Origin of the sequence: Burkholderia cepacia (assembly GCF_001039005.1) — a bacterium.
Lineage (GTDB): Bacteria > Pseudomonadota > Gammaproteobacteria > Burkholderiales > Burkholderiaceae > Burkholderia > Burkholderia theae.
The window spans coordinates 57672-115342 of record NZ_LDWR01000042.1; the positions used below are offsets into that span (position 1 = coordinate 57672).

The window sequence follows — 57671 nt, forward strand, 5'->3', positions numbered from 1 at the left end:
GGATTTCAGCGCAGCCTCGGTCATCGCACCGGGCGTTCCCTACGAGCGCGTAGCATGTCCGCATTCACTTCCATCGAAAAAATCGCCGACTGGGCGGGACGAAACCATCTTGTCGTCGGCGCGCTGGGCACCCTGATGGCGCTCGCCGCGCTGAGCATCAGCGCCATGACGCTCTGGGCCACGAGAAGCGGTGTCGTCGAGCATGCGCACGAAACTTCCCGCAACGTCGCCGCCGTGCTGGTCAGCGAGATCGCGCGTACCGTCGAAACGTCCAACAATGCATTGATCGCGCTTGCGTCCGATCTCGGCAAGCCGGAGGTCCGGCGCATGGACGCCCAGCTGCGGCACGATCTGCTGTTCCAGCGTGCGGCCGCGCAGTACGTGACCGGCATGGGCGTGACGGACCAGTCCGGCCGCATGATCGACGGCTGTTGCGGCCCGTCTCACCGTTGGGACTTCAGCGATCGCGACTACTTCAAGGTCCATCGCGACGCGGCGAACGTCGGCCTTTACGTATCGGAGGCCTATCGCGCACGCTCGCGCAACGGCACGGAGTCCATCGCGCTGTCGCGGCGCATCGAACGGCCGGACCATACGTTCAACGGCATCGCGGTCGTCGCCATCGACCTCGCCTATTTCGATCAGCTGCTGTCCCGACTGAACGTCGGGCAACACGGCATCAGCGCGATCCTGCGCGCGGACGGCACCATCCTCGCCAGAAATCCGCCGCTGAGCGACCACCAGATGATCCGCCTGCGCCGATCGAAGGCCTTCGATCGCATGCTGAACCAGGACTCGGGGTTCTATGCGGCCTACTCGCGCATCGACGGCACCTTGCGGCTCTATACGTTCCAGCGGGTGCCCGGCACGCCGCTGATTGCCGTCGTCGCGCCTGCCGAGCGCGACGTGCTGGCCGGCTTCACGCGCATGTCATGGTCGGTCGGCGTGTCGGCATCGTTCATCTGCGCGCTCTTCTGCGCGGTCGTCTGGCTGCTCGCGTTCGCGTTGCGGGACAATCTTCGCAAGCAGACACGGCTGACCGATCTCACGCGCACCGATCCGCTCACGGGCCTGCACAACCGCCGCGCGCTCGATGTCGCGCTGGCCGACGAATGGGAACGCATCCAGCGCAGCAACGACGGCAGCCTGTCCGTGCTGTTCATCGATGCCGACCACTTCAAGCAGTACAACGACCGATACGGACATGCGCAGGGCGACACGGCGCTCAGGTTCCTCGCCGAATGCATCCGCGCTCACACGCGACGGCGCGGCGACCTTGCCGCGCGCTACGGCGGCGAAGAGTTCGTCGCGGTGCTGCCGGACACCGATGAAAGCGGCGCCGCGAAGGTCGCGGAGGCGATCCGCCAGGAAGTGGAACGCAACCGGCTCGCCGAATTTGCCGAGACGGTTCCCGCTTTCACGGTGAGCATCGGCTACGCGACCGGTCATCGCGCACACCCGGCGTCCGTCGATGCGCTCACGCATCAAGCGGACCTCGCGCTGTATACAGCGAAGCGACAGGGTAGAAACCGCGTGTGCCGCGCACCGGCCGAACAGCACGAGCATGCCGCGTGACGAACGGGCGATCCTCGTTTTCGCATCGCACGTTTAGGACCACAGAGTAAACAAATGACGCTGCCGATTCGCCACACGTGCCGCCGCTGAGCAACGCGGTTTCGTAACCGTCGCGTCACGATCGGCCACCACAATGCGCCATCTTCTACCCTCAGGATGGAGTCTTGCATGTTTGCGTCACCGAGCCGTCTCCCGCTGCACGTCGCAGCCTTGTCGACCGCGATCGTATTGGCTGCCTGCGGCGGCGGCGACGATGTCGTCGCAACGAGCTCGACGAACGCCGCGGTCCCGGCGCCGCCGGCCGATCCCGGCTTCGTCGACAGCGCACCCGTTCCGAGCGTGCCCGCGTTCGTCGACAACGTCGCGACCAACCAGCGCGGCGACGCTCGTTATGCCACGCTGTCGACCAACGCCGCGGTGCGCGTGGTGAGCCGCTTCCTCGACCTGTGGCAGCCGGCGACGATGCTCGTCGATGCGGGCGTGACCGCGCCGGCCAACGGCGCGTTTCCGGCCATCTCGCCTTCCCCCTGCTCGGGGCTGCCCGGCAACGGCACGCCGTGCGGCACGATCGTGAACGACGCGGTGCTGTCGGCGAATGTCCAATATGTGGTCAACGCAACGACCGCGCGTACAACGCAGCAAGCCGACGCCGCCTACTACGACGACCGGCGCGGCAAGGGCTACAGCGTGACGGACGGCATGGGGCCGCTCACCGCGGCATGGCGCGCCGCCGCCCAGCAGACGACCAGCATCACCAGCGTGCCGGCCGACGCCACGACCGTCCTCTATAACGACACCGGCAACAACGTCGGCGTGGGCAGCAGCACGAACGCGAGTTTCGGGAAAGTCGTCGACCTGCTCAACGAAATGGGCAACAACGCGTCGACCGAACCCGCAAAGCGCTTCTATAAATATGCGCGGCCGTATCGCTGGAGTTCGAGCGTCGTCGTCGCGCCCACGCTCGTGCCTGCGGAAAGCACGACGCCGGCGACCGACGGCGGCTTCATCAGCGGCCACCAGGCCGAAGCGATGCGCGACGCCGTGACGATGGCGTGGCTCGTGCCCGAGCGCTTTCAGGAAATGGTCGGCCGCGGCCTCGAACTCGGCGAGAACCGGATCCTCGCCGGCATGCACTCGCCGCTCGACGTGATCGGCGGCCGCATGCTCTCACTGGCCCTCAGCGCGGCCAACCTCGCCGCGTATGCGAGCGACGCGCAGGCCGCCTATGGCCAGGCGCATCAGACGCTGCAGCAGCTCACCAGCACCACCGATGCGACCTTCCCGGCCTTCGCGCACTCGGGCACGACGGCGACCGACCGGTTCGCCGACTACGCGACGAACAAGGCGGCCGTCACGCGCCGCATGACGTACGGCTTCGGCGCGATCGACGCGACCGGCGCGCCGCCGGTCGTGCCGAAGGGCGCGGAGATCCTGCTGCAGACGCGCTTCCCGTACCTCGGCGCGGACCAGCGGCGCGTCGTGCTGAAGACCACCGAACTGCCGTCCGGCTACCCGGTGATGGACGATGCGGAAGGCTGGGGCCGGCTGAACCTGTTCGCCGCCGCCGACGGCTACGGCGCGTTCAACGGCAACGTGAGCGTCGCGATGGATGCGTCGAAGGGCGGCCTCAACGCCGCGGACCTGTGGCGCAACGACATCGCGGGCGCCGGCAAGCTGACGCTGCAAGGCAGCGGCACGCTGACGCTGGCGGGCAACAACAGCTACACGGGCGGCACGCAGGTCAGCGGCGGCACGCTCGCCGCCGCTTCCACGATGGCGTTCGGCAACGGCGACGTATATGTCGGCGCCGGTGGCGGCATCCAGATCGCTGCCAGCGCCCCCGTGACGGTCGCGACCCGCTACACGCAGCTCGACAACACGACGCTCGAACTGGACATCGACGGCAACGGTGGCGGGCGCCTGCGGGTGGGCGGCGCGTTCACCGTCGCGGGCGGCACGCTGCACGTGAAGTTCGTGAACGGTTATGTGCCGAAGGCCGGCGACACCATCGCGCTGATCGACGCGGCAGCCGGCGCCGCGAAATTCTCGACGGTGACGGTCGACGGCTTCAAGGCGACGCCGGTCTATACGGCGACGGGCGTGTCGATCACGCTGTCGGCGGCATAACGGGCGGCAGGCATCGAAGCGTGCAACGGCGCCGCCCGCCGGCGGCGCCGGTTATGCAAAGCGGCCGGAGGCCATCGCTTCGTCGAGCATGCCGGCCTCGCCCGACGGGCAGGGCCGTGTGCCGAAGCGCCGTTGCAGATCGATGATCGCGGGCAGGTTGAAATCATGAACGTCGGGCGCGGCGCCGCCTTGCCGCCGGTTCACCTCCGCACACAGCTCCAGCGCCCGGGCACGCGTCTGCGCGAGCAGCCGCAGCGCCTCGCCCAGCAACCCCTTCTCCAGGTCCGACAGATGAAAATCGCGGCCGATCTCGCCGACCGACGGTTCGCGCATGGGGGTTCGCATCATGGGTTCTCCTTCGCAGTCCGATTGCGCCGGCGGCCGCACGCCGCCGCGCGTCTCACATGATCGCGCCGCGCAGCCACGGCACGAACTCGCGTTCGCCGATGCCGTTCTCCTCGCTGCAGGTCTTCAGCCCGGACGCGACATCGAGCATCAGCCGGAACAGCCGCGCGCCCGCGTCGTCGACGGTCAGCGAACCGGTGACGATCCCGCCGCTGTCGAAATCCATGTCCGATCGCATCCGCTCGTACAGGCCGGTCGTCGTCGCGATCTTGACCGTCGGCACCGGTTTCGACCCGAACACCGAACCGCGCCCCGTGGTGAAGCAGACGAGATTCGCGCCGCCGGCGATCTGCCCGGTCGCCGACACGGGGTCGTAGCCGGGCGTATCCATGAACACGAGGCCGGGCTGCCGCACCGGCTCCGCGTAGTCGTAGACGGCGCGAAGCGTCGAGCGTCCGCCTTTCGACACCGCGCCGAGCGATTTCTCGAGAATGGTGGTGATGCCGCCGGCGATATTTCCGGGTGACGGGTTGTTGTTCATTTCGCCGCCGTTGTCGGCGACGTAGCGCTCCCACCATTGCAACCTGCCGCGCAGGCGCTCGGCCACGTCGCGCGACGCCGCACGCGCGATCAGCAGATGCTCCGCGCCGTAGATCTCGGGCGTCTCGGACAGAATCGCGGTTCCGCCGTTGCGCACCAGCAGATCGACAGCCGCGCCGAGCGCCGGGTTCGCGGTCATCCCGGAGTAGCCGTCGGACCCGCCGCATTGCAGGCCGACCGTCAGCCGCGAGGCCGGCACGGCGCTGCGACGGGCGCCATCGGCCGCCTCCAGCAACTCGCGCACGATCGACACGCCGCGGGCAACGGTGTCGCGCACGCCGCCCTCGTCCTGGATGACCAGCGTGCGGACCGTGCCCGGCGCGGACGCCTCGAGCCGTGCCGCGAGCGCCCGGACCTGGTTGACCTCGCAACCGAGGCCGACGAACAGCACGCCGGCGAAATTCGGGTTGCGCGCGTAGCCGACGAGCGTACGCCGCAGCAGTTCGACCCCGTCCCCGGTGGCCGACATCCCGCAACCGCTCTGATGGGTGATCGCGACGACGCCGTCGACATGGCCGAACGCGTCGAGCGCATCGTGCCGGTACGCATCGGCGATCGCGTGGCATACGCTCGCCGAACAATTGACGCTCGCGATCACGCCGATGTAGTTGCGGGTGCCCACGCTGCCGTCGGGCCGCACGAATCCGTCGAAGGTATCGCCGCGGTCGGCCGGTGCGTCGGACGCCGCGCCGACGGGCTCGTCGTCGTGCGCATGCCGCTCGGGCATCCCGACGTTGTGCACGTGCACGTGCTCGCCCGCGGCGATGTCGCGCAGCGCGATGCCGATCGACTGGCCGCACTTGACGATCCGCTCGCCGCGCGCGATCGGCGCCGTGGCGATCTTGTGGCCGGCCGGCACCGCGGCCGCGAGCCGCAGCGGCGTGCCGCTCACGTTGATCGGCCCGTCCGCCGCCAGCGCGTCGAGCGCGACGGCGACGTTGTCGTTGCGATGAAGGATCACGACTGCCGGCTGGTTCACGATGGGGTTCTCCCTGTGGTTGCGCCGCTCATCGGATCGCAGCGGGCGGCGATGTGCCGCAAGCGCGGCTGCTCGGCCGGCAGCGCCAGCGAAGCCGCGAGCGCGAGCAGCGGTTCGATCCGCCGCGCCGCCTTCTCGCGATGGTTGCCGGCGATATCGGCGAGACGATGGGCGAGATACGGATTGAGAAAGCGCTCGCGCACGCTGTCGACGTAGCGTTCGGCCGTTTCGCGCAAGCCCAGCGCGGCGAATACCGGCGCGACTTCATCGCGCCACACGGCTTCGAGGCCGTCGCGCAACCGCGTGTCGTTCATCGCGTCGAGCACCGTTTCCGATTCGGGCCGCCCCGTGACGAGCCACTGCTCCGCGAGCCAGCTGTGCCCGAGGTTGAGGAAAAACAGCTTCAGGCGCTCGTGGCTGCGCAAATCGTCGGTGACGACGATCTGCGCGTGCCGGCACGGCAGCGTCATGCCGGCACGCCGTTCGATCGCCCACAGCGCGTAGGGCTCCGCAACCGCGCCGACCGGATGGATCGGCTCGGACACGATGCGGTCGACGAGCGAGTTGACCCAGATGCAGCGGTTATGCAGATAGTCGGTGAACGCGTCGGGCAGCCGCCATTGGCGCGCGAGGTCGAGCACGATGTCGCGCAGCGTGTCGCCGTTGTCCGCGACCAGTTCACAAGGCAACACGGTAACGCCGTCGCCGGGCCGCACTTGCCAGCGCGCATGAAGCAGCACGACCAGCTTCGCGGGAAAGCCATGCGGCACCTGCGCCGGGTGATCCGGCAGGTCCGCCGAATCGCGCGGGTCGGCACGATAGCCCGCGTCGCCGGTGTTCGACACGATCACGCGCACCGTCTCGATCGCCGCGCGGCGGATCTCGGCCCAGTCCGACGCGGCATACCATGCGCGGTGCACGGCGCGGCACTCCACCACTTCGTCGACGATCCGGCCGCCGTCGCGTCCGCGTATCCGCACCGGATAATGATCGGCCGCCCGCAGCGCGTCGATGCGGGCGCGGCTGGCCGGATGTCCGGTCGTCTGTACGATGCCGATGCCGCCGATCGCATCGCCTTCGCCGAGCGCCTGCGACACGAACAGGTCGACGTGCGCGAGCAGGAAACGGCTGGTGCCGAATTGCAGGATCGGCGGCGTCATGACGTGCGCTCCGAGCGTCGGGTGTGGCGGATCAGCATTCGACGATTGCCTTCACGACGGTCTGCCCCGGCTCCAGCAGACGCGGCAACGCGTCCGGCACGTCCTCGAGCCGCATCCGGTGCGTGTTCAGCGCGCGGTCGGGAATACGTCCCGCGCGCATCGCGTCGAGCACGGTCGCGAAATCCTCGGCCGTCGCATTGCGGCTCGCGAGCAACGTGGTTTCCCGCTTGTGGAATTCGGGATCCGAAAACGCGACGTGCCCGCGCACGATCGAGATCAGCGTGTATTTGCCGCCGTGCGCGACGAATTCGAACCCGCGATTCATCGCATCGAGGTTGCCCGTCGCGTCGAACACCGCATCGAAATACTCGCCGTCCGTCAGCGCCGCGAGGCGGGCCGCATCGTCCGGGCCGACCTCCACCGCCGCGTCGACCGCCAGATGCTGCAGGCAAAACGCCAGGCGGTCGGCCCGCGTGTCGAGGCACGTCACGTCGGCGCCGCGCAGCTTCGCGAAGATCATCGCGGCCATGCCGATCGGCCCGGCGCCGACGACCAGCGCCCGCTGCCCGGGACGGACCTCCGCGCGCCGCACCGCATGTGCGCCGATCGCGAGGAATTCGAGCATCGCTGCCTGGTCGAGCGAAATGCCGTCGGCCTTGTGAACGAACTGCGCGGGCACGCTGAGGTATTCGGCCAGCGCGCCGTCGCGATGCACGCCGAGCACCTTGATGTTCACGCAGCAGTTCGTGTTGCCGTGACGGCAGGCCACGCAGTGTCCGCACGAGAGATACGGCATCACGTACACCGCATCGCCGACGCCGAGCCCCGATTCGGGTTCCGCCTCGACCACGACGGCGGACAGTTCATGGCCCATCACGCGCGGATATTCGAGGTAAGGCTGGTTGCCGGTGAAGATGTGCAGGTCGGTGCCGCAGATGCCGACCCGTTGCACGCGCAACAGGACTTCGCCGCTGCCGCGCACGGGCAGCTCACGATGCTGCACGCGCAGCACGCCGGGGGATTCGCAAATCACGCTGAGCATGTCGGGTTCCTTTTGTTCTGGGTCATGCGCCGCGGCTCGCGGCATCGATCCGGTAGAAGCGGCGTGCGTTGCCGCCGAAGACATCGGCGAGCGCCGCCGGGCCGAGAAATTTCGTACAGTCGTCCTCGCACGCGGCCAGCCATTCGCCGTAGCCGCCGCATGCCGACGCGACGCGCAGCACCGGCCAGTCGCTGCCCCACATCAGGCGCTGCGGCCCGAACAGGTCGGCCAACGCTCGCACAAAAGGCCGCGTGCGGACGCGTACGTTGCTCGCGCCGGCCGACCGGCCCGCTTCGGTCCAGAGGCCGGACAGCTTGCAGTGAAGATTCGGCAGGCTCGCGAGGCGACGCATCGCCGACAGCCACGGCTGCAACTCGCCGCGCTCGATGAACGGCTTCGCGCCGTGGTCGATCACGATCGGCAATTCGGGGTGGCGCTGCGCAAACGCATGCAGCGCGTCGAGATGGCGCGGCATCACCAGCGCGTCGAAACACAGCGCCTGCTCGCGCATCGCGTCGACCGCGCGATCCAGCGCCGGGTCGTCGATCCATGCATCGTCGGGCAGATCCTGCAGCATCGGCCGCAACCCGCGCGCTTTCGGCGCCGACGCAAAGGCCGCGATCCGTGCCGGCGCGTCGGCGGCCTTCAGGTCGACCCAGCCGACCACCGCGCCGACCGTCGGGGTTTCATCCGCGAGCGCGAGCAGGAAGCGCGTGTCGGCGTCGCTCGGCAGCGATTGCACGAGCACGGTGCCGTCGATGCGCGCCGCATCGAGCAGCGGCGCCAGATCGGCGGGGCCGAAATCACGGTGAATCGCGTCGAGTTCGGCCGGCGGCCAGCAGCCGGCCCGCGCGCCGATCCGCCAATAGTGCTGATGTGCGTCGATACGTCCCGTCATGCGCATGCTCCCGGAACGGGCGCGCGCGCCGCGATCAGCCCTTCGTCGCGCAGCGCGGCCCACAGCTCGGCCGGCACGGGACGCTCGAACCATTCGAGGTTCTGTTGCAGTTGGGCCACGCTGCGCGCGCCAACCACGCACGACACGACCGCCGGATGGCCGAACGGAAACTGCAGCGCGGCGGCGGGCAGCGGAACGTCGAAGCGCTTGCACAGCGCGCCGAGCCGCGTTGCCTTGTCGATCACGTCGGCGCTGGCGTCCGCATAGTTGAACTTGCCGTTGCCGGCCAGCACGCCGGAATTGAACACGCCGCCGACCACGATGCCCGTCCCCGCGCGGCTGCACGCGTCGAGCAACGGTTCGAGCGCCGTCTGTTCGAGCAGCGTGTAGCGGCCGGCCAGCAGCACGGCATCGAGCGCGGCTTCGTTCAGCGCATCGGCGGCGACTTCCCATTCGTTCACGCCGAGGCCGAACCCGCCGATCTCGCCGCCCGCACGCAGCGCGTCCAGCGCGCGAAACCCGCCGCCGCGCGTCAGTTGCTCCCAGTAGTGCGCGTGACGATCGCCGTGCGTCATCGCGCCGATGTCGTGCACGTACAGGATGTCGATCCGCGCGAGCCCGAGCCGCTGCCGGCTGTCGTCGTGCGACCGCATGATGCCGTCGTAGCTGTAGTCGTAGACCGGCCGGAACGGCAGCGGCTCGGCCCAGCCGTCGTCGCCGGGACGCACGCTCGCGTCGGCGCGCATCAAGCGCCCGACCTTCGAGCTGAGCGTGAACGCGCCGCGCTCGCGCGGAGCGAGCCCCGCGCCCACGCGCCGCTCGGACAACGTGTAGCCGTAATACGGCGCGGTGTCGAAGTAGCGCAGGCCGGCGGCCCACGCGGCGTCGACGAGCGAATCGGCGTCGGCGGCCGACATCGGGCGATAAAGGCCGCCGAGCTGCGAGCAGCCGAGGCCGAGGGCAGACACCGTCAGCCCGCTGCGCGGCAACGCGCGCGTATCGTTTGCGTTCATGAGTCGTGACAGGGTGCGGGAAAGAGGTATGGCCGGCAGTCGCCGCCCGCGCGCGGGCGGCCTTGCGCGGTCGCTCAGTACAGGACGTTCCTGGCCGCGTCCGAATCGAGGTTCTGCTTGTCGACCATCACGACGCCGGTATCGATCAGCTTCGGCGCCGGCTTGTGTTCGACGACGTCGAGCGCCGTGCGCACGCCCTGGTTCCCCATCTGCCACGAGCCCTGCACGGCGATCGCCTGCACCGTGCCGTCGCGCACGAAGCCCTGCAGGTCCTCGTTGCCGTCGAACCCGATTGCCACCACCTTGCCCGCCTTGCCCGACTGCTTCAGCGCCCGGCCCATCCCGATCGCGGTCGGCTCGTTCGCACCGAAGATGCCCTTCAGGTCGGGGTTCGCCGACAGCACGTCGGTCGTCTGGTTCAGCGCGTTCGCCATCTGCGACTGCGAGTAGTACGGGCCGACGATCTGCAGCTTCGAATGGCTCGCGACGTACTTGCGGAACCCGCCGACGCGGCTGACCTCGGAACCCGCACCCGGCACGTACGACATGATCGCGATCTTGCCGGACTGCCCGACGCGGTCGATCAGCGCCTTCGCGCACAGCGCGCCCGCCTTCTCGTTGTCGGTCGTCAGGAATGCCTGGTAATACGGCTTGCCGGCGTCGGAGATCGCCGAGTCGATCAGCACGACCGGAATGTGTGCTTCCCACGCCTTCTTGATCGCGGGCACGAGCGCATCGGGATCGGACGGCGCGAGCACGATGCCCGCCACGTGACGCGTGACCGCGTTGTCTACCATGTTGACCTGCCCGCTGATGTCGGACTCGGCCGCGGGGCCCTGGAACGTCATCGTGTAGCCCTTCGCGCCGTCGAGCGCCGCCTTCGCGCCTTTCTGCACGTTCTGCCAGTAGTTCGAATTGACCGTCTTGACGATCACGGCGATCTCGCCGCCCGCCGCGTACGCACCGCTGTTGCATGCCGCGAACAGGCATGCCGATGCTGCCAGCAGGATGGATTTGTTCATGTCTCGCTCCGCTTCTCGTTGGTGGGAACTGCTGCCGGTCAATGCCGGCGATTGCGCAACTGGTCGATCCAGACCGTGCCCAGGATCACGACGCCGATGATGATTTGCTGGATGAAGCTCGACACGCCGTTCATGTTCAGGCCGTTGCGCAGCACGCCGATCACGAACGCGCCGATCGCCGTGCCGGAAATCGTCCCGACGCCGCCCATCAGCGACGTGCCGCCGATGACCGAACTGGCGATCGCGTCGAGCTCGTACATGACGCCTTCGTTCGGCTGTCCGGTGACGAGCCGCGACATCAGCACGCAGCCGGTCACACCGGCGAGCGCGCCGGACAGCACGTAGGTGAAGAGCTTCACGCCCTGGACGTTCACGCCCGACAGCCGGGCCGCCTCCGCGTTCGACCCGACCGCGTAGATATGGCGGCCGAGCGACGTTCTCGACAGCAGCACCGACACCACGACGAACAGGACGACCATGATCAGGACCGGATACGGAATGCCGGGGAACGTCGTGTCGGGGAACCCGTCCGCGCCGATGCGCGAGATGCGCAGCAGCGCACCGTTGCCCAGCGCGCCGAACGCGTCGCCGAGATCCGATACCGGCCGGGCGCCCGTGATCTGAAGTGCGATGCCGCGCGCGACGAGCATCATGCCGAGCGTCGCGATGAACGGCGGCAGGCCCATGCGCGTCACGCAAATGCCGTTGACGAACCCGCACAGCGCGCCGACCAGGACCCCGGCCGCCATGGCCGCCGGCACCGGCACGCCCGCCTTGACCAGCAGCGCGGACGAGACGCCGGCGAGCGCGAGCACCGAGCCGACCGACAGGTCGATGCCGCCCGTGATGATCACGCAGGTGGCGGCCACGCCCAGATACGCGATGGAAGTGACCTGCAGGCCGACGGTCATCAGGTTGTCGACCGAGAAAAACGCCGCGCTCGAGACGGAAAACGCGAACACGAGCACGACCAGGCTGCCCAGCGCCGCGAACTTCTGGATGAGGTCGCGCCGCCGCTGTCGCGCCGCCCGTTGGTCGGCCTGGCTTCGATCCGATGTCATTTCAAGCATGGGGACGCCCCGACGCAAAGTGCATGATCTCCTCCTGACTGGTGTGTTGGGTGTCGAGAAACGCGGTCACTCGACCTTCGTGAAAAACGGCGATCCGGTCGGTCATGCCGAGCAGCTCCGGCAGTTCCGAACTGATCAGCACCACGCCGACGCCGTCGGCGGCGAGCCGGTCCATCAGCCCGTAGATCGCGAATTTCGCGCCCACGTCGATGCCGCGTGTCGGCTCGTCGAAGAACAGGATCTTCGAGCCGCGGTAGAGCCATTTGCCGATGACGACCTTCTGCTGGTTGCCGCCGGACAGGTTGCGCACGACCTGCTGCACGGACGGCGTGCGAATCGCGAGGTCCTGCACGTAGCGCCGCGCCACGTCGAGTTCTTCGTCGAAACGCAGGAAGCCCAAACGCGACGCGATGCCGCGCACGTTCGCGAGCGTGAGGTTCGCCGCGACGGGCATCGGTAACGCCAGCCCCTCCTTCTTGCGGTCCTCCGACAGATACGCGATGCCGTGGTGGATCGCCTCGCGCGGCGAGCGGATCGTCACGGGCCGGCCGTGCAGCGCGATCGTGCCGCCGTCCGGGCGGTCCGCGCCGAAAATCGCGCGCGCGACTTCGGTGCGCCCGGCGCCCATCAGTCCCGCGAACCCCAGGATCTCGCCCTTGCGAAGCGCGAACGACACCGGCCCGAACACGCCGTCGCGGCGCAGCTCCCGCACGTCGAGCAGCACTTCGCTGGTCGGCGTCGATTGCCGCGCCGGATACGCGTCGTCGAGCGTCCGTCCGACCATGCGCGCGACGATGTCGTCGATGCTCACGTCAGCGAAATCGTCCGTCGAGATATGGCGCCCGTCGCGCAGCACGGTCACGCGATCGACGATCTGCGCCATTTCGTCGAGCCGGTGCGAGATGTACAGAATCGCCACGCCGTCTGCACGCAGTTCCTCGATGATGCGAAAGAGCTGCACCGTTTCCGACTCCGTCAGCGACGACGTGGGCTCGTCCATGATCAGCACGCGCGCGTCGTGCGACAGCGCCTTCGCGATTTCGACCATCTGTTGCTGCGCGATGGACAGCACGCCGACCTTCGTCGTCGGCGCGACATTCAGGCCGATCCGCGCGATGCAGCGCGCCGCATCCGCATTGAGCCGTTTCGTATCGACGAACGGCCCGCGCCGCGGCTCGCGCGCGAGATACAGGTTCTCCGCCACGCTCAGGTGCGGCACGAGATTGAGTTCCTGGTGGATGATCGCGATGCCCGCCGCCTGCGCTTCGGATGCCGAACGAAACCGCACCGGCGCGCCGCGATAGCGAACGACGCCCTCGTCGGGCAGGTACTGGCCGCTGATGATCTTCATCAGCGTGGACTTGCCTGCGCCGTTTTCGCCGCACACCGCATGCACCTCGCCGCGGCGCAGGTCGAGGCGAATCCCGTCGAGCGCGAGAACGCCCGGGAAGCGCTTGCGAATCCCTTCCAGGCACAGGATCTCCCGGTCCGCTTCGTCCTGTGCGGCCTGATCGGGCAGATTGCGAGGCATTGCCATTGCGTCTCCTTGGGAAGGGCCGACCTCGATTCCATCCGGTCAGTCCAATTTCGATGAATTACATCAAGCCAGCCACTTTTGGTCAAGCCAATTTATATATCACCATCCTATCTTACCAATAGTGAAAACCCGGACATCTACGTGACCGGGCCGCCATACAAGGTGAGGAGGCGAGCGTGATAGACTTTGCGACGCGCGCTTGCGCCGAAAGCGCATTGACCAAGATCCATCGGATGAAATCGACAGAACCCAAGCGGCTTTACCAATCGGTCGCGGCCCAGATCGTCGCGTTGATTCGTCAGGGCGAATTCGCGATCGGCGAACGTCTGCCGCCGGAGCGCGAGCTGGCGCTGACGCTCGGCGTATCGCGTCCGTCGCTTCGCGAGGCGCTGATCGCGCTGGAAATCGGCGGCCAGATCGAGATCCGGATGGGCTCCGGCGTTTATGTCCGCGACTCGGCGGCCGACGACGTCGGCACGATGGGCACGCTCGGCGACAGCCCGTCGGAACTGATGCAGGCACGCGCGGCCATCGAAGGCAGCGTTGCCGCGCTGGCCGCCGCGCGGATGACGGCCGCGATGCTCGATCGCCTGCGCCGCACGGTCCAGCGCATGAAGCGGCTCGCGGAGGCCGGCAAATCGCCGGTCGAAGCCGACCGGCAGTTCCACATGCTGATCGCGGAAGCGGCCGGCAATTCGGTGCTCACCCGCTTCGTCGGCGAGCTGTTCGACAGCCGCCACGACCCGATCGCCGCGGCCATGCGCGGCCACGCGGAGAATCCGCAGACCTGGACCGCCGCGGTGCGGGAGCACGAGGACGTGCTCCACGCGTTGCAGGCCGGCGACCCGATCGCGGCCCAGACGGCCATCCGCGCGCATCTTCGCTCGTCCGAAGCGCGCTGGATCGACGGCGGCCTGAAAGCCGACCCGGATTGACCGGCACACGAGTGCCCGCGCCCACCCGCGCCCTGGTCGCGACGCGCCACGCGGCACCGTGTGTAAACCCCACCCCTTGAATTTAATCAAATCCCCTATAATGGAATTTGCTTAAATTTTTGTGGCATTACTGTCACGCTATTGTTGAAATTATCCCGAATATCGGTTTTTAATTTCATTCCCCTTGCAGTCGCCCATCGCGATCCGCGACGCACACGCGAGGTGATGCGACAAGCAGCAACCGGGCCTCGCCCGACGCGTGCCCCGGCGTTTTTTTTCTGGATATGATCGTCGCCATGACCTGCCGGTCGGCATGACACCTTCCGGCAGACGCCATGCGGATCGCGCGCGTCAAGGCAATCACCCTGCTCCGCGCCCGGACGGCATGAACCGGCTTCGGCCGGCATCGGATTTGAGAAGGGACACGTTAGCCAGACCATGAACCTGCACGCTGAAACACGGTGCTTCTCGGATGTGTTCCTCCATTCCCAGGCGATCGTGAACTGGTCGCAGCACTACGATCAGATCAGTCCCGGCACCGCCACGACCTCGCTGCGCCAGGTTGCCGGGCAGCGCTTTCACGTCTTTCGCGAACGCATCAACCAGCGCGTCATGCAACACGGGATGGCGCCGCGCGACCGCCTCTGCTTCGCGCTGCCGATCGCCAGCGCGGTCGCGCCGGTGGTCCAGGGGCGCACCGTCGAGCGCCCGAGCCTGCTGACCTTGCGCGGCGGCGAGGAGTTCGTCGCCCATCTTCCGTGCGACACCGAGGTGCTCGCGTTCACGATCGATCGCACGCTCACGGCCGATCGCGCACTCGACGAACTCGCGAACCTGCCCGCGCGCGTGCTGAAGCAGCCGGTGCTGCCCATCTCGCCCGCGCGTTACGGCCATGCACTGGATGGCCTCGAGCGCGTGCTCTGCCAGGCGCTCGACAGCGGTTCGCTCACGGCACGCGATGCGTTCGACGAACGCGTGCTCGCGCACAGCGTCGTCGGCATCCTGCTCGACCTCGTGCAGTCCGACGAAGCGGATGCCGGTGCGCTGCCGTCGGCATCGACGCAAAGCTACATCGTTCGCCGCAGCCAGGAAATCGCGCTGGAAAGCGACGACGTGCCGACGGTCATCGATCTCTGTCATCACCTTCGAATCAGCCGCCGCACGCTGCAATACAGCTTCCAGAACGTCGTCGGCACCACGCCGACGGCCTACCTCCGCTCGATCCGGCTGAACGCGGTGCGACGCTTCCTGATGACGACACCCGAGACGATGCGGATCGGCGACGCGGCGGCGCAATTCGGCTTTTGCCACTTCGGGCGCTTCTCCGCGTACTACCAGCAACATTTCCACGAGTTGCCGTCGCACACGCCGCGCCTGAGCTGAGACCGCGCGTGCACGGCACGCTGCGGCGTCGCATCCGGGTAATCCCCTGCCGCCCGGCGCACGCGGATTGCCGATAGCGGACAACGTCCCGCTTTTCGGCACCGTAAATTTTGTCGTCGGCCTGCTCGCGCGCTCCGTGCGCGTCACCGGGCGGCCGTCGAAGCGCACACCTGTGTCGCCGGCGGACGGCAGCCTCCACTGCCGGATCGTCAGGATCGGCCCGCGACGCAGGGACATTGATCAGGCATGCCGGTGTCGATTCCTGACGGACGATCCGGCCAGCAGGACTACTCATGAACGAACTGTCATCCCGGTCCGAAGCGGGGCTCAGCAAAAACGCCGTCGGACTTTCGCACATCGTCTTCTTCGTCGTCGCCGCGGCCGCGCCGCTCACCGCGATGGTCGGCGCCACCCCCGCGGCATTCTCGCTCGGCAACGGCCCGGGCGTGCCCGGCGTATTCGTGCTGGCGGGCGTGATGTACCTGATCTTCAGCATCGGTTATGCGGCGATGAGCCGGCACATCTCCAATGCGGGCGCCTTCTATGCGTACATCGCGAACGGGCTCGGGCGACCGGTCGGCGTGGGCGGCGCATTCGTTGCGATCGTCGCGTACAACGCCGTGCAGATCGCGATCTACTGCATGTTCGGCTTCTTCCTGAACAACGGCGTCCAGCAGCACTACGGTATAGACGTTCCGTGGTGGGCGTTCGCGCTGGCCTGCGTCGCCGCCGTCCACTTCTGCGGCGCGCGGCGCATCGAGTTCAGCGGGCGGCTGCTCGGCATGCTGATGATCGGCGAGATCGCGATCGTGATGCTGCTCGATCTCGCGATCGTCGCGCACGGCGCGAGCACCGGCGGCTTCAGCGCGAAGCCGTTCGGCCCCACGATGGTGTTCGCGCCCGGGCTCGGCACCGCGCTGGTGTTCGTCCTCGGCTCGTATATGGGCTTCGAGGCGACGGCCATCTTCTCCGAGGAAGCCCGCGATCCGAAGCGCACGATCCCGCGCGCCACGTACCTGGCCGTGGTCCTCATCATGGTGTTCTACGCGCTGTCGTCGTGGGCGATCGTCGAGGCATGGGGCGAAGGCCAGATCGCCGCGCAAGCGAACCGCGACCCGGCCAATCTGTGGTTCGCCGTCAGCGGCCGGCTGCTCGGCGGCATCGCGACGGACGCGATGAACGTGCTGCTCGTCACGAGCCTCTTCGCGGCCATCCTGTCGTTCCACAACACAATCACGCGCTATTTTTACGCGATGGGCCGCGAACGCGTGCTGTGGCGCAAGCTCGGCCATACGTGCCCCGTGCATCGCTGCCCCGACGTCGCCGGGAAAGTGCAGACGCTGATCGCGCTCGCGGCCATCGTCGGCTCCGCCGTCTTCCGCCTCGATCCGTTCGCGGTCGTGTTCTCGTGGATGAGCGCGCTGGCCACGATCGGCATCATCGCGGTGCAGATCCTCGTGGCGGCATCGGTCATCGCGTTCTTCGCGCACGACCACCGCGATACCGGCCTCGTGCACCGCCTGATCGCGCCGCTCGTCAGCATCATCGCGCTCGGCGCCTGCCTCGTGCTGGTCATACGCAACCTGTCCGTGCTGAGCGGATCGGATTCGACCTTCGTCGCGATGTTTCCGTATTTCCTGCTCGCCATCGGCGCGCTCGGCATCCGCGCCGCGTTGCGGTTGAAGCGCAGCGATCCCGACCTGTATCGCGAACTCGGACGCGCCGTCCAGTAGTCGCCGCGCTGCCGGTGCCACACGCTTCATCGGCATCGGCATCGGCATCGCGTTGCCCCACACCTGACACTTGCCCGCTGCCGGCGCGACACGCCTCGACGTGTCGCGCCGGCGTCGTTGCGCGGGTATTCCCTATCCCGATCTCGCCGCAGCGATTGCCGATAGCGGACAAGGCCCGCCATTTCATCGACATACAGTGGATCCGACGTTGAAGCCGGGCCGTGGCAGCCGCCATCGCCTCGACCGGCCCGGCCCGACGATTCGCCCCTGGGAAATACGGACACCATGATGAAAATTCAGAACCTGATCGGCGGACGGCATTGCGATGCATCTGCCGGCCGCACCTTCGAAAAGCTGGCACCGGCGAACGGCGACCATGTCGCCGCCGTGCCCGCGTCGACCGCCGAAGACGTCGATCGCGCGGTGCGCGCCGCACATGGCGCACTGCACGACGACGCATGGGCGCGCGCGGGCGGATCGGCCCGGGCCCGCTGGCTGCTTCGGCTGGCGGACCTGGTCGAGCGCGAGCGCGAAGCGCTGGCAGGACTCCTGGCCGTCGAACAAGGACGTCCGCTTGCCGAGATGCGCATGATGGACCTCCCGATGTGCATCGACACGCTGCGCTACTTCGCCGGCTGGGCCGACAAGCTCGAGGGTCGCACGATTCCCACCGACGGCTTCATGGGCCGCCCGACGCTCAACTACACGCGGCGTGCGCCGGTGGGCGTCGCCGCGCAGATCATCCCGTGGAACGCGCCGCTGATGATCGCCGTGTGGAAACTCGCGCCGGCGCTCGCGGCCGGCTGCCCGGTGGTCATCAAACCGTCGGAGGACACGCCGCTTGCGCTGTCCCGGCTCGGCGAACTCGTCTGCGAAGCCGGCCTTCCCGCCGGCGTCGTCAACATCGTCCACGGCGTCGGTTCCGAAGTCGGCGCCGCGCTGGTCGCGCACCCGCTCGTGAGCAAGATCAGCTTCACCGGCAGCACCGAAGTCGGCCGTGCGATCGCCGGCGCAGCCGCCGCGACCTTCAAGCGCGTCACGCTCGAACTCGGCGGCAAGGCCGCGCAGATCGTGTTCGCGGATGCCGATCTCGACCGCGCGATCCCGTCGCTGATGGCCGGCATGTTCGCGAACCAGGGGCAGACGTGTGCGGCCGGCTCGCGCGTGCTCGCGCACCGCTCGATCGCGCACGCCCTCGAAGAGCGGCTCGCCGACGCCGCCCGCGCCATCCGCGTCGGCCCGCCGACGGAACCCGGCGTGCAAATGGGCGCGCTCATCAACCCGCGTCACCTCGCACGCGTGCGCGCGCACGTCGAAGGCGCGCTCGCCGAAGGCGCGGTCCTGCTCGCGGGCGACGAACAGGTGCCGCCGCGCGGCTGCTTCATGCGCCCGACGATACTCGGCGGCGTGCATCCGGACATGCGGATCGCCCGCGACGAAGTGTTCGGCCCGGTCGGCATGGTGATGCCGTTCGACACCGAGGACGAGGCGATCCGCATCGCCAACGACACGCCGTTCGGCCTGTCCGCGTCGGTCTGGACGCAGGACGTCGGCACCGCGCACCGCGTCGCCGAGCGGCTCGACGTCGGCGCGGTCGCCATCAATGCCTGGAGCCCGATCGACGCACGCCTGCCGTGGGGCGGCACCAAGCAGAGCGGGATCGGGCGCGACCTGTCGAAGGCCGCGCTCGATTCGTACCTCGAGGAAAAGATCATCAGCGCAGCCCTGTGATTCCGCGGCGCACGCCGCCCCGCACTGTCTTCAAGCACTTCGTGAGAGAACCACCATGGACTATCAAAAGCGACAAAAGCGATTCTGGCACCCGATGAGCTCGGCGGCCGCCGGACACACGACCCCCACCGTCATCATCGCGCGCGGCGACGGCAACTACGTGTACGACGTCGAGGGCCACCGCATGCTCGACGGCGTCGGCGGACTGTGGAACGTCAACGTCGGCCATAACCGGCCGGAAGTGAAGGCGGCGATCGCCCGCCAGATGGACGAACTGTCCTACTACCAGACCTTCGACGGCGTCGCCCACCCGCGCGTGTACGACCTGGCCGACCGCCTGTGCGCGATGTTCGCGCAGGAGGACATGCAGCGGGTGATGTTCGGCAGCGGCGGGTCCGACGCGGTCGAGACCGCGCTCAAGATGGCGCGCCAGTACTGGGTCGCCGCGGGCGAGCCGTCGCGCACGAAATTCCTGTCGCTGCGCAACGGTTATCACGGCGTGCACGTCGGCGGCACGTCGATCGGCGGCAACGGCGTCTACCATTACAATCACGGCCCGCTGCTGCCCGGCTGCGTGCTGCTCGACACGCCGTGGCTCTATCGCAACCCGTGGAACTGCGACGATCCGCAGCAACTCGTCGAGCATTGCATCCGGCAACTCGAGGAAACGATCGCATACCATGGTCCGCAGACCATCGCCGCGTTCGTCGCGGAGCCGGTGCAAGGCGCGGGCGGCCTGATCGTGCCGCCCGCCGACTACTGGGCGCGCGTGCGGGACGTGTGCGACCGCAACGGCATCCTGCTGATCGCCGACGAAGTGGTTACCGGTTTCGGCCGCACCGGCAGCATGCTCGGCAGCCGCGGCTGGGGCGTTGCCCCCGACATCCTGTGCGTCGCCAAGGGCATTTCAGCCGGCTACGTGCCACTCGGCGCGACGCTGTACAACGGGCGCATCGCGCAAGCGATCGAACAGGGCGCGGGTTTCTCGCACATGGTCATGCACGGTTATACGTACAGCGGGCATCCGCTCGCGTGCGCCGCGTCGCTCGCGGTGCTCGACATCGTCGAAGCCGAGGATCTGCCGGGCAATGCGGCACGGGTGGGCGAGCGCCTGCTCGAGCGACTGCTGCCGCTGACGGCCGACTTCGAGACCGTCGGCGACGTTCGCGGCAAGGGGCTGATGCTGGCGCTCGATCTCGTGACCGACAAGGCCAGCCGCACGCCGCTCGATCCGGGCCAGGGATTCGCGGCGCGTGTGGCCGACGCCGCACGCAAGCGCGGCGTCCTGGTCCGCGCGATCGCCAACAAGGTGGTGATGTCGCCGCCGTTGACGCTGCAGCAGGACGAGGCCGACTTGATCGCGGTGACGCTGCGCGAGGCGTTGCAGGAGTGCTGCGCGGATTCGCGATCGATCGCCTGAGCGCGCGGACAGCCGGGCGCACGGACTTTTCGTCGAAGGTTCGTGCGCCGCGATCCGGCCTCGGTTCGACGAAGATCGTCGCGGGACGTCGATGTCGGCGATCGGCATCCCGCCTGTCACAGTTTCGTTTTCAAGGATGACAAGTCAAATGGACAACCAGGCCATTGCATTCACGGTGGAGAAATACCCGCTCGCGCTTCGGCTGCTGCACTGGGTCAGGGCGATCCTGATCGGCGCACAGCTCTGGACCGGATGGACCATGGTCCGGCTCGACGACAACCTGCCGGCCAAGTTCGACTGGTACTACCCGACCCACAAGGAGTTCGGCGTGCTCACGCTGCTGGTGGTCCTGACGCAACTGGCGATCCGCTCGATGAAGCCGCTGCCGCCGCTGCCGTCGAGCCTGCCCAGGCTCGACCGGAAGCTCGCCAAGATCGCGCACTACCTGCTCTACGCGCTGGCGATCATCGTGCCGCTGATGGGTTATTCGATGTCCAGCACCTACACGCAGAGCGACGGCGTGCCGTTCTTCCTGGTCCGCGTGCCGGAGCTGCTGCCGAAGAACGACCACTGGTTCGTGGTGTTCCAGTGGCTGCACAAGACGCTGGCCTACACGCTGCTCGCGCTCGTCGTCCTGCATATTCTCGCCGCGCTGAAGCACCGGTTCTTCGACCCGAACCGCGAAAACGACGTATTGCGGCGGATGCTGTAACGCCGCGACAAAACGGGACCGCGATCCCGGCGACGTTCCGCATTCGGGTCGCGCGTCCACGGCGGCCCGATCTCTTTCATTTCAAATATTTCGTTTTACTAACTACAAGCGGACCGTTTCGAGCGTCCGGCGATCCCGCACGCCATCGAAAACGGCACCGCACGGCCCTACCGGCCCTCACCTGGAGATCGACGATGAAGAAGATGATTGCGGCCGTATCGGCCGCCGGTGCGATGGGATTCAGCCTGACGGCGCACGCGCAGAGCACCGTGACGCTTTACGGGTTGATCGACGAAGGCGTCAATTTCACCAGCAACGCGGGCGGCAGCAAGGCCTACCAGATGGTCAGCGGCGACACCGTCGGCAGCAACTGGGGGCTGAAGGGCACGGAAGACCTCGGCGGCGGGCTGAGGGCGCTGTTCCAGCTCGAGAACGGCTTCAACACGAGCACGGGCGCGCTCGGCGTGACGTCCCGGATGTTCGGCAGGCAGGCGTACGTCGGGCTCGATTCCGACCGGTTCGGCACGCTCACGTTCGGCCGCCAGTACGATCCCACGCTCGACATGTGGAGCACGTTCACGGCCACCGGCAACTGGCTCGGCGATTTCGGCGCCCACCCGTACGACAACGACAATGCCGACTGGGACTACCGCATCCAGAACAGCGTCAAGTACGTGTCGCCCACGTACGCCGGCTTCAAGGGCGAAGTGCTCTACGGCCTCGCGAACCAGGCGGGCGGCTTTGCCAAAAACCGTGTGTACAGTGCCGCGTTGCAGTACCAGATGGGCGCGTTTTCCGCCGCCGTCGCGTACCTGAAGGCCAACAACGGCGGCGCGACCGCGGGCGGTGCATTGTCGAGCGACGATACGGTCTTCAGCGGCCGCTCGCAGCAGAACATCGATGCCGGCGCGTCCTACAAGTTCAGCGACAAGGTGACGCTGTCCGCCGCGTATTCGCACGTGGACGTGTACAACCCCGAATCGAATCTCTACTTCGCCAGCCAGCCGGCGGCCGACTCGCAGAACGCGTGGAAATTCGACAACTTCGAGATCAACGGCCAGTATTTCTTCCGGCCTGACTTCTGGCTCGGGGCCGCTTATACGTACACGCACGCGCATGTCGCGACGGCGGCAGGCGATGCCTCGCCGAGCTGGCACCAGGTGTCGATGATGCTCGACTACGACCTCAGCAAGCGGACCTCGACGTACATCCAGGGCGCGTACCAGCATGCGACCGGCCACTCCGGCACCGACTTCGACTACGCGCACGTGCTCGGCACCGCCGGGCAGTCGTCGGGCCGCAACCAGTTGGCCTTGCGCGTCGGGATGATGCATCGCTTCTGACGGGAGCAGCACCCGGTATGCCGCGCGGCATGCCGGGTCGGTCCGTGCCGATACACGCATCCGCATAACCCGAGTTTCTCGCCACGCCTATGCCGGCAGAAGACCCGCAACGCGATAGCTTTCAATGAGCCCGTCGTAGAGTGAAATATCCGAGCGACTCCTGGCAATGAGCTGGGCGCCAGCGACGGCTGCGAAGATCGCGCGAGCACGCGGTTCGCTATCCTCGGCGCTGACCACGGCCGCAGCGGACAGCATGTGGCTCAGCCACGCAACATGCACATCGGCAAAGGTCTGGACCTCTTTCGTCACCAATTCCGGCAAGTCATCGGATTCCGCGGCCATGAAACTGCAGAGGCACATGCGATTGCCGCTCTCGAGCGCCTTGCGAAACGTATCGGGATAGTGGCGCAGGCAGTCGAGCGGATCCGCGGATTCGGCCAACAGCGCATCCAGGGTCGCGGCCGAGTGCTCCCAATAACGCCTCGCCACCGCGGCGCCGAGATCGGCCTTGCTTGCGAAGTGATGGTAGATGCTCGCCGCCTTGATGCCGACATCCTCGGCGAGATCACGATAATTCAAGCCGCCGTAGCCGTGCGCCTGCGCAATCCTGGTGGCAGCCATCAGGATTCGCTCCCTCGAATTCAAGCCCGAATCGTTCTTCACACCTACCGCCTCCGCACGCTGGAATGACTGTTGACATGGGGGAGTATAGCTTTTATTGTAAACCTAACGAACGTTAGGTAGGTGATGTGGAGAATAGCTCCCCATCTTGTCGGATCCCATGTAACAGCGCGCACAGCGAGGCAAGCATGACTTCCAGCACCATCGATTTCGACGTCACCACACTCCCGATCATGACGATCTACGATTTTCCCGCAGGGCCTTATCCGACACGCATCCGTATCGCGCTGGCCGAGAAAAATCTGCAATCGCGCGTCGAGTTCGTGATGGTCGATCTTTACGAGGGGGAGCACAAAAGACCCGAGTTCATCGCCGAGAAAAACTACTCGGGCACGCTGCCGGTCCTCGAACTCGACGATGGAACCTGCATCGCCGAATGCACCGCCATTACCGAATACCTCGATACGCTCGATGGCGCACCCACGCTGACCGGCAGGACACCGCTCGAAAAGGGCGTGATCCACATGATGAGCAAGCGCGCCGAACTGGAGGTACTCGATGCCATCAGTGTCTACTTCCACCACGCCACGCCAGGGCTTGGGCCGAAAGTCGAGCGCTATCAGAACGCCGAATGGGGGTTTCGTCAGCGCGACAAAGCGCTGCGGGGCATGGGTTACTTCAATGGCGTTCTGAACAAGCAACCGTTTGTCGCCGGGGAAACCTTCTCGATGGCCGACATCACGCTCATTGGCGGGCTGGTCTTTGCGTCGATCGTGAAGCTGCCCGTGCCTGCGGAGTGCGAAGCACTGCTTGCCTGGTATTCGAGAATGCAGGAACGCCCGAGTGTCAGGAACCAGCCGGCGTTCGCCTGAAGTCGCAGCCGTGGCCGACCGTCATCGATGATCGGCCAATGTCGGGTTGCAAAGCTGATGCGCTACACCCCACGCTCGAGTGATCGCGATTGCGCGTGAGCCGGCACCTGGTCAGTGATACGGGATACCGCAAGCGACAAAGGATTCGGCAACCCGTGCCTTCCCGTGCCGTCAAAACTGATGCCGTACCCCGACGCGGACCACGCTCTGCGTCGACCCGGCCGCCACCCCGCCGAGCGCGGCTTCGACCTGGGCACCGTAAGCGCTGTCGTGCCCGCGTGCGAACACCGCATACAGGCCGGTACGCTTCGACAGCGAATAGTCGGCGCTCAGCGTGACCTGATTGGCCGCGCCGACGTCGCCGCCGCGCTGCTGGTACTGGAAACCGCCGCCCAGCTGCAACGATGGCGTGACGGCATAGGTCAGCCCGGCGTCGTAGGTTGTCGCGCGCAGCGGCGCGGCGGCGCTGATCCGGACGTCCGACACCATGCCGAAGACGCGGAACGGGCCGAGGTTGTAGCCGGCCCCACCCGAGAAGTTGCGAAGATTGCCGCCGGACGTCACGTCGTGCTGGCCGAAATAAGCGAGCGCGGCACTGAACGCGCCCTGCGTGTAGGACAGCATCGCGCTCTGCACGCTGCTGCGCGCGACCGTGCCGGGCACGTTGCCGAACCCCCACATGCCGCCGAACGACAGCCCGCCGAACGTCGGGCTCACGTACTTCACCGCATTGTTCACCTGAACGCCCCATACGCGGTTGTCGAGCGCGCCGCCTGCCGACGCATTCGCCGGCAGCCCCCATGCGAGCAGGCCGGCCGGCGTGTTCGCGCCGACCGCGAAGGCGGGCAACAGATCGCCGACGAAATCGAACTGCCGCCCGAGCGTCACGGTGCCCCAGTCGCCGCCGAGCCCGACGTACGCTTGCGAACTGAACGCGGAGCCCGGCACGGTCAGCGCACCGTCCGACGTCTGGAACTGGCTTTCGAGCCGGAACACGGCAAAGTTTGCGCCGCCGAGATCCTCCCTGCCCGTCAAGCCCCATACGTCGTTGCGCGACACGCCCGCCTGCAGCGCGAACTGACGGCCGCCACGCGGCGCGGACGCCACGTCGCTCGTATAGGTCAACCCGGTGTCCAGCGAACCGTAAAGCGTCACGCTCGATTGCGCAAACGTCGGCGTAACGGCACCGCAGCCGCACAATGCCACCATCCGGAACCACGTTTTCATCTTCTTTTCCTCATCAAATTTTTCCGGTCGATGCGCTTGTGCGCCGATCGGCTCGCCGGCGGCATCGAGCCGGCATGATTCATTCCATCAACGTAGGACTCCGTATCGACACAAGACGGCACGATCCGTCGTACCGCTGCCGACCCGCATCCCACGGCTTTCCTGACGCGGTTCCGGTTGCTGCCCGCGCGACTTAAGTTAGACTACGACCCTGTCGCCGCCGGTGCCGCAGCCCGGCTGCCCGAACTGCTTCCGATCTTCTCGTTCCATTGCCGCAAGCCGCCTGAATCCCGGATCACGTCATGTCGAGCCTCACCAAAATGCTGTCCATCCTCGACGTCTTCTCTTCGTCCGCGACGTCGATGACGGCCGAGGAAATCGCCGAACACATGGGCTTTTCGCGGACCACGTGCTACCGCTACGTAAAGGAACTGGCCTCCGTCGGCCTGCTCGTCGGCAGCAACGGCCGCTATACGCTCGGCCCGCGCATCATCCATCTCGACTACAACATGCGGCAGTCGGATCCGACGCTCACCGCCGCGAAACCCGTGATCCAGAAACTGGTTCAGGTCACCGGCGGCGATGCGCTCGTGTCGACGCTGTTCGACGAGCAGATCATCAACGTCATGCACGAAACCGGCGCCGAGAACCTGCAGCTCGGCTTCGGCCGCGGCCGCATCATGCCGCTGTTCCTCGGCGCATCGTCGAAAGTGATCGTGGCCGCGATGTCGCGCGCACGCCTGAAACGCCTGCACGAACGGCACAACGCGGAGCTCGGCGAGCTCGCGGCCGACTGGACGCAGTTCTGGCGCGCCTGCCAGCAGATCGCCGACGCGGGATACTGGATCTCGCGCGGCGAGCTCGACGCAGGCTTCGTCGGTATCGCCGCGCCGATTCGCACCGCCAGCAGCGGCGAAATCAACAGCAGCCTGTCGCTGGTCTTTCGCGCCGAACACTTCGCGCTGTTCGACGAGCACGTGCTCGGCAAGCTGCTGATCGACGCCACCGCCCAGATCGGCGCAGCCACCTGAACATTCGCGCGGCGTCGCGAACGACACCGCGCGCGATCGTCGACGCGCACACCGTCAATTCATCTGCGTGATGAATTTGGTGACCAGGTAACCGTCGAACGTCTCCGTTCCTCCCTCGCTGCCGAAGCCGCTGTCCTTCACGCCGCCGAACGGAATCTCCGCCGGCCCCATGCCGAAGTGATTGATGTTGACCATGCCGGCTTCGAGCGCGCGGCCGATCCGGTGCGCGTTGCGTGCCGAAGCGGTGAACGCGTACGACGCGAGGCCGAACGGCAAGCGGTTGGCCTCGGCCAGCGCGTCGTCGAGTTCGTCGAACGGCACGATCCCGACGATCGGGCCGAACGGCTCTTCGTTCATCAGGCGCGACTCGCGCGCCGGGCCCAGCACGACCGTCGGCGCGAAATAGTGCCCCGCCCCCGGCAAGCGCGTGCCGCCCGCGGCGATGTCCGCGCCTTTCGCCCTGGCATCGGCGACGAATGCGTCGATCTCGGACACGCGGCGCGCATGCGCGAGCGGCCCCATCGTGGTCCCCTCTTCCAGCCCGTGGCCGACGCGGATCGCGCCGACTGCATCGAGATACGCGGCAACGAACCGTTCGAACACCGGGCGTTGCACGAAAAACCGCGTCGGCGATACGCACACCTGCCCGGCATTGCGAAACTTGTACGCGGCGAGCATCGTCGCGGCACGCTCGATGTCCGCGTCCGCACAGACGAGCACCGGCGCATGCCCGCCCAGCTCCATGGTCATGCGCTTCATGTGCGACGCGGCGAGCGCCGCCAGCTGCTTGCCGACCGGCACCGAACCGGTGAACGAAATCATCCGCACCAGCGGCGACTCGATCAACTGCGTCGACACGTCGCCCGGCACACCCCAGACGATATTCAGGCAACCCGCGGGCAACCCGGCATCGTGAAAGATGCGGGCGAGCGCAACGATCGCGCTCGGCGATTCCTCGGGCCCTTTCAGTACCAGCGTGCACCCCGATGCAAGCGCCGCCGCGATCTTGTGCATCGCCTGACTGAACGGGAAATTCCACGGCGAGAAGGCCGCGCACACGCCGATCGGTTCACGCAATACCGTCTGCACGACATCGGGAGAACGCGCCGGCACGACACGACCGTAGGTGCGGCGCCCCTCCTCCGCATGCCATTCGAGCTGCTCGGCGGACGACCTGACCTCGGCGATCGCCTCGCACAGCGGCTTGCCCTGGTCCATCGTGATATGGCGGCCGATGGTCTCGGCACGCTCGCGCACGAGCGCAGCGGCACGACGCAGGATGTCCGAGCGCACGAGCGGCGACTCGCGCCGCCATGCCGCGAACGCGCGATGCGCGGCGTGCACCGCGGCGTCGATATCGTCCGGTGTGGCATGCGGCAACTCGCCGAGCACGCGGCCGGTTCCCGGATCGAGCACGGGCTGCGTGCGACGGCCGTCGGCCTGAAGGAACCGGCCATCGATATATAACTGGAGCGGCGCGTAATCGCATGGTGCATCAGGCGTCATGCGGGAAGTCAGCGGCGTGAACGGAATCAAGACGAATACCTCGGTAGAGACTGCACGATGGGCCCGGACGGTGCGACGATCGCATCACTCGGCCGGTCGCGACGCACGCAACAGACCGCCGATTTCCTGCCGGAGAATCTGGTTTTCCTGCCTGACGAGCAGATGCCGGACCTGGCCGCGAAACGTCCTGAACTCGGGATCGGCCATCAGCGCGGCGCGACGCCGGGCGCGATCGTCCAGCGAATCGAACGCCCACAGATAGACGAGCTGGTTCAGCGGCCCGACTTCCGTCGCAAAACAGCCGACCATCGTGCCGAGCGCCTGCTCCTGCGCCGCGCGTCCGCATTCCGCGTACAGCCGCAGATATTCGGCGACGCCGCCCGGCACCAGCGTATAGGTGCGTTGCTCAACAAACATGCACTTCCTCCTGTTGTCGCGGCGCGAACGCCTGAAAGGCCGCGGTCACGCGGGCCATCCCCACGGCATCCGTCTGCGCCGCCACGTAACGATCGGGACGCACCACCACGAGCGGGCCGGCATGCCGGTCGAACCAGGCGCCCAGCGCGTTGTCGACGTCCTCGACACACGTGCTGCCGTAGGCGCTGGTCACCCGCCGGGTGCGGCCGGTCCCGCTGCGCGAGCGGCTGACCTGAACGAAGGTCGCGCCCAGCGCCGCCCAGTACGCACGATCGTCGTCGCTCAGGCACGCCTGCGGATCGCATTGCCAGCCGACGATCGAAAACCACGGGCCCAGCACGTCGTCGAGCTTGCGGCGCACGCCGTCGGCCGTTTCGACGTCGGGCTGCGCGATCATCCTGCCGACCGCGTCGTCCGGCGCCCCCGGCAGCGCGACACCGCGCGTATAGCTCGGCATCGGCTTGAAACGCATCTGCAGGATGTAGTCCTTCAGGCCCGGCACGTACCGCGCGAGCCCGAGCACACGATCGCGCAGGAACGCGACGAGCCGGTTGGTCGGCATCAGCATCGCGCCGAACGTGTCCGCCAGGTCGATCATCGCCTTCGCGTGGTCGCGCCGCTCCGATTCGTAGCTGCCGATCACGCCGGGATGCAATACGCCGTTGACGACGCCTGCCAGTTTCCACGCGAGATTGCCCACGTCGCGCAAGCCCGCATTCAGGCCCTGGCCGACCCACGGCGGCGTCAGGTGGGCGGCGTCGCCGACGAGCGCCACGCGGCCGACGACGAAACGTTCGGCGATGCGCGAATGGTGCGTATAAGTCCGGGCGCGCACGATCTCGATGCGATCGACGTCGTCGACGTACGGCTCGATCAGCGCGCGGATCGATTCCGGTTGCGCGATCGCCGCCTCATCCTCGTGCGGGAACACGAGAAACTCCCAGCGCCGGAAATTGAACGGCAGATAGATGCAGACGTTCGGGCGGCGCGGATCGCAGTTCAGCGCCGTGCACGGCTGGTCGAGCCCGGCGTTCTTCACGTCGACCACGACCCATTTGATCGGATGCGTCGTGCCGGCCAGCTTGACGCCCAGCAGCTCGCGCATCGGGCTGCGCCCGCCGTCGGCCGCCACCACGTAGTCGGCCTCGAGCGCATACTGCTGCCCGTCGACGCGACGCACCTGCAACGTGACACGTGCGTCGTCCTGTTCGACCGCGACCACTTCTTCGCGGGTCCGCAGCGACACGTGCGGATAACGGGCCAGCCCGTCGCGCAGCGTTCGCTCGGCCAGTTGCTGCATGAAGATGTTGCGCCGCCACCAGCCGAATTCGCGCATCGACGGGCGGATGTCGGCAAAGCACTCGCCGTTCGCCTTAAACATGCGCAGCGGCACGTTCTGGATGATGTCGCGGCTCAGCTCGTCGGCGAGGCCGGCCGTCTGGAACATCCGCAACGCTTCGTCGTCGATGCCGACCGCGCGCGGAAATTCGACGATCTGCGGCGCCTTCTCGACGATCACCGTCGCGATGCCATAGAGGCCGAGCAGGTTCGCCATCGCCACGCCGTTCGGCCCCGCGCCGACGATCGCGACCGATGTCCGGTCCGGATTGTTCGCTTTCATGCGTCAGCCTCCCGTCCGCCACGCCGGATCGTCGAGACGATCGAGCCACGTGCGTAATGCGTGGTTGAACGCGGCGGGCTGATCGTCATGCACGTAGTGCGTCGCACCGGGAATATCGATCCGCTCGATGCCTGCGTTGGCCGCCGCCATTTCGGCCGCCACGTCCGCGGACAGGAAATCCGATGCACCGCCGCGCAACAGCAACGTCGGCACGTGCAGGTTGAGCACCAGCGGCCACAGATGGACAAGTTGCTCCGGGGTCGCGGCCAGCCGCGCCGCCGCAATCCCGTCGGCATCGTGCCGCCATACAATCCGCCCCTGCGCATCCTCCTTCAGCGAGTGCGCGAGGCGCGAATCGAGCGCGGATGCCGCGATGTTCGGCCGCTGGCGTCGCCAGAACGCGCGCGCGTCGTCCCACGACGCGAACGCGTCCGGCGTTTCCTTCAGCTCGCGCTTGATGCGCTCCGAACCCTGCGAACCGGCCGACGCACCCGGACCCATGTCCTCGATCACGAGGCCGGCGAGCCGTTGCGGTTGCGCCGCCGCGTAGACGAACGCATTGGCGCCGCCCATCGAGTGCCCGACCAGCACGAATCGTTGCAGGCCGAGCGCGCGCACCAGCGCGTCGAGATCGCGTACGTAGGCCGCCGCGTAGTAGTCGCGCCGCGGATCCCAGTCGCTCCATCCACGCCCGCGCTGATCGAGCGCGACGACCCGATAACGGTCGACCAGCGCGTCGGCGACCGGCTCCCACGTATGCGCGTAACTGCGCAAGCCGTGCAGCATCACCACGACCGGCGCATCGTCGCGCCCCCAACTCACGTAGTGCAGCCGCAGCCCGTCGCTGTCGACCCATCCATCCTTGACGGACGCCGTATTCATCATGTGCTCCCCGGCCCGCATCCGCGCTCAGACCAGACCGTCGCGGCCGACGATCTCGCTCGCCTTCAGCCCGCCGAGCCGCGCATGCAGGCGGCCGCGCGTCGCGAACGCGAAGATCACCAGCACTTCGTCATCGTTGGGCGCATCGGGGAACAGGCACGTCACCGTGTCGTAGTGCGAACGCACGTAGAGCGCGTCCTTGTGCGCGAGCGGGACGTCGATCACCGTGTTGACCGGGCCGCGCTTGCCGCTCGACGGCACCCACGACTTCCCGCCGCCCAGCGCCGCGCGGATCGGCTCCGCGAAGATCGACGTGAGGAACGCGTTGCCGTGTTCGTATTCGCCGGCCGAGCCGACCAGGCAAGCCTTGCCGTAGCTCTCGATCGCACGGCCCGCGGCAAGCGCCTCGATGCGTCGCGCGAACTCCTGGCCGAGCGCCGGCGACGGCCGCACGAGATCGTCGAGATTTTCGCTGAAGCGTCCCGCGTACGGGTTATGAACGGCCGCGGCGATCACGATCTTGCGCAACGGCTCGCCGTCCGCGAGCTGGCCGGATTCGTTCGCGAGCGAATCCTCGATCTGCGTGTACCACTTGCGGATATGAAAGCCTTCGAAATTTGCGATCTTGTTCATCAGGAATCCTCTATGAAATATCGGTTGTACGGGAATGAAAGACGGCGCCTCAATCGAACAGCGGCTCGAGCTCCACGGGATCGCTGGGGGCGTTGTACCGGTGCAGCACGCGCTTGCCCTCTTCGTCATCGGTGACGGTTTCGCAGAAGAATTCGAGGCGATTGCCGTCCGGGTCCGGGAAATACACGCCGATCCCGACCTTGTGATCGGTGATCTTGACGATCGGTACGTCGCGGCGAATCAGCATGCCGTACAGGCGTCGCAACTCGGTCAGGCCGCCGGCGATTTCGAGGCCGTAGTGCTGCAGGCCGATCGTGCCGAGCTCCGCGTCGGACGCCGCACGAATCAGTGCGATGTCATGGTGCTTCTGGCCGAAGGACATGAACACCCACTGCTCGCCGCGTGCGGTTTCCGTCATGCCGAGCACGTCGGCGTACCAGGTGCTCGAGCGCACGGGATCGCGCACGAACAACGACAGGTGGGTGCGCTGGACGCGCGGCGTGGGCAGCGGCAGCCCGCGCGCGTTCGCGCGCTCGGCGTGTTGCTGGATGTCGGACGGTGTCATGTTCGCTCCGCTCAATCGGTCGACTGCGCGTGGGCGACGAGCGGCGCGTCGAACGGCGTCCACGCGACCGCCGTGATCTCGCTGAAATCACGCCATTCCTTGGTCCAGTTCCGGCCGCCGTCGCGCGAGCAGAACAGGTGCCCGTACTTGGTGCCCGCATAGACCAGCTCAGGCCGGGCCGCATGCACGCCGAACGCCCAGAACGTGGAATTCGGCGGCGTCTGCAGGTCCGTCTCGTGCCACGCGTAGCCGCGATCGGTCGAGCGGTAGATGCGGGTGCGGGTGCCCGGCGTGCCGTCGCCGATCGCCATCAGCAAGTCGCCGTCCGGCTTCGGCAGCTGCACGACCGTACGCGTGTAGTACAGCCCGTCGAAACGATCGCGCGACAACTTGCCGTCCCAGGTCTGGCCGTCGTCCTCGCTCACATGCACCGCGTTGACCGTCAGCAGCACCGTGGTCTTCGGCCGGTCCGGCGTCGCGGACAGCACGGCGATCGCATGAATGTCGCTGTTGCGGATCGCCGTGCCGGGACCGTCCACGCGCGTCCAGCTCGCGCCGGCATCGCGGCTGCGCCATGCGCCACCTTCCTCCACGCCGTACCAGACATTGCGGCCGTCGTCCGGGTCCACGCAGATCGTCAGCAGCCGCGGACGATTGACGCCCGAGCAAAACTCGGGGAACTCGGGCGCCGTTCGCTCCCAGGTCAGGCCCGCATCGATCGATTTGTACAGCGCGGCGCGCGACGGTGCGCCGGTCCCCGCATAGAGCACCGCCGGATTCGCCGGGTCGATCGCGATGGACCAGACCGTCTGCCCGTTCAGGCAGTTGTCGGGGCGAAACCAGTGCGCGCCGCCGTCCTCGCTGATGGACAACCCGGAATCGGCGCCGGCGTAGACGCGCGACGGCGTCGCGGGGTCTACCGCGAGCGCGCGCACGATGCCGTCGAACTCGATGGGCTCGGTCAGCCCGAGGCGATGCCAGGTCTTGCCGTCGTCGTTCGAGCGCAGGATGCCTTGCCCGGCCGTGGCGACCAGTACGGTTGCGGTCATGAAATGCTCCTTGTGTCAGAGAAAAATGCCGCGCGTGAGCCCGCCATCGCAGCCGATCGACTCGCCGGTGATCGAGCCGGATTTCGGCGACGCGAGAAACGCGACGATCCACCCCATTTCTTCCGGCTGCAGCACGCGCCGGATCGGCGTGACCTTCACGTAGTTGGCCTCGACCTCCGCAGCCGTGAGCCCCTGCTTCTGCGCCTCTTTCTCGTAGAGTTCGTGGATGTGCGGCGTCTCGACGACGCCCGGGTGAATCGTGTTGACCGTGATGCCGAACGGGCCGAGCTGGTCGGACAGCGTCTTGGTCAGGTGCACGATCGCCACGTTGCGCATGCCGGACAACTGCTTGCTGCCGCGGCCCGTCAGGCCGCCGATGTTGACGATCCGGCCGAAGCCGTTGCGCCGCATGTACGGCGCGGCCGCCTTTGCGCAACGCAGGTAGCCGACCACCTTGATGTCGATGTCCTGCAGCAGCCCCTGCGGGTCGGCGTTTTCCAGTTCCGCCCGCACGAGGCCGCCCGGATGCGCGGCGCCGTTCAGCAGGATGTCGAGCCGGCCGAAGCGCTCGACGCTCGCGGCCATCGCCGCTTCGACGGACGCCATGTCGGTCGTGTCCACCGTGACGGGCAGGATCGTCCCGGCCGCGTTGCCCAGCGGCGCGAGCGCCGCGCGAATCTCGGCGGCGGCCGCCTCGAGATGTTCCATGCGTCGCGCGGCGATGGCGACGTTGACGCCTTCGCGGGCCAGCTCGAGCGCGACCGCCTTGCCGATGCCCATGCTGCCGCCGGTGATGAACGCGGCTTTTCCGTGGAGTTGCAGATCCATAACGATGAAAGGTGAGAGTCGGGATTGAAGGGATAAGCGGGTTGCGCGATCAGGACAGGCACATTTCAATGAGCCTCGGCCCGTCGGCGTGGGCGAGCGCGGCATCGAGCGCTTGCGACAACGCTTGCACGGTGCTCGCGCGCTCGGCCGGCACGCCGTAGCCGCGCGACAGCGCGAGCCAGTCGATCGGCGGGTCGTCCAGCAGCGTCAGGCGGCTGGCATGCGGCGTGTCGGCCGGCAGGCCGCTGCGTGCGAGCTCGGTCTGCAGGATGCCGTAGCGCCGGTTCGATGCGATCAGCATGACGATCGGCAAACGCTCGCGCGCCATCGTCCACAGCGCCTGGATCGTGTACTGCGCGCTGCCGTCGGACTGCAGCGCGAAGACGCGGCGTTCCGGGCATGCGACCGCGGCGCCGAGCGCCACCGGCAAGCCCTGGCCGATCGCGCCGCCCGTATTCGTGAGGATCGTGTGACGGCACGCGCGCGCCGACGCGGTCACGAACGGATAACCGCACGTGCCGCCCTCGATCGACACGATCGCGTCGTCGGGCAATGCATTCGCCAGCACGCGGCCGACGGCCTGCGGCGTCAGCGGCCCTTCCTCCACCTCCCAACGCTCGACCTGCACGCCGCCGGCGTTGCCCGGCGCGCCGATGCGATCGGCCAGCGCTTCCAGCGCTTCATCCGCCGCGTCGCCCGGTGCGGCCAGCGTGACGATGTCTTCGGGGCGCGCGAGTTCGCCCGGAATGCCTTCGTAGCCGAAGTAGGTGACGGGTGCGAGCGCGCCCGCCAGCACCACGCGCCGGTCGGCCAGCGCGGCCAGCGCCGGCTCGGGGAAATACGGCAGGCGGTCGATATCCGGCAAGCCGCCGCCGCGCTCGGCGCGCGCCGGAAAGGTCTCGCTGAAGCAGGTCGCGCCGGTCGCCGCCGCGATGCGCGCCGCCGCGTGCTGCCCGCGAGCCGACAGCGCGCGGCCGCCCATCAGCAGCACCGTGCGATGGCCGCTGAGCAGCAGATCGGCGACGCGTTCGACCCGTGCGTGATCGAACGACACCGTGGCCGGGCGAACGACGGCGGGCGATGCCGCGTCGCGCACCTTGGCCGACTGGAGATCGACCGGGAGCACGAGGGTCGCGACGCCGCGCTGCGCGCCCATCGCGGCCGAGATCGCGTCGGCCGTATCCGTCGCGAGATCCGCGTCGCGTGCCACGCTGCGGTACCACACCGACACCGGGCGCGCGAGGGATTCGATGTCGGACGTGAGCGGCGCGTCGTACTTCAGATGGTCGCGCGTGTGGTCGCCGACGATGTTCAGGATCGGCGTGCGGGCGCGGCGCGCGTTGTGCAGGTTGGCGACGCCGTTCGCGTGGCCGGGCCCGAGATGCAGCAGCGTCATCGCGGGCTTGCCGGCCATGCGGCCGTAGCCGTCCGCGGCGCCCGTGCATACACCCTCGAACAGCCCGAGGATGGAACGAACACCGGCCACGGTATCGAGCGCGCCGACGAACGGCATCTCGGTGGTGCCGGGATTGGCAAAACAGACGTCGACGCCGGCGTCGCGCGCCGTCTCGAGCACGATGCTCGCGCCGCTTCGTGTTCCGGTATCGGTGTCCAACTGTGGGATGTTCATGCGGCCGCTCGACGGTTTGAAAGGAGTGGTGATGACTGTAATCCCGAATTTCGGGATTTGTCAAACACCCAAGACTCAACCGTCGCGTCGATCAGATTCACGTTTACCCGATTAATTTGGCTATTTTTTGGTATGTAACCACCTTCTTCGGCCTACCACACCTCACTCCGATATGACGAAATTCCCGCAATTCGGAATTTACCCACTCTACGGTCGCGCGAGCGCCGACGCCGGAACATGAACAGGAAGAACCGGGGCAGCCGCACCGATGGCCATCGCCGTCGGCACGACTGGCCTGGGTGGCGCCGATGCGCAGAAGGTGTCGCTGCCCGCCATCGAGATCTGGGAGCAGCGCGCGACCGCCCCGTTTCGTGCGCTCGAATCGACGAGCGCAACGCGCACCGAGACGGACATGATGGAGATGCCGTTCGCGGTCAGCGCGTCGACGCGAAACTGGACCAGACTGTCGCCGCGACGCGTGGCGAGGACCTGTACGACTGAGTCGTGGGCGACGGGACAGTCGCCGGCATTTCCCGCGTTGCTACCGCGATGCACGCTCCGCGAACAACGCAGCGGGCCTCGACACGAATCGCATCGAGGCCCGCTGCAGCCGCTACTGCGCGACGATCGTTCAGGTCGACGAAGTACCGTAGATGATGCCGCGACCGCTGTTCGGCGCCACGTAGACGGTGCCGAACGTCCGCGGGTCACCGACCACCAGTTCGTAACCGCCCCATTGGTGCTGCGCATCGTTGATCTGTACCCACGTCGCGCCCTGGTCGATGGAACGGAACAGCGCGATCGTGCCATTGACCGTGCCCGCCAGATAGATCGTCGGCGCGTTCGCGCCGGGCGCCGCCTTGCCGAACCCGACCGAGATCGCCGACGTGACGATGCCCGGCTGGAAGGCATCCCAGCTCCAGCCGGAGCTGCCGCTGCGATAGAGGCCGGACGACGTTGCAAGCCAGACTTGCCCCTGGACGCCCGTCACCGTCGACGCTTTGCCGTTCTTGGGCAGGCCTTGAGCAGAAACCTGCCACGTCGCGCCTTGATCGCCGCTGGCGTAGAACACGCCGTTCGTACTGTCCCACGCATAGAGCAGGTTGGCGTTGAGGCCGTCCGAGAGCACCTGGACACCGACCGGCAGCGGCGTTTTCGTCCACGCGCCCATGCAGGTGCTCCAGCTCGCGCCGTTGTCGGTCGAGTAGACCGGCGCCACGTCGGACGGCGCCCACACGATCGTGTGCCCGTCCGCCGACAGCGCCACCGTGCCGGCCCCCTTGGTCGAGCCGGCCTGATTGGCGAAGCCCGTCCACGTCGCGCCGCCGTCCTGCGAGACCGCGCCGAACGCCGTGCCGCCTTCCACGCCCGTCCCGACCATGACCATCTTTGCCGGCACGTTGCGCGCGAAATCGACACCCGTTCCGTTGCCGCCGTTGACGTTGCCCATCGACCGCTTCGGCGCCTGGGTCAGGTCGGTATGCACGAACCCGCCGATGTCGCCGAGGCCGCTGATGAGCGGCGCGCCCGACGTCGGCGAGGCCAGCGCGAGCACGGCGGTTTCCTCGACGCCGTTGGCGCCGATGGTCCAGCGGGTCGGCAGGCCGCGATCGGCGTCGGTCAGGTTGGTCGTGCTCCAGATGGTCGCGCCGGTCGAATAGAACGCGTGGTCGACGTTCGACGGATCGATCACGACCTGCGCCCAGTTGCCGAACCCGGCCTGCGCATTGCCGTCCGTCAGCCATGGCGCCAGGCTCGCGTCCCGCACCGCGTTCGCACCGACGTCCGTCCACGTCTTGCCGCCGTCACCGGTGCGATACATCGTGTCGCTCGGCCACCAGTGATCCATCGTCATGACGACCGCGACGCCAGGGTTCCACGGATCGACCGCCAGGCCGCTGAAACCCGATGCGTAGTTGTTCGAATTAGGCGGCGAGATGTTCTCCCAGATGCCGGTGTCGATGCCGTACTTCCACACCTGGCCGGCCGTCATCCCGTTGGGGCCCGCGACGTTGCCGTACGTGACATACAGGTTGCGGTCGGGCCCGATCAGGCCGCGCTGCGGCATCATCGGGCTCGCCGGGCCGCCCGCGACCGCGTTCCACGTCACGCCGCCGTCACCGCTGCGATACAGGGTCGACGCCGCCGTGGCGGTCGACACGCCGGCGAACAGGATCTGGCTCGGCGAACCGTTGCCGCCGGAGCGCGGATCGAATGCGACGAACGCGACGCCGGCGCCCGTGTCGTCGCTCGACAGCGCACTGAAGCCGCTCACCCTCGCCCACGTCTGACCGCTGTCGGCGCTCTTCCACAGGCCGTTGGCGGCGGGTTGCGAACTGGCGTTCGAGCTTCCGTAGAACAGCGTCGACCCGTGATTCGGATCGACCTGCAGCCGTTCGCCAGCCTGCCGCCCGTCCTGGTTGCCGCCGACCCGCAGGCCCAGCGGATAGGACGTGAAGGTCGCGCCGCGATCCGACGACACGAGCACGGCGCCGTTCTGGGCCCACCAGCTGGTATAGAGGCCCACGACCATGTAAAACATGTTCGGATTGCCCGGATCGACGGCGATGCTCTCGATCCCCATCCAGTGCGAGGTCGACGGCGGCGTCCAGTCGTTCAGCGGAATCCAGGTACTGCTCGTCGAGTCGTAGCGATACGCGCCGCCGATATCGGTACGCGCATAAATGAGCCCGCGCTCCCACGGATGCGCGATGAGGCCCGTCACATAACCGCCGGCGACGACTCGCACGTTGCCCCACGTGTAGGCAGGCTGAGCGGCCGCGCCGCCGACGCCGGCAGCAGCAGCCTTGATCGACGCTGCCAGCGGGCCGCCGCCGTCCGCGCCGCCGCAGGCGGAAAGCAATGTTGCGGCGCCGAGACCGCCAATGCTCAGCAGAAAGTGTCGTCGGGCGTTGCTTTCGATGCGGCTGTCCGCCGCTTGATGCTCGGTCGGCTCGCATGCCGGCACATTTTTCTGATCCATGAAACCACTCCTCATGTCGTTGTTGATAAACGCAGGCCAGCAGAGAACGAACGGCACTGGCCGCGCGACAAACGCAGCGCCAGCCCGACACGAGCGCGAAATAACGACAGGACAACGAATCGATATCGGTCGCCACGCGACGCGCGTGCTTGCGCTGCCGATACGGGCCGCCGCGGCGGCCCGCATGCTCGTGCTGCCGTTACGTGGCCAGCGCCGCGATCTCGCTATCGCTCAACGCGCGCGAGTACACGCGAAAATCCTGGATGCGGCCGTTGAACGACGGATGCACCGCATCGCGGCCAAGCAGGCTCAATCCATCGCCGACCTGGCACGGCGACAGCAGGATCTGATCGCTGCTTCCAGCAGCCTGGCCGTCGATATACAGCTTCGCGGTATTGTCCTGCAGCGTGACCGCCACGTGCGTCCAGCGGCCCGTGGGCAATGCCATGCCTGCCTCGACGAATTGCTCGTCGTTGTAGCTGGCACCGGCGATCCCGAAACGCAGATGCCCGCCGCCCGCTTGCGGGGCGAGCCGCATATAGGCGATGTTGTCGGTCCCGATGAAGAACAGGCAGCTGTCCCAATGGAGCGAATTCGCATACACCCACATTCCGGCGGTGAAATCGCTCAGTTGACCGAACAACCCGGCCGGAAGCTGCATATACGCTTGCTGACCGTCGAATGCGACGGCATTGCCCGAAAGCCGTCCCGCTCCCCACGCCGCACCTTGCCCGAGCGTGCCGGCGACCCGCTTGCGCGTACCGTCGCCCGCGAAACTCCAGCCGACGGCCGTGGCGCCGCTCCCGTCGTCCAGCCCCATCGACAGCTGCATCTCGCCAGGAACCGCGACCCGTAACGACGCCGAGGCCACGGTGCCCTGACTGGCCGCGCCAATGGCTTCAACCCGGTAGAACCAGACGCCGCTCGGTGGCGTATCGGTAAAGGTCAGCACATCGCCGGCCGCCACGACGCCGAGATCCGAGAACGAACCGTCCGCGACGGTGCTGCGCTTGACCCGATACGACGCGGCACCTACGCTGCCCCACCACGACAGGACGACGCGCCCGCCCGTACTGGCCGCGGACAGCCCGCCTGGCGCCTTCATCGGCCCCGCATAGGGCGGCAGCCGATGCGTGAGCGTCCCGAACACCATGTCGTCGCTATTGTCGGACCAGTAGTTCTGCTCGGTCTTCGCGACGATCTTCGTGACGTTCGGCGCATCGATGCCCATGCGATTCACGTAGTGGTTGTAGAGCGGCTCCCAGCAGCCGCGCAGGTTTTGATACGACTGATTGTTGGCCGCGGTAAAAACGCCCTGCGAGCTCCATTGACGCGCAAACGGCATCACGTAAGGCTTGCCGGCGGCATCGAGCAGGTTGGACTTCGCGACGTATTCCGCACCGGCCAGGAACCGGTTGTTATCGAAGCCGTAAAGGTCTTCGCCCTGTTTCCACGCCATCTCGCACAACGCCCCGCACAGCGACATGCCCAGCGTCGCATGCCCCTGATCGCGCCCGCTCTCCTGCCATTGGCCGAAGTAGCCCGGATGCATGAAGTACACGCTGTGCGCCGCCGCGCCATTGCCGAAGGCCGCGCGAAAGTCGCCGAGGTTGTTCGCCTTGTAGTAGTCGATCGCCTGCTGATAGAGATCGGCCCGATCGCAGAACACGCCGATGGCGAACGTGCCGCACAGCGCGGCCAGATCCCAGTTCGCAAACGAGCCGAAGTGCAGGCCCTTGGTGCTGGTGTCGGTCAGCCAGCCTGACGCGAGGCTCGCGAAGACCGTCAGCAGCATGTTCTGGAAGCGGGCGATGGCGTCCGGCGCCCATTTGGAATACGTCCGCATGAGCTCGCCAACGTTTGCCCACTGGTGCCCCTGAATGCCCGCAATCAGCCAGCCGGTCCAGTCTTCCGGCGCACTGGAACCGTCCGGCCGGGACCATACCCGCTTCAACTCGGCCGACCACGCATCGAGCGTCGCCACCGCGAGATCCGCATAACGATCGTCTTGCGAGATCTTCCAGCGCAGCGCACAGCAATACGCGCGCTGGATGTCCCGGTACATTGCATAGACGCTGCGGTCGGAGCGATACACGGCGCTGCGCGCGCTCGGCTTGCCGTTGAGATCGGTCGCGGCGCTTGCGCACAGCGTCGCCCACCAGTTCGTCCACGGCTGCTCGCCTGCCTGGATGCAGTCGCGAATCCGCTTGAAGTCCGCTTCGGTGAGCAGCAGCCCGGGGTGGCTGAAGCCAACCGACGTCGCAGTGGCTGCCGCGCCGGATGCCGGCAGCACCGCGGCGGCCGGCACGACACTGCCCTGCATCGCCGCTACGCTCGCGACCGCGACACCACCGTTACCGCCGTCTCCCCCGCCGCATGCGGGCAACAACGTGACGGCCCCCAGCCCGGCCACGAATCGCCGTCTTGAACGGCTGTCGACCTCCGCGCCCGTATCGAATATCGATTCGACCGCGCTGCTTCCTGCTTCCATGTTTCCCGACCTCGTAATCGTTGACTTTAGTATGTGTTGGACCACGGCGACACCGGCCGGTAGGCACGGCGGCACCGCGAATCACGGAGGCTCGCAAGCGCCCGTGACATGCAGATGACTTGCACGCCAAATCGGATTCGCACGGCGAAAAATCCGCCGGCGAATTATCCGTATACCTGAGTAACTTTCCAGTACAAAAATATTCTGGCGTGGACTCGACCGGTCGGTCGACGTGCCAACCCACCCGAACGCATCGGTTCGACATCGCATGCTTTGTCTCGATGCATGCGTGCAATGCATGCGTTCCCCCGGCGGTTGTCCACCGAAGCCCGCTTTTCCTGAAAATTCCGCAACGCGTTCGTCGATCGCGCGCACCGATCCATGCCGACGCACGGAGCAGTCGAGCAACGGAGAATCGTCCGAAGAAAGGAAAGGAAAAAGTTCGCGCGGGATGCGCGAAATGGCGCCGGCAATGGCGCGTACGAACCGGCGCGCGGAAAGCGCCCCTCGCGCGTCAGCGCGCGCCGACGCGGGCGCCCTCGTTCATCGCGTCGCCGTATCGCTCCGCCCGCTCGACGATACGCGCCAGCCGAATGATGTCGGTCAGCGCGAAATCGCTCGCGTCGGGCCGCGGACGATCGTGCTCGTCCGCGAGACGCAATGCGAACGCGAGGGCTTCCGAGCGCTCGCGCAACAGCGTGCGCAGCGCATCCGCGATGATCCGGCGATCGCGCGGATTATCCAGCCCGAGCGCGAGCCCGGGATCGTGCTCGACGTCCGGTTTCGCGAGCGGCGCGACCGCCAGCGTGGAGATACCGGGCATGGGCACCGTGTTCCGCTTCATGTCTGCCTCTCTCGTTGACTGACAACCGAACGCCGCGTCAGCGCCGGTTCGAGCGCGACACCACGTCGATCCACACCGCCAGCACCAGCACCGCGCCCTTGACGATCATCTGCCAGTACGCGTCGACGTCCAGCATCGACATGCCGTTGTCGAGGCTCGCCATCACGAGCGCGCCGATCAGCGCGCCATAGACGGTGCCCGACCCGCCGCGCATCGACGTGCCGCCGATGAAGCACGCGGCGATCGCGTCGAGTTCGCCCATCGTGCCCGCCGAAGGCGAGCCGGCCGCGAGCCGCGCGGTGTTCACGATGCCGGCGAACGCGCACATCAGCCCCATCAGCGCGAAGATCGCGAGCTTCACGCGATCGGTATCGACGCCCGACAGCCGCGTCGCCTCGAGATTCGAGCCGACCGCATAGATGCGCCGGCCGAACACGGTCTGCGTCGCGATCCACGAGAAGACGCCGAGCAGCGCGAGCAGCAGCAGCACCGGCACCGGAATGCCGCCGTAGCGATCCAGCGTCGCGACGAACGCGAACAGCACCGCGCCCGCGCCCGCGATCTTCACCGCGTCCTGCCACACCGGCGCGACCGCGAGCCGGTAGCGGCGCCGCGTGCCGCGCTGTCGCACGACCAGCAGCACGACGAGCGCGAACAACAGCAGTGCGAGACCGTCCCCCGCCATGCGCGGCAGATAACCCTGCCCGAGGAACACGAAGCCGTCCGACACGGGCGCGATCGTCGAGCCGCCCGTCACGCCGAGCAGGATCCCGCGAAACGCGAGCATCCCGCCCAGCCCGACGATGAACGACGGCACGCGCCGGTAGGTCGACCACCAGCCGTTGAAGAGCCCGACCACCACGCCAAGCGCGAGCACGGCCGGCACCGTCGCGGCGAGCGGCCAGTGGCGGTTCACGTCGAGAATCGCCGCGACGCCGCCGAGCAGCCCGAGCAGCGACCCGACCGACAGGTCGATCTCGCCCGCGATGATCACGAACACCATCCCGCACGCGAGCATGCCGGTGATCGACATCTGCCGCAGCAGGTTCGACACGTTGCGCGGCGTGACGAACGCGCCGTCGGTCAGCACCGAGAAGAACGCCCAGATCGCCACGACCGCGAACAGCAGCGCGAGCACCTTGTAGCGCACGAAAATCTGGCGAAGCGGACGGCCAGTTGGACGACCGCTCGGACGGCGCTTGTCGGCGTCCGGCGTCGCGGCGGTAGAGGAAGAAAGTTCGGAATTCATGTCGCACTCGCTGCGGTGGGTTCGGTCGGCAGCCGGCCGGGTTTCAGCGCGGCGCCAAGAATCTGTTCCTGCGTCAGACCGTCGTTGACGAAATCGCCGCGCAGCTCGCCCTCGCCGATCACCAATACGCGATCGGCAAGCCCGAGCACCTCGGGCATTTCCGACGACACGACGATCAGCGCGACGCCGCGCTTCGCGAGCGCGAACACGAGCCGGTAGATCTCGGCCTTCGCGCCCACGTCGACGCCGCGCGTCGGCTCGTCGAGAATCAGCACCTGCGGCTCGGCCAGCAGCATCTTGGCGAGTACCGCCTTCTGCTGGTTGCCGCCGGACAGGCTCGAGATCGGCAGGAACGGGTGCGCGGCGCGCACCGACAGCCGCTGCATCTCGGTGCGGATCGCGTCCAGCTCGGCGGCCGCGTCGATCCGCCCGCGCGCCGCGAAGCGCCGCAGCACCGCCAGCGTGATGTTGTGGCCGACGCCGAGCTGCGGCACGATGCCGTGGCGCTTGCGATCCTCGGGCACCATCGCGATGCCCGCGCGGATCGCGTCGGCAGGCGAGCGGATCGTGAGCGGCCGGCCGTTCATCAGCACGGTCGCCGTGCACGCGCCCGGATACGCGCCGAAGATCGCCTGCATCAGCTCGGTGCGGCCCGCGCCGACGAGCCCGGCGACGCCGAGGATTTCGCCGCGCCGCACGCTGAACGACACGTCGTCGACTCGCTTGCGGCGCGGGTTCGTCATGTCGCGGCAGGTCACATTGCGCGCTTCCAGCACGACGTCGCCGACCTCGTGCGGCTCGCGCGGATACAGGTCGCGGATCTCGCGGCCGACCATCATCGCGATGATCCGGTCGGTCGTCAGCGCATGCATCGGTTCGGTCGCGACATGGCGGCCGTCGCGGATCACGGTCACGGTGTCGCACACGGCCTCGACCTCGTCGAGCTTGTGCGAGATGTACACGCACGCAACACCTCGACGCTTCAGGTCGCGCACGATGTCAAGCAGGATCCGCGTTTCCGCGGCGCTCAGCGACGACGACGGCTCGTCGAGGATCAGCAGCTTCGCGCGCTTGTTCAGCGCCTTCGCGATCTCGATCAGCTGCTGGTGCCCGCCGCCGTAGTTCATCACCGGCTGCGCGACGTTGATCGAGTCGATCCGCAACTCGTGCAGCAATTCCTCGGCACGCTGGATCATCGCCGCGTAGTGCATGCGCCCGCCCGGCAGCGTGATCTCGTTGCCGAGGAAGATGTTCTCGGCGACCGACAGTTCGGGCACGAGCATCAATTCCTGGTGGATGATCACGATGCCCGCGCGCTCGGTGTCGCGCACGCCGGACGCGACGAGCGGCGCGCCTTCCCAGCGGATCTCGCCGTCCCACGTACCGTGCGGATAGACGCCCGACAGCACCTTCATCAGCGTCGATTTACCCGCGCCGTTCTCGCCGCACAGCCCCACGCACTCGCCCGGTCGCACCATCAGGTCGATGCCGTCGAGCGCTTTCACGCCGTCGAAATCCTTGACGATGCCGCGCATCGTCAGCAAGGGTTCGGTCATTCGCTCATGCCTCGCAGTATGCGCGCGGACGCACCGGTGGGTCGCCCGCGCGCCGCGCCGTTACTGGCTCGCCAGCTGCGCCTGGGTATAGAAGCCGTCCTTCACGACGATGTCGACGTTGCGCTTGGTCAGGAGCGTCGGCTGCAGCAGCACCGTGTCGACCTTCTTCTTGCCGTTGTCGTATTGCGCGTTGAAGGCGGGCTTCGTGCCCTTCGCGAGATCCACCGCGAGCTTGGCCGCTTCGCTCGCGATCAGCTTCAGCGGCTTGTAGACGGTCATCGTCTGCGTGCCGGCGATCACGCGTTTGACCGCCGCGAGGTCCGCATCCTGCCCGGACACCGGCACCTTGCCGGCCAGATGCTGCGCGGCGAGCGCCTGGATCGCGCCGCCCGCGGTGCCGTCGTTCGACGCGACGATCGCATCGATCTTGTTGTTGTTCGCGGTCAGCGCATCCTCGACGATCCGCAGCGCGGTCGACGCACTCCATTCAGGCACCCACTGCTGGCCGACGAGCTTGATGTCGCCGCGATCGATCGCCGGCTTCAGCACCTTCAGCTGTCCTTCGCGCAGCATCTTCGCGTTGTTGTCGGTCGGCGCGCCGCCGAGCAGGAAATAGTTGCCCTTCGGCTTCGCGTCGTAGACGCCCTGCGCCTGCAGCTCGCCGACCTTCTCGTTGTCGAACGAGATATACGCATCGACGTCGGCGTCGAGGATCAGCCGGTCGTACGACACGACCTTGATGCCCGCCTTGCGCGCTTCGGCGACGACGTTGCCGAGCGTCTTCGAATTGAACGGCACGATCACGATCACATCCACGCCACGCGAGATCAGGTTCTCGATCTGCGAGATCTGCCGCTCCTCGCTCGCGTCCGCGGACTGCACGGACACTTTCGCGCCGAGCTTCGTGGCGGCGGCCACGAAGTAGTCGCGGTCGCGCGACCAGCGCTCGACCCGCAGGTCGTCGATGCAGAAGCCGATTTCCGGCTTGTCCTTGCTCGCATGCGCGAGCGGCGCGCCCAGCGTGAGGGCCGCCAGCGTGGCGGCGCCTGCCAGCGCGTTCAATACGGTACGACGCTTCACTGACTTCATGTCTCCGCTCCTCTATTTATTGGACTACTCCACGAACGCCGGGCCGCTGCCGAAGCAGGTCGCCCATCGTCTTGCCACCGCACGGCAAGGCTTCACGCGGTGTGACCCGCACCTGCCGCAAACACCGGTTCGAGCGCGCGATACAGCGCGCGAAACATCGGCCGCCGCGCGTCGCGATACCACGCGTGGCGCGCCATGTCGGGTTCGCGCACGGCCACCACGGGCGGCTGCGGGCACACCGCGTCGAGCGGTGCATCCGGTTCGAGCGCGAGGTGCGCGAGCCGCGCGGCGCCGAGCGCCGGGCCGACTTCGCCGCCCGCGCGCAAGGTCAGTGCGCGGCCGCTCAGGTCGGCGAGCATCTGCGTCCAGTACGCACTGCGCGAACCGCCGCCGATCACCGTGATGCCGTCGGGTGCGAGCCCGGCCGCATGCAGCGCGTCGATCCCGTCGAGCAGCGCGAAGCCGACGCCCTCGAGCGTCGCGTTCGCGAGATCCGCCCGCTGCGTGTCGGGCGTCAGCCCGTAGAACACGCCCTTTGCATTCACGTCGTTGTGCGGCGTGCGCTCGCCGCTCAGATAAGGCAGGAACCAGGGACGATCCGCGCGCGCGTTCGCCTCGGCGTCGGCGAGCAGCGCCGCGACGCCGTCGTAGCCGGCCAGTTGCGCGGTGAAATCGACGCAGCCGGCCGCATTCAGCATCACCGACATCAGGTGCCAGGTGCGCGGCAACGCGTGACAGAAGCTGTGGACCGCCGATTCCGGATTTGCGCGAAAACCGTCCGACACCGCGAAATAAACGCCCGACGTGCCGAGCGACAGCAGCGCATCGCCGGGCCGCACGATGCCGACGCCGACCGCACCGGCCGCGTTGTCGCCGCCGCCCGCGACGACGGGAATCTCGCGCAGCCCCAGCGCACGCGCGACCGCCGGCTGCAGCGTGCCGGTGATGCGGTTGCCCTCGAACACGGCGGGCACCTGCGCGCGCGACAGCCCGCACGCGGCGAGCAGCGTGTCGTCGTAGTCGCGCTTCGCGACATCGAGCCACAGCGTGCCGGCGGCATCCGACGGATCGGTCGCGAATACGCCGGTCAGCCGGTAGCGCAGATAGTCCTTCGGCAACAGCACGTGGGCGATGCGCGCGAACACATCCGGCTCGTGCCGGCGCACCCACAGCAGCTTCGGCGCGGTGAAACCCGGCATCGCGAGGTTGCCGGCGACGGCGCGCAGCGTGGGCGCCAGCCGCTCGAGCTCCGCGCACTCGGCATCCGCGCGACCGTCATTCCACAGGATCGCGGGGCGCAGCACGTCGCCGCGTGCATCGAGCAGCGTCGCGCCATGCATCTGCCCGGTCAGGCCGAGCGCGTCGATGTCGCGCGGATCGATGCCGGCCGCGCGCGCGTCGGCGACGAGCGCCGCCAGCGCGCCGCACGCCGCGTCCCACCAGTCGCGCGGCGCCTGTTCGGACCAGCGCGGCCGCGGCCGGCTCACCGCCAGCGGCCGGCTCGCGCTGGCGCGCACCGCCCCGTCGCGGTCGAGCAGCACGGCCTTCACGCCCGACGTGCCGAGATCGAGTCCGATATACATAGTGTCAGCGCAGCCCGTAGATCGCCTGGTTCACGATGTTCTCGAGCCGTTCCTGCGCGCCGCTTGCATGCTGCGGGTTCACGCCGCGCGCGAGCGCGTCGGCGGCGAGCGACTCCAGCGTGTAGCTGCCCGATAGGATCTCGCGGCCGAATGCGCTGTCCCACTGCGCGTAGCGCTGCCGGCGCAGCGCGTCGAGCCGGTCGTTCTCGACCAGCACGGCCGCGCGCTCGACGGCCAGCGCGAGCACGTCGATCGCGCCGACATGGCCGTAGAACAGGTCTTCCGGATCGACGCTCTGGCGGCGCACCTTCGCGTCGAAGTTCATGCCGCCGGTGGTGAAGCCGCCGTGGCGCAGGATCTCGTAGAACGCGAGGGTCAGCTCCTCGACGCTGTTCGGGAACTGGTCGGTGTCCCAGCCGTTCTGCGCATCGCCGCGATTCGCATCGACGCTACCGAATACATCGAGCGCGAACGCGTTCGCGATCTCGTGATGAAACGAGTGACCGGCGAGCGTCGCGTGGTTCGCTTCGATATTCACGCGGATCTCGTTCTGCAATCCGTATTGCGTGAGGAAACCGTGCACGGTCGCGACGTCGTAGTCGTACTGGTGCTTGGTCGGTTCCTGCGGCTTGGGCTCGATCAGCAGCGCGCCGTTGAAGCCGATCCGGTGCTTGTGCTCGACGACCATCGACAGGAAGCGGGCGAACTGCTCGCGCTCGCGCACGAGATCGGTATTGAGCAGCGTCTCGTACCCTTCGCGGCCGCCCCACAGCACGTAGTTCTCGCCGCCGAGCCGATGCGTCGCGTCAAGCGCGTGGCGCACCTGGGTGGCCGCCCACGCGAATACGTCGGGGTTCGGGTTGGTCGCTGCGCCCGCCGCGAAACGCGGATGCGAAAACAGGTTCGCGGTACCCCACAGCAGCCGGACGCCCGTCGCCTGCTGACGCTCGCCCAGGTAGTCGGTCATCCGCGCGAAGTTCTCGACGTATTCACGCAGGCTATCGCCCTCCGGCGACACGTCGGTGTCGTGGAACGTATAGAACGGCGTGCCGAGCTTCGTGAAGAACTCGAATGCCGCATCGGCCTTCTGCCGCGCCCGCTCGAGCGGGTCGCCCGGCTGCTGCCATGGCCGCCGGAACGCGCCCTGGCCGAAGATGTCGTGGCCGGGCCACACGAACGTGTGCCAGTAACACACCGCGATCCGCAGGTGTTCCTCGAGCGTCTTGCCGAGCACCTGTTTCGTGCGGTCGTAATACCGGTAGGCAAGCGGGTTGTCCGACTGCGGACCTTCGTAGCGAATCGCGGGAATATGTTCGAAATACGACATGGCGTCTCCGTCCGGTTTCTTGTTGCAGTGCGGCGCGCATCGCGATGACACGCGGGCCGAATTCGATCTGGCTGGATCGTGCCCGCACGCCCTCGCACCCGCAATTGCGAAATTGCGCAGCACGCTTAACGATTCTTGCCAGCGCGCTGCGCACGGCCCACATTCCGTCCTACAATCGCCGGACACCAGACAGATCAGACAGCCGCGCGGCCTGGCCCGCGCGCCCGGAGACAACGACGCGACGCCATGGTCGGCGCGCGCTTCGAGACCGAGATGAATCGCGCCCCTTCCACCCAGACGCCGCACCGCATCGCGCTGCTGTTCAACGCCAACAAGGTCTACGACCGCGAGATCATCAGCGGCATCGGCCAGTACCTGCGCTCGACGCGCGTGGTATGGGACCTGTTCCTCGAAGACGACTTCCGCTGCCGGCTCGCCGGCATCGAGCGCTTCGACGGTGACGGCATCATTGCGGACTTCGACGATCCGGCCGTCGCCGACGCGCTCGCCGGCTCGCCGCTGCCGATCGTCGCGGTCGGCTCGTCTTACGAGGATCCCGCGCAGTATCCGGACGACGTGCCGTATATCGCGACCGACAACGCGAAACTCGTGTCGCTCGCGTACACGCACCTGATCGGCGCCGGGCTGCCGCACTTCGCGATGTACAGCCTGCCCGTCGCGCAGGAGAACCGCTGGGCGCAGCAGCGCGAACGCGCTTTCGAGCAGCTCTCGCGCGCGGACGGCGCCGATGCCGCGATCTACCGCGGGCTGTCGACGAGCGCGTCGGGGTGGAACCACGCGATCGAGCAGCTGATCGGCTGGCTGCATGCGCTGCCAAAGCCCGTCGGCATCATTGCGGTGACCGACGCGCGCGCGCGGCACCTGCTGCAGGCGTGCCTGATCGCCGGCCTCGCGGTGCCGGAACAGGTCGCGATCATCGGCATCGACAACGACCCGCTCACACGTACGCTCACGCGCATTCCGCTGTCGTCCGTGATCCAGGGCACCGAGGAAATGGGCCGTACCGCCGCGCACCTGCTGCACCAGATGCTGCGCGGCGCGCGTTTTCCCGACCGGCGGATTCTCGTGCCGCCTGTCGGGATCAACGTGCTCGAATCGACCCGCCACCAGCCGCTCGCGAGTCCGTACGTGATGCACGCACGCCACTTTATTCGCCAGTACGCATGCCAGGGCATCAAGACCGAGCAGGTGGCGGACTACGTCGGCGTGTCGCGCTCGCTGCTCGAAGAGCACTTCCGGCGCGAACTGCAGCGCACCGTGCACCAGGAAATCCTGGGCCACAAACTCGAAGCGGCGCAGGTGCTGCTCGCGGGCCGGCAGGCGTCGAGCGCCGAGGTCGCGATTCGCTGCGGGTTCACGTCGCTCCAATACATGTACGCGGTGTTCCGGCGCGAGCTGGGCTGCACACCGCGCGAATACCAGGAACGCGCGGTCGCCGCGCACTGAAGCTCGCCGTTCACCTCGAATCCGCCCATGCACATCGATACCGATTCCCCCCGCCTTACGCCCGGCGTCGCCCGCGTGTCCTCCGAGCCGTGGGGCACGCTGCCCGACGGCGAACCGGTGCGGCGCTACACGCTGCGCAACACGCACGGGATGCGCGTCGTCGTCAGCGACCTCGGCGCGACCGTCGTGTCGTGGCTCGCGCCCGACCGCACCGGACGCTTCGCCGATATCGTGCTCGCGCACGACACGCCCGCGGAATACCTCGAATCGGGTGTCTACCTCGGCGCGACGATCGGCCGCTGGGCGAACCGGATCGCCGGCGCGCGCTTCACGCTCGACGGGGTCGACTACCTGCTCGATCGCAACGAGAACGGCAACCTGCTGCACGGCGGCACGAGCGGCTTTCACCGCCAGCGCTGGGAAGTCGTCGACGACTGCGGCGGGCTGACGCTGCGGCTCGATTCGCCCGAGGGCGACGCGGGTTTTCCGGGCAACGTGAGCGTGCAGGTTCGCTACGCGCTCGACGACGACGGCACGCTGACGATCGACTACACCGGCATCACCGACGCGCCCACGCCGCTCAACCTGACGAATCACAGCTATTTCAACCTCAGCGGCCGCGCGGGCAGCGACGTGCGCGGCCACGTGCTGAGCATCGACGCCGACGCGTTCCTCGAAGTCGACGATGCGCTGATCCCGACCGGCACCGCCGACGTGACCGGCACGGCCTTTGATTTTCGGCAGAGCGCGCCGCTCGGCGCACGCCTCGACTGGCCGCATGCGCAACTCGCGCGGGCGCGCGGCTTCGATCACTGCTTCGTGCTGCGCGACGGCGCACGCGCGGTCCGGCCTGTCGCCGGCATCTACGATCCGGAAAGCGGCCGCGAGCTGGTCGTATCGACCGATCAGCGCGGCCTGCAACTCTATACGGGCAACTATCTCGACGACGTGCGCGTGAGCGGCGGCACGCGTTGCGCGCGACACGCGGCGTTGTGCGTCGAAGCCGGCGGCTTTCCGGATCAGGTCAACATGGCCGACCTGTGCGACGACGTCATCCTGCAGCCGGGCGCGGTCTATCGACAGACCACGCTGTACCGGGTAGCCGTTCGCGCGTAACGCGCGCGCCGGCCGCCTTCGACAGACATCCGCGGCAAGTACCGGCCGCGCCGCTGCGCCGTCGCTCGTCACGGCGCAGCGCATCGTGCAATCCGCTACACGCGCCGCATCGTCGAGACGAGCGCCGCGTCCTCGCCCGGCTCGGCCGGCCGCACGTGCGCGGTGTCGCGCTTCGGCCGCTGCGGGTCGAGCCCCGTGCCACCGGTACGCCGCCGCGCCGCATGCCGCTCGATCACCCGCTGCAGCACGCAGAACACGCACAGCAGCGCGCCGATCACGATCCGCGTCCACCACGAGCTCAACGTGCCGTCGAACGTGATCAGCACCTGGATCGTGCCGAGGATGCCGACCCCGAACACCGAGCCGATCACGTAACCCACGCCGCCCGTGAGCAGCGTGCCGCCGATCACCGTCGCGGCGATCGCGTCGAGTTCCATCCCCTGCGCCTGCAGCCCGTAGCCCGACAGCACGTACAGCGTGAACACCACGCCGCCGAGCGCCGAACACAGCCCGCTCAGCGCATAGACGCCGATCTTCGTGCGCGCGACCGGCAGCCCCATCAGCAGCGCCGAACGTTCGTTGCCGCCGATCGCGTACACGTTGCGGCCGAAGCGCGTGAAATGCGCGACGTAGATCGCGACGGCCAGCGTCGCGAGCGCGACCAGCGCGCCCGCGCTCAGCGTGCCGCCGCCGACCGGCACGCTGATGCCCGCGATCGCATGAAACGTCGGCTCGTTGATCGTGATCGACTGCGTCGTGATCAGGAAGCACGCGCCGCGCGCGAGAAACATCCCGGCCAGCGTGACGATGAACGGCTGCAGACGGAAATAATGGATCAGCGCGCCCATTGCCGCGCCGTATAGCGCGCCGAATGCCAGCACCAGCGGCACGATCACCCACACGGGCCAGTGCAGCCGCTCGGCGCCGACCGCGCATAATATCGTTGTGAGCGCAACGACTGAGCCGACCGACAGGTCGATGCCGCCCGACACGATCACGAACGTCATCCCGATCGCGACGATCAGCAGGAACGCGTTGTCGACGAACAGCCCGGTCAGCACCTGCATCGAGAAGAATCCCGTGTACATCACGGATCCGAAACCGAACAGTGCGGCGAACAGCACGATCGTCACGACGATCGGCAGCGTGCGCGGATCGGCAAGCCGGCCAAGGAATCGGTTCATCGCGGTGTCGCTCCGGGGGTGGCGCGCGAACGCGCGGAAGGCAGCAGCCGCGACGCTTGCCGGACGACGAGCGCGCGCGCCGCGTCCGACTGGATCAGCGTCACGACGATCACGACGACCGCCTTGACGACCAGCGTCGCCTCCGGCGGCACGCCGATCGAATAGGTCGTGTAGGTCAAGGTCTGGATGATCAGCGCGCCGAGCACCGAGCCGGCCAGACTGAAGCGGCCGCCGAGCAGCGACGTGCCGCCGAGCGTCACCGCGAGGATCGCGTCGAGTTCGAGCAGCAGCCCCGCGTTGTTGCCGTCGGCGCTGCGCACGTTCGAGCTCGCGAGGATGCCGGCGAGCGCCGACATCACGCCGGAACACAGATACACGCCGAACACGACCGCGCCCGAGCGCAGCCCGACGAGCCGCGTCGCGACCGGGTTCACGCCGATCGCGCGGATGAACAGCCCGAGCGCCGTGCGGTTCACCAGCAGCGCGGTCGCGGCGATCGTCGCGACCGCGATCCACACCGAGCACGGCACCGTCGCCAGATACCCGCCGCCGAGCGCGAGGTAGCCGGGCGCGCCGATCGGAATGATCTGGCCGCCCGTCAGCAGTTGCGCGACGCCGCGCCCGGCCACCATCAGGATCAGCGTCGCGATGATCGGCTGCATCCCGACGAACGCGACGAGCAGGCCGTTCCATGCGCCCGCGAGCAACCCGACGCCGAGCGCCGCGGCCAGCGCCACGCCGACCCGCGACGGGTCCGCATCGAGCACGATCGCCGCGGCCGCACCGGCGATCGCAACGATCGCGCCGACCGAGATATCGATCCCGCGCGTCGCGATCACGAGCGTCATGCCGAGCGACACGATCACGAGCGGTGCCGCGCGGTTCAGGATGTCGATCGGCGCGCCGAACAGGTGGCCGTCGAGCAGTGAAATCGCCAGGAAGCCCGGACGATGCGCGACGTCGAGCGCGAACAGCAACGCGAGCGTCAGCACCGGCCACGCGAGCGGATGACGAAACAGCGTGCGCACACGCATCATGACTGGCCTCCCGCGATCAGCCGGTAAACCTGCTCTTCGGACGCGTCGGCGCCGGTCAGCTCGGCGACCTTGCGCCGGTCGCGCAGCACCGCGATCCGGTGGCTCACGCGCACGACCTCGCCGATCTCCGACGAGATGAACAGGATCGCGAGCCCGGTCGCGCACAGCGCGAGCACGCGCTCCATGATGTCGAACTTCGCGGCGACGTCGATGCCGCGGGTCGGCTCGTCGAGAATCAGCAGCTTCGGATCGGTCGCGAGCCAGCGCGCGAGCAGCACCTTCTGCTGGTTGCCGCCCGACAGCAGCCCGATCGGCTGCTCCGCGTCGCGCGCCTTGATGCCGAGCCGCGCGATATACGTGTCGGCGATCTCGCGCTGACGCGCCCGCCCGATCAGCCGCCACCAGCCGCGCCGCGCCTGCAGCGCAAGGATGATGTTCTCGCGGATCGACAGCGCCGCGACGATGCCCTCCTTCTTGCGGTCTTCCGGGCAGTACGCAATCCCGTGCCTAACCGCATCGTGCGGCGACGCGAGCCGCTTGCGCGTGCCGTCGATCTCGATCGCGCCGGTGTCGGTGCGCTCCGCGGCGAACGCGAGCTGCGCGGTTTCGGTGCGCCCCGAGCCGAGCAGCCCGGCCAGCCCGACGATCTCGCCGGGCCGCACGTCGAGATCGAGCGGACTCATCATCCCGCGCCGGCCGACCTGCTGCAGCGACAGGAACGGCGCGGCCGTGCCGGCGGTCCGCTCGACCGCGGCGGCGCCCGCCTGCAGCGTGTCCGACATCCGTTCGCGGCCCGTCATCTTCGCGACCAGCGCATCGACCGACAGGTCGCGCGCCAGATATTCGCCTTCGCGCTCGCCATTGCGCATCACGGTGATCCGGTCGGACACCGCGTAGGTCTGCTCGAGGAAATGCGTGACGAACAGGATCGCGATGCCCGACGCCTTCAGCCGGCGCAGCACGTCGAACAACCGCGCGACCTCGCCGTCGTCGAGGCTCGACGTCGGTTCGTCGAGAATCAGCACGCGCGCATCGACCGACACCGCGCGCGCAATCGCGACCATCTGCTGCACCGCGATCGGATATGCGTCGAGCGAGCGCGTGACGTCGAGCGACAGGTCGAGTTCGGCCAGCGCGGCGCGCGCCCGTGCATGGATCGCGTTCCAGTCGATCGCGCCGCGCCGCATCGGCTGTCGGCCCGCGAAGATGTTCTCCGCGACCGACAGGTTCGCGCACAGGTTCACTTCCTGATAAAGCGTCTGGATCCCGGCCGCCTCGGCCTCGCGCGGCGCGGCGAAGCGCACGGCCTCGCCGCCGACGCGAATCTCGCCCGCATCGTGCGCATGCACGCCGGTGAGCACGTTGATCAGCGTCGACTTGCCCGCGCCGTTCTGGCCCATCAGCGCGTGGATCTCGCCCGGAAACAGCCGGAAGCTCACGCGCTGCAGCGCGCTGACGCCCGGAAACGACTTGTCGATGTCGATCATCTCGACCACCGGCGAATTCGTCATCAACCCTCCATCGAAGCGGTTGCCGGCGGCGGCAACGACGCCGCCGCCCATGCGGGCCAGGTCAGTATTTGCGGGTCGGCATCACCTGCGCCGCGACGTTCATCGGGAACACGGTCTCGTTCGTCACGATGCGCTTGGGCAGCTGCTTGCCGGCGACGACGTCCTTCACCGCGCTCATCAGTTGCGGGCCGAGCAGCGGGCTGCATTCGACGTCGACGTTGATCTTGCCGGCGACCATCGCCTGGAAGCCGCCCTTGGTCGCGTCGAACGACACGACGCTCACGTCCTTGCCGGGCTTGATGCCGGCCTCTTCCATCGCCTGGATCGCGCCGAGCGCCATGTCGTCATTGTGCGCATAGACGACGTTGATCTGCTTGCCGTAGGTCTTCGCGAACGCTTCCATCACCTGCTTGCCGCCGGCGAGCGTGAAGTCGCCGCTCTGCGACGCAATCACCTTGAATTTCGGATTGTTCTTGATCACTTCGAGCAGGCCCGCGCGGCGATCGTTGGCCGGCGCCGAGCCGACCGTGCCCTGCAGCTCGACGATGTTGATCGGGCCCGCGTCGTTCTTGTAGTGCTCTTCCATCCAGTGGCCGGCGCGCCGCCCTTCCTCGAGGAAGTCCGAGCCGATCATCGTCACGTACAGCGACGGATCCTTCACGTCGACGCCGCGGTCGGTCAGGATCACCGGGATATGCGCGGCCTTCGCCTCGGTCAGCACCGGCTCCCAGCCCGATTCGACGACCGGCGAGAACGCGATCACGTCGACCTTCTGCGCGATGAACGAGCGGATCGCGCGGATCTGGTTCTCCTGCTTCTGCTGCGCGTCCGAGAATTTCAGGTTGATGCCGGCGTCCTTCGCCGCGCCCTTCACCGACACGGTGTTCGCGGTGCGCCACGCGCTCTCCGCGCCCACCTGCGAGAACCCGAGCGTGATCGGCTTTTGCTGGGCGAACGCGCTCGGCGCCAGTACCGTCGCCGCGGCGACGATCGCACCGGCCGCCAGCTTCCTGATGAATGTCATGGTCCGTCTCCGATGATGTCGTTGTATGCCGCGGCGCTGTTCTGGTTCTGCTTGGCGCGGACGCGGTTCGGGGCGGCGCTGGCCGGTGCGTCCGGCCGGCCCGGTCTGCATGCCCCGCATCAGTCTAGGAACAAGTCCGATAACCTTCCAATGAAATCTTGGATGGGAGCGATATCCGAACCGGCATACGTATAAACACTAATGCGCGGGGAAGGCCGGCGTGGCGGCAGTGCCGGGCCCGCCGCGTCACGATTCCGTGAGCGGAATGACGGCAGGCGGCGGCAGAAAGGGAGATTGGGGTCTGCTTCAGATTCAGAGGGAGGCTGTGGACAGCACGATCATCGGCATGCCCACGCAGAGCACGACGAGGGCAAGCCAGCGCTTGCGTTCGTCGATGTCCTGCGTCGCCATGAAACGGCGCTTATCGAATCAGCGCAACACGCCCTTGGCGCGCAGCTCATGGCCGATGCGCACGATTTCACGCTCGCCCTCCACCAGCGCGGCCGCGCTCGTGTGCACCGAGTAGTTGCCCAGATGGAGATCGTGCGGATGCGGGATGGCCGTACCCACCACGAAGCGCACGTCGGTCACCGCGTCGAATTCGATCGCGGCGTCGGACGGGTCGAACACCGCCAGCTCGCCCTGCCCGACCGGGTCCGGCGCAAGCAGGCTGCCGTCCATCACCGCCGTCCAGCCGACCCGCGCGCCCTGCTGCGGCTGGCAGGTCCAGCGCTCACCGGCCTTGAGGGTCACGACGAAGTAGTTGATGCCCGGCGGCGCGTCGATCGGGCTGACCGCGTCGCCGCTGCGGCCGAGCAGCACGCGCGCCGGGCCGTCCGACGGGATGTCGTCGATCGACAAATGCTGGCTGAACGCCGGCGCCAGTTCGCGCCCGGGCGGCAGCGCGACCCACAACTGGAACGCCTTGACCGGCGGCACGACGGTGCCCGTATGCCAGACGCCGCGCCCCGCGCTCATCCATTCGATGTCGCCCGCCTCCATCGTGCCTGCGTGGCCGGTGGATTCGGCGTAGGTGCCGCGTCCGTCGATCGCGAGCGTCAGCGTCGCGATCCCCGAATGCGGATGCCAGCCGAAGGCCGGCTGACCCAACGGCGCCTGCGTATCGATCAGGTCGAGAAAGACGAACGGCTTGATCATCTCGCCGACATCGGACGGGCTCGCCATCCGGACGACCGGCCCGTGCGCGTGGCCGCGCGTGCGGAACACGACGTGACGCTCGGCGACGGCGACTGCGGGTTGCGTGGCATTCGACATGGTGGTTCTCCAGTAGCTTGTATTCGACGCGTTGCGTCAGGCCGCGAGCGCAGCCGCCGCTTCCTTCGCCGATGCGATGGCACCGCCGCGCATGTCCTCCCCCATCGCCACGCCTTCGGCGCGAATGAACGTGATGTCCGTGATGCCCAGAAAGCCGAAAGTCGCCTTCAGATAGGTTTCCTGATAATCGAGGACAGCCGCCGCCGAGCCTTCGCTGTACACGCCGCCGCGTGACGACACAACGACCACCTTCTTGCCGCCGCACAGTCCGACCGGCCCGTTCTCGCCATAGCCGAACGTCTTGCCGACGACGGCGATGCGGTCGATCCACGCCTTCAGCTGCGACGGGACGCTGAAGTTGTACATCGGCGCGCCGACGACCACGATGTCGGCCGCGATAAATTCGTCGAGCGCGCGCTGGCCGATCT

At 67.5% G+C, this 57671-nt stretch carries 47 protein-coding genes and 1 pseudogene (1 of these 48 only partly in view); 14 read left to right on the plus strand and 34 right to left on the minus strand.

Features of this window, described 5'->3' with window-relative positions; genetic code table 11:
• Positions 1-54: 54 nt before the first annotated feature.
• Together VL15_RS23930 and VL15_RS23935 are read left to right on the plus strand one after the other, a co-directional pair.
• Positions 55-1575, plus strand: coding sequence for a sensor domain-containing diguanylate cyclase (locus VL15_RS23930; RefSeq protein WP_048248971.1), 1521 nt, complete (start codon positions 55-57; stop codon positions 1573-1575).
• A 168-nt stretch (positions 1576-1743) separates the two neighbouring features.
• On the plus strand, positions 1744-3702 hold the full coding sequence (locus tag VL15_RS23935; protein WP_048248972.1) for a phosphatase PAP2 family protein: 1959 nt from the start codon (positions 1744-1746) through the stop codon (positions 3700-3702).
• 51 nt (positions 3703-3753) lie between these two features.
• Here VL15_RS23935 and VL15_RS23940 read toward each other — a convergent pair whose 3' ends face one another.
• The 9 genes from VL15_RS23940 to VL15_RS23980 all read right to left on the minus strand — a co-directional run bounded on the left by VL15_RS23940 (position 3754) and on the right by VL15_RS23980 (position 13368).
• Complete coding sequence (locus tag VL15_RS23940) at positions 3754-4035, minus strand: hypothetical protein (protein WP_230684507.1); 282 nt, start codon at positions 4033-4035, stop codon at positions 3754-3756.
• A gap of 67 nt (positions 4036-4102) precedes the next feature.
• Entirely contained in the window at positions 4103-5626 is a 1524-nt protein-coding gene (locus VL15_RS23945; protein ID WP_048248973.1) for a UxaA family hydrolase, read from the minus strand.
• Positions 5623-6786 carry a D-mannonate oxidoreductase gene (locus VL15_RS23950; RefSeq protein WP_048248974.1) on the minus strand — a complete coding sequence of 388 codons (1164 nt, stop codon included), beginning with the start codon at positions 6784-6786 and terminating at the stop codon, positions 5623-5625. The genes VL15_RS23945 and VL15_RS23950 overlap by 4 nt, the downstream gene beginning before the upstream one ends.
• A 31-nt stretch (positions 6787-6817) precedes the next feature.
• Positions 6818-7828: a zinc-binding alcohol dehydrogenase family protein gene (locus VL15_RS23955; protein WP_048248975.1), complete on the minus strand. Its 1011-nt coding sequence runs from the start codon at positions 7826-7828 to the stop codon at positions 6818-6820.
• Between the two features lie 22 nt (positions 7829-7850).
• Positions 7851-8726, minus strand: coding sequence for an amidohydrolase family protein (locus tag VL15_RS23960; protein WP_048249071.1), 876 nt, complete (start codon positions 8724-8726; stop codon positions 7851-7853).
• Positions 8723-9739 (minus strand): aldo/keto reductase, encoded by a 1017-nt coding sequence (locus tag VL15_RS23965; RefSeq protein ID WP_048248976.1) that lies wholly within the window; start codon positions 9737-9739, stop codon positions 8723-8725. Before VL15_RS23965 ends, VL15_RS23960 begins: the two co-directional genes overlap by 4 nt.
• A 74-nt stretch (positions 9740-9813) precedes the next feature.
• On the minus strand, positions 9814-10761 hold the full coding sequence (locus tag VL15_RS23970) for an ABC transporter substrate-binding protein (RefSeq protein WP_048248977.1): 948 nt from the start codon (positions 10759-10761) through the stop codon (positions 9814-9816).
• A 38-nt stretch (positions 10762-10799) separates the two neighbouring features.
• Positions 10800-11831, minus strand: coding sequence for an ABC transporter permease (locus tag VL15_RS23975; protein WP_048248978.1), 1032 nt, complete (start codon positions 11829-11831; stop codon positions 10800-10802).
• The gene (locus VL15_RS23980) at positions 11824-13368 is read right to left on the minus strand and encodes a sugar ABC transporter ATP-binding protein (protein WP_048248979.1); all 1545 of its coding nucleotides are present in this window, start codon (positions 13366-13368) and stop codon (positions 11824-11826) included. Before VL15_RS23980 ends, VL15_RS23975 begins: the two co-directional genes overlap by 8 nt.
• 233 nt (positions 13369-13601) lie before the next feature.
• Here VL15_RS23980 and VL15_RS23985 point away from each other — a divergent pair, with 233 nt between their 5' ends.
• The 7 genes from VL15_RS23985 to VL15_RS24015 all read left to right on the plus strand — a co-directional run bounded on the left by VL15_RS23985 (position 13602) and on the right by VL15_RS24015 (position 22625).
• A complete protein-coding gene (locus VL15_RS23985) occupies positions 13602-14303 on the plus strand; it encodes a FadR/GntR family transcriptional regulator (RefSeq protein ID WP_048249072.1) in 702 nt (233 codons plus the stop codon).
• A gap of 438 nt (positions 14304-14741) precedes the next feature.
• Positions 14742-15686 carry a helix-turn-helix domain-containing protein gene (locus VL15_RS23990; protein ID WP_048248980.1) on the plus strand — a complete coding sequence of 315 codons (945 nt, stop codon included), beginning with the start codon at positions 14742-14744 and terminating at the stop codon, positions 15684-15686.
• A gap of 293 nt (positions 15687-15979) precedes the next feature.
• A complete protein-coding gene (locus VL15_RS23995) occupies positions 15980-17419 on the plus strand; it encodes an APC family permease (RefSeq protein ID WP_048248981.1) in 1440 nt (479 codons plus the stop codon).
• 285 nt (positions 17420-17704) lie between these two features.
• Complete coding sequence (locus VL15_RS24000) at positions 17705-19150, plus strand: aldehyde dehydrogenase family protein (RefSeq protein WP_048248982.1); 1446 nt, start codon at positions 17705-17707, stop codon at positions 19148-19150.
• 55 nt (positions 19151-19205) lie between these two features.
• Positions 19206-20570: an aspartate aminotransferase family protein gene (locus VL15_RS24005; protein WP_053077694.1), complete on the plus strand. Its 1365-nt coding sequence runs from the start codon at positions 19206-19208 to the stop codon at positions 20568-20570.
• A 148-nt stretch (positions 20571-20718) separates the two neighbouring features.
• Positions 20719-21282, plus strand: coding sequence for a cytochrome b (locus VL15_RS24010; protein ID WP_048248984.1), 564 nt, complete (start codon positions 20719-20721; stop codon positions 21280-21282).
• Positions 21283-21476: 194 nt separating this feature from the next.
• Positions 21477-22625, plus strand: coding sequence for a porin (locus tag VL15_RS24015; RefSeq protein WP_048248985.1), 1149 nt, complete (start codon positions 21477-21479; stop codon positions 22623-22625).
• A gap of 87 nt (positions 22626-22712) precedes the next feature.
• On the opposite strand, the gene VL15_RS24020 is transcribed toward VL15_RS24015, so the two are convergent.
• Positions 22713-23246 (minus strand): TetR/AcrR family transcriptional regulator, encoded by a 534-nt coding sequence (locus VL15_RS24020; protein WP_419188690.1) that lies wholly within the window; start codon positions 23244-23246, stop codon positions 22713-22715.
• Between the two features lie 188 nt (positions 23247-23434).
• Here VL15_RS24020 and VL15_RS24025 point away from each other — a divergent pair, with 188 nt between their 5' ends.
• Positions 23435-24118 carry a glutathione S-transferase gene (locus tag VL15_RS24025; RefSeq protein ID WP_048248987.1) on the plus strand — a complete coding sequence of 228 codons (684 nt, stop codon included), beginning with the start codon at positions 23435-23437 and terminating at the stop codon, positions 24116-24118.
• Between the two features lie 171 nt (positions 24119-24289).
• Here VL15_RS24025 and VL15_RS24030 read toward each other — a convergent pair whose 3' ends face one another.
• Positions 24290-25345, minus strand: coding sequence for a porin (locus VL15_RS24030; protein ID WP_048248988.1), 1056 nt, complete (start codon positions 25343-25345; stop codon positions 24290-24292).
• A gap of 302 nt (positions 25346-25647) precedes the next feature.
• Here VL15_RS24030 and VL15_RS24035 point away from each other — a divergent pair, with 302 nt between their 5' ends.
• Positions 25648-26376, plus strand: a complete 729-nt coding sequence (locus VL15_RS24035) for an IclR family transcriptional regulator (protein ID WP_048248989.1) — start codon at positions 25648-25650, stop codon at positions 26374-26376.
• Positions 26377-26430: 54 nt separating this feature from the next.
• Here the strand turns inward: VL15_RS24035 and VL15_RS24040 are convergent, their stop codons facing one another.
• From VL15_RS24040 to VL15_RS24080, 9 genes are all read right to left on the minus strand, one after another.
• Positions 26431-27882, minus strand: a complete 1452-nt coding sequence (locus VL15_RS24040; RefSeq protein WP_048249073.1) for an NAD-dependent succinate-semialdehyde dehydrogenase — start codon at positions 27880-27882, stop codon at positions 26431-26433.
• 84 nt (positions 27883-27966) lie between these two features.
• A complete protein-coding gene (locus VL15_RS24045; protein ID WP_048248990.1) occupies positions 27967-28299 on the minus strand; it encodes an NIPSNAP family protein in 333 nt (110 codons plus the stop codon).
• Positions 28289-29920 (minus strand): bifunctional 3-(3-hydroxy-phenyl)propionate/3-hydroxycinnamic acid hydroxylase, encoded by a 1632-nt coding sequence (locus VL15_RS24050; RefSeq protein WP_048248991.1) that lies wholly within the window; start codon positions 29918-29920, stop codon positions 28289-28291. Before VL15_RS24050 ends, VL15_RS24045 begins: the two co-directional genes overlap by 11 nt.
• A 3-nt stretch (positions 29921-29923) precedes the next feature.
• Positions 29924-30802, minus strand: coding sequence for an alpha/beta fold hydrolase (locus VL15_RS24055; protein WP_196319618.1), 879 nt, complete (start codon positions 30800-30802; stop codon positions 29924-29926).
• 27 nt (positions 30803-30829) lie between these two features.
• Positions 30830-31435: an amino acid synthesis family protein gene (locus VL15_RS24060; protein ID WP_048248993.1), complete on the minus strand. Its 606-nt coding sequence runs from the start codon at positions 31433-31435 to the stop codon at positions 30830-30832.
• Between the two features lie 49 nt (positions 31436-31484).
• Positions 31485-32000 carry a VOC family protein gene (locus tag VL15_RS24065; protein ID WP_048248994.1) on the minus strand — a complete coding sequence of 172 codons (516 nt, stop codon included), beginning with the start codon at positions 31998-32000 and terminating at the stop codon, positions 31485-31487.
• An 11-nt stretch (positions 32001-32011) separates the two neighbouring features.
• Entirely contained in the window at positions 32012-33049 is a 1038-nt protein-coding gene (locus tag VL15_RS24070; protein ID WP_048248995.1) for a WD40/YVTN/BNR-like repeat-containing protein, read from the minus strand.
• A 15-nt stretch (positions 33050-33064) separates the two neighbouring features.
• Complete coding sequence (locus VL15_RS24075; RefSeq protein ID WP_048248996.1) at positions 33065-33877, minus strand: SDR family NAD(P)-dependent oxidoreductase; 813 nt, start codon at positions 33875-33877, stop codon at positions 33065-33067.
• 49 nt (positions 33878-33926) lie between these two features.
• Positions 33927-35507 carry an acetolactate synthase large subunit gene (locus VL15_RS24080; RefSeq protein WP_048248997.1) on the minus strand — a complete coding sequence of 527 codons (1581 nt, stop codon included), beginning with the start codon at positions 35505-35507 and terminating at the stop codon, positions 33927-33929.
• Between the two features lie 237 nt (positions 35508-35744).
• Between VL15_RS24080 and VL15_RS43705 the strand changes: the two are divergent.
• Positions 35745-36005: pseudogene (locus tag VL15_RS43705) on the plus strand (TonB-dependent siderophore receptor); the annotation flags it as partial.
• A 133-nt stretch (positions 36006-36138) separates the two neighbouring features.
• Here VL15_RS43705 and VL15_RS24085 read toward each other — a convergent pair.
• The 8 genes from VL15_RS24085 to xylA all read right to left on the minus strand — a co-directional run bounded on the left by VL15_RS24085 (position 36139) and on the right by xylA (position 48629).
• Positions 36139-38490: a sialidase family protein gene (locus tag VL15_RS24085; protein ID WP_053077695.1), complete on the minus strand. Its 2352-nt coding sequence runs from the start codon at positions 38488-38490 to the stop codon at positions 36139-36141.
• Positions 38491-38689: 199 nt separating this feature from the next.
• Positions 38690-40981, minus strand: a complete 2292-nt coding sequence (locus VL15_RS24090; RefSeq protein ID WP_048248998.1) for a LamG-like jellyroll fold domain-containing protein — start codon at positions 40979-40981, stop codon at positions 38690-38692.
• 514 nt (positions 40982-41495) lie between these two features.
• Positions 41496-41825: a hypothetical protein gene (locus tag VL15_RS24095; RefSeq protein ID WP_048248999.1), complete on the minus strand. Its 330-nt coding sequence runs from the start codon at positions 41823-41825 to the stop codon at positions 41496-41498.
• Positions 41826-41862: 37 nt separating this feature from the next.
• Positions 41863-43074, minus strand: coding sequence for a sugar ABC transporter permease (locus tag VL15_RS24100; protein WP_048249000.1), 1212 nt, complete (start codon positions 43072-43074; stop codon positions 41863-41865).
• Complete coding sequence (gene xylG, locus VL15_RS24105) at positions 43071-44630, minus strand: D-xylose ABC transporter ATP-binding protein (protein ID WP_048249001.1); 1560 nt, start codon at positions 44628-44630, stop codon at positions 43071-43073. The genes VL15_RS24100 and xylG overlap by 4 nt, the downstream gene beginning before the upstream one ends.
• 60 nt (positions 44631-44690) lie before the next feature.
• Positions 44691-45719, minus strand: a complete 1029-nt coding sequence (xylF, locus tag VL15_RS24110; RefSeq protein ID WP_048249002.1) for a D-xylose ABC transporter substrate-binding protein — start codon at positions 45717-45719, stop codon at positions 44691-44693.
• A gap of 92 nt (positions 45720-45811) precedes the next feature.
• Positions 45812-47302, minus strand: coding sequence for a xylulokinase (xylB, locus tag VL15_RS24115; protein WP_048249003.1), 1491 nt, complete (start codon positions 47300-47302; stop codon positions 45812-45814).
• A 4-nt stretch (positions 47303-47306) separates the two neighbouring features.
• A complete protein-coding gene (xylA, locus tag VL15_RS24120) occupies positions 47307-48629 on the minus strand; it encodes a xylose isomerase (RefSeq protein ID WP_048249004.1) in 1323 nt (440 codons plus the stop codon).
• Positions 48630-48902: 273 nt separating this feature from the next.
• On the opposite strand from xylA, the gene VL15_RS24125 reads away from it, so the two are divergent.
• Positions 48903-50096 (plus strand): XylR family transcriptional regulator, encoded by a 1194-nt coding sequence (locus VL15_RS24125; RefSeq protein ID WP_048249075.1) that lies wholly within the window; start codon positions 48903-48905, stop codon positions 50094-50096.
• A 27-nt stretch (positions 50097-50123) separates the two neighbouring features.
• Entirely contained in the window at positions 50124-51212 is a 1089-nt protein-coding gene (locus tag VL15_RS24130) for an aldose epimerase family protein (protein WP_048249005.1), read from the plus strand.
• A gap of 95 nt (positions 51213-51307) precedes the next feature.
• On the opposite strand, the gene yjfF is transcribed toward VL15_RS24130, so the two are convergent.
• The 6 genes from yjfF to VL15_RS24160 form a co-directional block, all read right to left on the minus strand.
• Positions 51308-52396, minus strand: coding sequence for a galactofuranose ABC transporter, permease protein YjfF (gene yjfF, locus VL15_RS24135; RefSeq protein WP_048249006.1), 1089 nt, complete (start codon positions 52394-52396; stop codon positions 51308-51310).
• Entirely contained in the window at positions 52393-53433 is a 1041-nt protein-coding gene (locus VL15_RS24140) for an ABC transporter permease (RefSeq protein WP_048249007.1), read from the minus strand. Before VL15_RS24140 ends, yjfF begins: the two co-directional genes overlap by 4 nt.
• The gene (locus VL15_RS24145; protein ID WP_048249076.1) at positions 53430-54944 is read right to left on the minus strand and encodes a sugar ABC transporter ATP-binding protein; all 1515 of its coding nucleotides are present in this window, start codon (positions 54942-54944) and stop codon (positions 53430-53432) included. Before VL15_RS24145 ends, VL15_RS24140 begins: the two co-directional genes overlap by 4 nt.
• Before the next feature lie 61 nt (positions 54945-55005).
• A complete protein-coding gene (locus tag VL15_RS24150; RefSeq protein WP_048249008.1) occupies positions 55006-55968 on the minus strand; it encodes an ABC transporter substrate-binding protein in 963 nt (320 codons plus the stop codon).
• 429 nt (positions 55969-56397) lie between these two features.
• Positions 56398-57243: a pirin family protein gene (locus VL15_RS24155; protein WP_048249009.1), complete on the minus strand. Its 846-nt coding sequence runs from the start codon at positions 57241-57243 to the stop codon at positions 56398-56400.
• 36 nt (positions 57244-57279) lie between these two features.
• Positions 57280-57671, minus strand: partial view of an FMN-dependent NADH-azoreductase gene (locus VL15_RS24160; protein ID WP_048249010.1) — the 3' portion only. The gene runs 214 nt beyond the window's last position; 392 of the gene's 606 nt are visible here — the last part of the coding sequence; the start codon falls outside the window, past its right edge; it ends in the stop codon at positions 57280-57282.

Coding starts and splice junctions, on each gene's coding strand:
- VL15_RS23930 (WP_048248971.1), top strand. CDS start 55: ATGTCCGCATTCACTTCCATCGAAAAAATCGCCGACTGGGCGGGACGA.
- VL15_RS23935 (WP_048248972.1), top strand. CDS start 1,744: ATGTTTGCGTCACCGAGCCGTCTCCCGCTGCACGTCGCAGCCTTGTCG.
- VL15_RS23940 (WP_230684507.1), bottom strand. CDS start 4,035: ATGCGCGAACCGTCGGTCGGCGAGATCGGCCGCGATTTTCATCTGTCG.
- VL15_RS23950 (WP_048248974.1), bottom strand. CDS start 6,786: ATGACGCCGCCGATCCTGCAATTCGGCACCAGCCGTTTCCTGCTCGCG.
- VL15_RS23955 (WP_048248975.1), bottom strand. CDS start 7,828: ATGCTCAGCGTGATTTGCGAATCCCCCGGCGTGCTGCGCGTGCAGCAT.
- VL15_RS23960 (WP_048249071.1), bottom strand. CDS start 8,726: ATGACGGGACGTATCGACGCACATCAGCACTATTGGCGGATCGGCGCG.
- VL15_RS23965 (WP_048248976.1), bottom strand. CDS start 9,739: ATGAACGCAAACGATACGCGCGCGTTGCCGCGCAGCGGGCTGACGGTG.
- VL15_RS23970 (WP_048248977.1), bottom strand. CDS start 10,761: ATGAACAAATCCATCCTGCTGGCAGCATCGGCATGCCTGTTCGCGGCA.
- VL15_RS23975 (WP_048248978.1), bottom strand. CDS start 11,831: ATGCTTGAAATGACATCGGATCGAAGCCAGGCCGACCAACGGGCGGCG.
- VL15_RS23980 (WP_048248979.1), bottom strand. CDS start 13,368: ATGGCAATGCCTCGCAATCTGCCCGATCAGGCCGCACAGGACGAAGCG.
- VL15_RS23985 (WP_048249072.1), top strand. CDS start 13,602: ATGAAATCGACAGAACCCAAGCGGCTTTACCAATCGGTCGCGGCCCAG.
- VL15_RS23990 (WP_048248980.1), top strand. CDS start 14,742: ATGAACCTGCACGCTGAAACACGGTGCTTCTCGGATGTGTTCCTCCAT.
- VL15_RS23995 (WP_048248981.1), top strand. CDS start 15,980: ATGAACGAACTGTCATCCCGGTCCGAAGCGGGGCTCAGCAAAAACGCC.
- VL15_RS24000 (WP_048248982.1), top strand. CDS start 17,705: ATGATGAAAATTCAGAACCTGATCGGCGGACGGCATTGCGATGCATCT.
- VL15_RS24005 (WP_053077694.1), top strand. CDS start 19,206: ATGGACTATCAAAAGCGACAAAAGCGATTCTGGCACCCGATGAGCTCG.
- VL15_RS24010 (WP_048248984.1), top strand. CDS start 20,719: ATGGACAACCAGGCCATTGCATTCACGGTGGAGAAATACCCGCTCGCG.
- VL15_RS24015 (WP_048248985.1), top strand. CDS start 21,477: ATGAAGAAGATGATTGCGGCCGTATCGGCCGCCGGTGCGATGGGATTC.
- VL15_RS24020 (WP_419188690.1), bottom strand. CDS start 23,246: ATGGCTGCCACCAGGATTGCGCAGGCGCACGGCTACGGCGGCTTGAAT.
- VL15_RS24025 (WP_048248987.1), top strand. CDS start 23,435: ATGACTTCCAGCACCATCGATTTCGACGTCACCACACTCCCGATCATG.
- VL15_RS24030 (WP_048248988.1), bottom strand. CDS start 25,345: ATGAAAACGTGGTTCCGGATGGTGGCATTGTGCGGCTGCGGTGCCGTT.
- VL15_RS24035 (WP_048248989.1), top strand. CDS start 25,648: ATGTCGAGCCTCACCAAAATGCTGTCCATCCTCGACGTCTTCTCTTCG.
- VL15_RS24040 (WP_048249073.1), bottom strand. CDS start 27,882: ATGACGCCTGATGCACCATGCGATTACGCGCCGCTCCAGTTATATATC.
- VL15_RS24045 (WP_048248990.1), bottom strand. CDS start 28,299: ATGTTTGTTGAGCAACGCACCTATACGCTGGTGCCGGGCGGCGTCGCC.
- VL15_RS24050 (WP_048248991.1), bottom strand. CDS start 29,920: ATGAAAGCGAACAATCCGGACCGGACATCGGTCGCGATCGTCGGCGCG.
- VL15_RS24055 (WP_196319618.1), bottom strand. CDS start 30,802: ATGAATACGGCGTCCGTCAAGGATGGATGGGTCGACAGCGACGGGCTG.
- VL15_RS24060 (WP_048248993.1), bottom strand. CDS start 31,435: ATGAACAAGATCGCAAATTTCGAAGGCTTTCATATCCGCAAGTGGTAC.
- VL15_RS24065 (WP_048248994.1), bottom strand. CDS start 32,000: ATGACACCGTCCGACATCCAGCAACACGCCGAGCGCGCGAACGCGCGC.
- VL15_RS24070 (WP_048248995.1), bottom strand. CDS start 33,049: ATGACCGCAACCGTACTGGTCGCCACGGCCGGGCAAGGCATCCTGCGC.
- VL15_RS24075 (WP_048248996.1), bottom strand. CDS start 33,877: ATGGATCTGCAACTCCACGGAAAAGCCGCGTTCATCACCGGCGGCAGC.
- VL15_RS24080 (WP_048248997.1), bottom strand. CDS start 35,507: ATGAACATCCCACAGTTGGACACCGATACCGGAACACGAAGCGGCGCG.
- VL15_RS24085 (WP_053077695.1), bottom strand. CDS start 38,490: ATGGATCAGAAAAATGTGCCGGCATGCGAGCCGACCGAGCATCAAGCG.
- VL15_RS24090 (WP_048248998.1), bottom strand. CDS start 40,981: ATGGAAGCAGGAAGCAGCGCGGTCGAATCGATATTCGATACGGGCGCG.
- VL15_RS24095 (WP_048248999.1), bottom strand. CDS start 41,825: ATGAAGCGGAACACGGTGCCCATGCCCGGTATCTCCACGCTGGCGGTC.
- VL15_RS24100 (WP_048249000.1), bottom strand. CDS start 43,074: ATGAATTCCGAACTTTCTTCCTCTACCGCCGCGACGCCGGACGCCGAC.
- xylG (WP_048249001.1), bottom strand. CDS start 44,630: ATGACCGAACCCTTGCTGACGATGCGCGGCATCGTCAAGGATTTCGAC.
- xylF (WP_048249002.1), bottom strand. CDS start 45,719: ATGAAGTCAGTGAAGCGTCGTACCGTATTGAACGCGCTGGCAGGCGCC.
- xylB (WP_048249003.1), bottom strand. CDS start 47,302: ATGTATATCGGACTCGATCTCGGCACGTCGGGCGTGAAGGCCGTGCTG.
- xylA (WP_048249004.1), bottom strand. CDS start 48,629: ATGTCGTATTTCGAACATATTCCCGCGATTCGCTACGAAGGTCCGCAG.
- VL15_RS24125 (WP_048249075.1), top strand. CDS start 48,903: ATGAATCGCGCCCCTTCCACCCAGACGCCGCACCGCATCGCGCTGCTG.
- VL15_RS24130 (WP_048249005.1), top strand. CDS start 50,124: ATGCACATCGATACCGATTCCCCCCGCCTTACGCCCGGCGTCGCCCGC.
- yjfF (WP_048249006.1), bottom strand. CDS start 52,396: ATGAACCGATTCCTTGGCCGGCTTGCCGATCCGCGCACGCTGCCGATC.
- VL15_RS24140 (WP_048249007.1), bottom strand. CDS start 53,433: ATGATGCGTGTGCGCACGCTGTTTCGTCATCCGCTCGCGTGGCCGGTG.
- VL15_RS24145 (WP_048249076.1), bottom strand. CDS start 54,944: ATGACGAATTCGCCGGTGGTCGAGATGATCGACATCGACAAGTCGTTT.
- VL15_RS24150 (WP_048249008.1), bottom strand. CDS start 55,968: ATGACATTCATCAGGAAGCTGGCGGCCGGTGCGATCGTCGCCGCGGCG.
- VL15_RS24155 (WP_048249009.1), bottom strand. CDS start 57,243: ATGTCGAATGCCACGCAACCCGCAGTCGCCGTCGCCGAGCGTCACGTC.